The sequence below is a fragment of the Stenotrophomonas sp. Sm10 genome, assembly GCF_030985515.1.
GTDB lineage: Bacteria > Pseudomonadota > Gammaproteobacteria > Xanthomonadales > Xanthomonadaceae > Stenotrophomonas > Stenotrophomonas hibiscicola.
This window is the reverse complement of record NZ_JAPTFO010000014.1, coordinates 1-57,671: the sequence shown is the minus strand read 5'-3', so window position 1 is coordinate 57,671 and position 57,671 is coordinate 1. Positions and strand designations below refer to the sequence as shown.

At 64.9% G+C, this 57,671-nt stretch carries 43 protein-coding genes and 3 pseudogenes (1 of these 46 running past the window's edge); 19 read left to right on the top strand and 27 right to left on the bottom strand.

The annotated features are described in order from the left end of the window. Both O0J15_RS06375 and O0J15_RS06370 read left to right on the top strand, forming a co-directional pair. A protein-coding gene (locus tag O0J15_RS06375; RefSeq protein ID WP_155028735.1) for a carboxylesterase/lipase family protein crosses the window boundary here: on the top strand, positions 1 to 1,082 show its 3' portion. The gene continues 541 nt to the left of window position 1, outside the view; only the last 1,082 of its 1,623 coding nucleotides appear in the window; its start codon lies off the left edge, out of view; its stop codon occupies positions 1,080 to 1,082. Between the two features lie 51 nt (positions 1,083 to 1,133). After that, positions 1,134 to 1,721: a cysteine dioxygenase family protein gene (locus tag O0J15_RS06370; protein WP_019658826.1), complete on the top strand. Its 588-nt coding sequence runs from the start codon at positions 1,134 to 1,136 to the stop codon at positions 1,719 to 1,721. 34 nt (positions 1,722 to 1,755) lie between these two features. Here O0J15_RS06370 and O0J15_RS06365 read toward each other — a convergent pair whose 3' ends face one another. Both O0J15_RS06365 and O0J15_RS06360 read right to left on the bottom strand, forming a co-directional pair. Beyond that, positions 1,756 to 5,559: a LamG-like jellyroll fold domain-containing protein gene (locus O0J15_RS06365; protein WP_308305325.1), complete on the bottom strand. Its 3,804-nt coding sequence runs from the start codon at positions 5,557 to 5,559 to the stop codon at positions 1,756 to 1,758. Between the two features lie 138 nt (positions 5,560 to 5,697). Further along, entirely contained in the window at positions 5,698 to 8,448 is a 2,751-nt protein-coding gene (locus O0J15_RS06360; RefSeq protein WP_029550752.1) for a TonB-dependent receptor, read from the bottom strand. Between the two features lie 285 nt (positions 8,449 to 8,733). On the opposite strand from O0J15_RS06360, the gene O0J15_RS06355 reads away from it, so the two are divergent. The 4 genes from O0J15_RS06355 to O0J15_RS06340 all read left to right on the top strand — a co-directional run bounded on the left by O0J15_RS06355 (position 8,734) and on the right by O0J15_RS06340 (position 11,999). Next, complete coding sequence (locus O0J15_RS06355; protein ID WP_308305324.1) at positions 8,734 to 9,753, top strand: sugar kinase; 1,020 nt, start codon at positions 8,734 to 8,736, stop codon at positions 9,751 to 9,753. After that, positions 9,740 to 10,378: a bifunctional 4-hydroxy-2-oxoglutarate aldolase/2-dehydro-3-deoxy-phosphogluconate aldolase gene (gene eda, locus O0J15_RS06350; protein ID WP_308305323.1), complete on the top strand. Its 639-nt coding sequence runs from the start codon at positions 9,740 to 9,742 to the stop codon at positions 10,376 to 10,378. Before O0J15_RS06355 ends, eda begins: the two co-directional genes overlap by 14 nt. Before the next feature lie 96 nt (positions 10,379 to 10,474). Further along, positions 10,475 to 11,503, top strand: a complete 1,029-nt coding sequence (adhP, locus tag O0J15_RS06345) for an alcohol dehydrogenase AdhP (RefSeq protein ID WP_308305322.1) — start codon at positions 10,475 to 10,477, stop codon at positions 11,501 to 11,503. 103 nt (positions 11,504 to 11,606) lie between these two features. After that, positions 11,607 to 11,999, top strand: coding sequence for a hypothetical protein (locus tag O0J15_RS06340; RefSeq protein ID WP_180877408.1), 393 nt, complete (start codon positions 11,607 to 11,609; stop codon positions 11,997 to 11,999). Between the two features lie 75 nt (positions 12,000 to 12,074). Here O0J15_RS06340 and ligD read toward each other — a convergent pair. The 3 genes and pseudogenes from ligD to O0J15_RS06325 all read right to left on the bottom strand — a co-directional run. Further along, positions 12,075 to 13,022 (bottom strand): annotated as a pseudogene (gene ligD / locus O0J15_RS06335) (non-homologous end-joining DNA ligase); the annotation flags it as partial. A 109-nt stretch (positions 13,023 to 13,131) separates the two neighbouring features. After that, complete coding sequence (locus O0J15_RS06330) at positions 13,132 to 14,052, bottom strand: Ku protein (RefSeq protein WP_021204616.1); 921 nt, start codon at positions 14,050 to 14,052, stop codon at positions 13,132 to 13,134. Between the two features lie 139 nt (positions 14,053 to 14,191). Beyond that, the gene (locus tag O0J15_RS06325; protein ID WP_021204615.1) at positions 14,192 to 14,590 is read right to left on the bottom strand and encodes a hypothetical protein; all 399 of its coding nucleotides are present in this window, start codon (positions 14,588 to 14,590) and stop codon (positions 14,192 to 14,194) included. Between the two features lie 147 nt (positions 14,591 to 14,737). Between O0J15_RS06325 and O0J15_RS06320 the strand changes: the two genes are divergently transcribed. After that, a complete protein-coding gene (locus O0J15_RS06320) occupies positions 14,738 to 15,076 on the top strand; it encodes a hypothetical protein (RefSeq protein WP_005411772.1) in 339 nt (112 codons plus the stop codon). Between the two features lie 80 nt (positions 15,077 to 15,156). Here O0J15_RS06320 and O0J15_RS06315 read toward each other — a convergent pair whose 3' ends face one another. Further along, complete coding sequence (locus O0J15_RS06315; RefSeq protein WP_308305321.1) at positions 15,157 to 17,247, bottom strand: TonB-dependent receptor; 2,091 nt, start codon at positions 17,245 to 17,247, stop codon at positions 15,157 to 15,159. A 172-nt stretch (positions 17,248 to 17,419) separates the two neighbouring features. Here O0J15_RS06315 and O0J15_RS06310 point away from each other — a divergent pair, with 172 nt between their 5' ends. The 3 genes from O0J15_RS06310 (at position 17,420) to O0J15_RS06300 (ending at position 20,798) form a co-directional block, all read left to right on the top strand. Further along, entirely contained in the window at positions 17,420 to 18,622 is a 1,203-nt protein-coding gene (locus tag O0J15_RS06310; protein ID WP_099588736.1) for an amino acid aminotransferase, read from the top strand. Between the two features lie 340 nt (positions 18,623 to 18,962). Further along, entirely contained in the window at positions 18,963 to 19,979 is a 1,017-nt protein-coding gene (locus tag O0J15_RS06305) for a class 1 fructose-bisphosphatase (protein ID WP_021204612.1), read from the top strand. A gap of 108 nt (positions 19,980 to 20,087) precedes the next feature. Continuing rightward, positions 20,088 to 20,798, top strand: a complete 711-nt coding sequence (locus tag O0J15_RS06300; protein WP_014035427.1) for a 2OG-Fe(II) oxygenase — start codon at positions 20,088 to 20,090, stop codon at positions 20,796 to 20,798. A 62-nt stretch (positions 20,799 to 20,860) separates the two neighbouring features. Here the strand turns inward: O0J15_RS06300 and O0J15_RS06295 are convergent, their stop codons facing one another. Both O0J15_RS06295 and O0J15_RS06290 read right to left on the bottom strand, forming a co-directional pair. Then, complete coding sequence (locus tag O0J15_RS06295; protein ID WP_229301581.1) at positions 20,861 to 21,331, bottom strand: hypothetical protein; 471 nt, start codon at positions 21,329 to 21,331, stop codon at positions 20,861 to 20,863. Continuing rightward, positions 21,328 to 21,618: a hypothetical protein gene (locus tag O0J15_RS06290; RefSeq protein ID WP_134732008.1), complete on the bottom strand. Its 291-nt coding sequence runs from the start codon at positions 21,616 to 21,618 to the stop codon at positions 21,328 to 21,330. Before O0J15_RS06290 ends, O0J15_RS06295 begins: the two co-directional genes overlap by 4 nt. Before the next feature lie 78 nt (positions 21,619 to 21,696). On the opposite strand from O0J15_RS06290, the pseudogene O0J15_RS06285 reads away from it, so the two are divergent. Next, a pseudogene (locus tag O0J15_RS06285) lies at positions 21,697 to 21,912 on the top strand (2OG-Fe(II) oxygenase); the annotation flags it as partial. A 515-nt stretch (positions 21,913 to 22,427) separates the two neighbouring features. Here O0J15_RS06285 and O0J15_RS06280 read toward each other — a convergent pair. The 17 genes from O0J15_RS06280 to dnaA form a co-directional block, all read right to left on the bottom strand. After that, the gene (locus O0J15_RS06280; protein WP_308305320.1) at positions 22,428 to 24,647 is read right to left on the bottom strand and encodes an RHS repeat-associated core domain-containing protein; all 2,220 of its coding nucleotides are present in this window, start codon (positions 24,645 to 24,647) and stop codon (positions 22,428 to 22,430) included. A gap of 16 nt (positions 24,648 to 24,663) precedes the next feature. Then, the gene (locus O0J15_RS06275) at positions 24,664 to 27,879 is read right to left on the bottom strand and encodes a DUF6531 domain-containing protein (protein WP_308305319.1); all 3,216 of its coding nucleotides are present in this window, start codon (positions 27,877 to 27,879) and stop codon (positions 24,664 to 24,666) included. A gap of 192 nt (positions 27,880 to 28,071) precedes the next feature. Beyond that, on the bottom strand, positions 28,072 to 29,163 hold the full coding sequence (locus O0J15_RS06270; RefSeq protein ID WP_308305318.1) for a PA0069 family radical SAM protein: 1,092 nt from the start codon (positions 29,161 to 29,163) through the stop codon (positions 28,072 to 28,074). Between the two features lie 144 nt (positions 29,164 to 29,307). Beyond that, complete coding sequence (locus O0J15_RS06265; RefSeq protein ID WP_111099271.1) at positions 29,308 to 30,051, bottom strand: pyridoxine 5'-phosphate synthase; 744 nt, start codon at positions 30,049 to 30,051, stop codon at positions 29,308 to 29,310. A gap of 9 nt (positions 30,052 to 30,060) precedes the next feature. Continuing rightward, positions 30,061 to 30,330 (bottom strand): hypothetical protein, encoded by a 270-nt coding sequence (locus O0J15_RS06260; protein WP_005411742.1) that lies wholly within the window; start codon positions 30,328 to 30,330, stop codon positions 30,061 to 30,063. A 40-nt stretch (positions 30,331 to 30,370) separates the two neighbouring features. Beyond that, positions 30,371 to 31,831 carry a cardiolipin synthase gene (cls, locus tag O0J15_RS06255; RefSeq protein WP_308305317.1) on the bottom strand — a complete coding sequence of 487 codons (1,461 nt, stop codon included), beginning with the start codon at positions 31,829 to 31,831 and terminating at the stop codon, positions 30,371 to 30,373. A gap of 102 nt (positions 31,832 to 31,933) precedes the next feature. Next, complete coding sequence (locus O0J15_RS06250; RefSeq protein ID WP_005411740.1) at positions 31,934 to 32,347, bottom strand: biopolymer transporter ExbD; 414 nt, start codon at positions 32,345 to 32,347, stop codon at positions 31,934 to 31,936. 3 nt (positions 32,348 to 32,350) lie between these two features. Next, on the bottom strand, positions 32,351 to 32,776 hold the full coding sequence (locus O0J15_RS06245) for a biopolymer transporter ExbD (protein WP_005411739.1): 426 nt from the start codon (positions 32,774 to 32,776) through the stop codon (positions 32,351 to 32,353). Between the two features lie 62 nt (positions 32,777 to 32,838). Further along, positions 32,839 to 33,600, bottom strand: a complete 762-nt coding sequence (exbB, locus tag O0J15_RS06240) for a TonB-system energizer ExbB (protein WP_004132614.1) — start codon at positions 33,598 to 33,600, stop codon at positions 32,839 to 32,841. Positions 33,601 to 33,693: 93 nt separating this feature from the next. After that, positions 33,694 to 34,251 (bottom strand): energy transducer TonB, encoded by a 558-nt coding sequence (locus O0J15_RS06235; protein ID WP_026346893.1) that lies wholly within the window; start codon positions 34,249 to 34,251, stop codon positions 33,694 to 33,696. Between the two features lie 254 nt (positions 34,252 to 34,505). Next, positions 34,506 to 35,693, bottom strand: coding sequence for a lipopolysaccharide assembly protein LapB (locus tag O0J15_RS06230; RefSeq protein WP_021204595.1), 1,188 nt, complete (start codon positions 35,691 to 35,693; stop codon positions 34,506 to 34,508). Between the two features lie 132 nt (positions 35,694 to 35,825). Continuing rightward, the gene (locus O0J15_RS06225; RefSeq protein ID WP_019658801.1) at positions 35,826 to 36,632 is read right to left on the bottom strand and encodes a M48 family metallopeptidase; all 807 of its coding nucleotides are present in this window, start codon (positions 36,630 to 36,632) and stop codon (positions 35,826 to 35,828) included. A gap of 71 nt (positions 36,633 to 36,703) precedes the next feature. Further along, positions 36,704 to 37,549, bottom strand: a complete 846-nt coding sequence (locus O0J15_RS06220) for a CPBP family intramembrane glutamic endopeptidase (protein ID WP_155028722.1) — start codon at positions 37,547 to 37,549, stop codon at positions 36,704 to 36,706. A gap of 67 nt (positions 37,550 to 37,616) precedes the next feature. Then, the gene (gene gyrB / locus O0J15_RS06215; protein ID WP_155028721.1) at positions 37,617 to 40,076 is read right to left on the bottom strand and encodes a DNA topoisomerase (ATP-hydrolyzing) subunit B; all 2,460 of its coding nucleotides are present in this window, start codon (positions 40,074 to 40,076) and stop codon (positions 37,617 to 37,619) included. A gap of 112 nt (positions 40,077 to 40,188) precedes the next feature. Further along, positions 40,189 to 41,283 carry a DNA replication/repair protein RecF gene (gene recF, locus O0J15_RS06210; protein WP_134732187.1) on the bottom strand — a complete coding sequence of 365 codons (1,095 nt, stop codon included), beginning with the start codon at positions 41,281 to 41,283 and terminating at the stop codon, positions 40,189 to 40,191. A 979-nt stretch (positions 41,284 to 42,262) separates the two neighbouring features. Next, complete coding sequence (dnaN, locus tag O0J15_RS06205) at positions 42,263 to 43,363, bottom strand: DNA polymerase III subunit beta (protein WP_005411731.1); 1,101 nt, start codon at positions 43,361 to 43,363, stop codon at positions 42,263 to 42,265. A gap of 275 nt (positions 43,364 to 43,638) precedes the next feature. Beyond that, complete coding sequence (gene dnaA / locus O0J15_RS06200; RefSeq protein ID WP_019658797.1) at positions 43,639 to 44,970, bottom strand: chromosomal replication initiator protein DnaA; 1,332 nt, start codon at positions 44,968 to 44,970, stop codon at positions 43,639 to 43,641. A gap of 255 nt (positions 44,971 to 45,225) precedes the next feature. Here dnaA and rpmH point away from each other — a divergent pair, with 255 nt between their 5' ends. From rpmH to O0J15_RS06170, 6 genes and pseudogenes are all read left to right on the top strand, one after another. Then, positions 45,226 to 45,366 (top strand): 50S ribosomal protein L34, encoded by a 141-nt coding sequence (rpmH, locus tag O0J15_RS06195; protein WP_005411729.1) that lies wholly within the window; start codon positions 45,226 to 45,228, stop codon positions 45,364 to 45,366. A gap of 5 nt (positions 45,367 to 45,371) precedes the next feature. Continuing rightward, on the top strand, positions 45,372 to 45,866 hold the full coding sequence (gene rnpA, locus O0J15_RS06190) for a ribonuclease P protein component (RefSeq protein WP_021203275.1): 495 nt from the start codon (positions 45,372 to 45,374) through the stop codon (positions 45,864 to 45,866). Then, the gene (yidC, locus tag O0J15_RS06185) at positions 45,866 to 47,581 is read left to right on the top strand and encodes a membrane protein insertase YidC (RefSeq protein WP_155030392.1); all 1,716 of its coding nucleotides are present in this window, start codon (positions 45,866 to 45,868) and stop codon (positions 47,579 to 47,581) included. Before rnpA ends, yidC begins: the two co-directional genes overlap by 1 nt. 114 nt (positions 47,582 to 47,695) lie before the next feature. Continuing rightward, complete coding sequence (locus tag O0J15_RS06180) at positions 47,696 to 50,368, top strand: polysaccharide deacetylase family protein (RefSeq protein WP_155030391.1); 2,673 nt, start codon at positions 47,696 to 47,698, stop codon at positions 50,366 to 50,368. A gap of 3 nt (positions 50,369 to 50,371) precedes the next feature. Continuing rightward, positions 50,372 to 51,721 carry a tRNA uridine-5-carboxymethylaminomethyl(34) synthesis GTPase MnmE gene (gene mnmE / locus O0J15_RS06175; protein WP_155030390.1) on the top strand — a complete coding sequence of 450 codons (1,350 nt, stop codon included), beginning with the start codon at positions 50,372 to 50,374 and terminating at the stop codon, positions 51,719 to 51,721. Between the two features lie 137 nt (positions 51,722 to 51,858). Then, positions 51,859 to 52,956: pseudogene (locus tag O0J15_RS06170) on the top strand (glycerophosphodiester phosphodiesterase); the annotation flags it as partial. Positions 52,957 to 52,966: 10 nt separating this feature from the next. Here the strand turns inward: O0J15_RS06170 and O0J15_RS06165 are convergent. Beyond that, positions 52,967 to 53,737, bottom strand: a complete 771-nt coding sequence (locus O0J15_RS06165) for a rhomboid family intramembrane serine protease (RefSeq protein WP_021203280.1) — start codon at positions 53,735 to 53,737, stop codon at positions 52,967 to 52,969. Between the two features lie 93 nt (positions 53,738 to 53,830). Then, positions 53,831 to 54,793 carry a TerC family protein gene (locus O0J15_RS06160; RefSeq protein ID WP_019658790.1) on the bottom strand — a complete coding sequence of 321 codons (963 nt, stop codon included), beginning with the start codon at positions 54,791 to 54,793 and terminating at the stop codon, positions 53,831 to 53,833. Between the two features lie 293 nt (positions 54,794 to 55,086). Here O0J15_RS06160 and O0J15_RS06155 point away from each other — a divergent pair, with 293 nt between their 5' ends. Both O0J15_RS06155 and O0J15_RS06150 read left to right on the top strand, forming a co-directional pair. Beyond that, on the top strand, positions 55,087 to 56,256 hold the full coding sequence (locus O0J15_RS06155) for a class I SAM-dependent rRNA methyltransferase (protein WP_155030388.1): 1,170 nt from the start codon (positions 55,087 to 55,089) through the stop codon (positions 56,254 to 56,256). Positions 56,257 to 56,394: 138 nt separating this feature from the next. After that, a complete protein-coding gene (locus tag O0J15_RS06150; RefSeq protein WP_019658788.1) occupies positions 56,395 to 57,636 on the top strand; it encodes a dipeptidase in 1,242 nt (413 codons plus the stop codon). Positions 57,637 to 57,671: the final 35 nt, after the last annotated feature.

Here is a 57,671-nt window from a genome sequence, read left to right as displayed (position 1 = left end):
TTGGCGACGCACGCTACGCCGCGTCGGGGAATGTCGGCCAGCTCGACCTGGTACAGGCGCTGCAGTGGGTGCGCGAGCACGCGGCGATCTTCGGCGGTGACGCTGGAAACATCACCGTGTTCGGCCAGTCCGGGGGCGGCGCCAAGATCGCCACGCTGATGGCGATGCCGGCGGCACGCGGCCTGTTCCAGCGCGCGTGGACGATGAGCGGGCAGCAGGTCACCGCGGCCGGCCCGCGTGCCGCCGCGCAGCGCGCTGCCATCGCAATGGAGGCAGTGGGTGCAAAGGACCTGTCTGCCCTGCTGCGGCTCCCGGCCACGGATCTGCTTGCAGCCACCCGTGCCCGCGATCCATCGCGGGTGGAAAGCACGTCGCTGTACTTCGGGCCGGTACTGGACGAAGTCTCCCTTCCGGTGCATCCGTTCTGGCCGCAGGCGCCGCGGCAGTCGGCCAGCATTCCGATGGTCATCGGCAATACGCGCGACGAGACCCGTGCCTTCCTCGGCAACGATCCGGCCAACTTCACCTTGACCTGGGAGACGCTGCCGGCACAGCTGCAACGCCAGCAGTTCGTGGATCTGCTGCCGCAGACGGTGATCGCCGAGTACCGCCGCCTGTACCCGCATTACACGCCTTCGGAGGTGTTCTTCGCGGCCACTACCGCAGGACGTTCCTGGCGCGGCGCAGTGGAGGAGCTGGAAGCGCGTGCGCGCCAGCCCAGCGGGGCCGCGCCCACCTGGGCCTACCAGCTGGACTGGGGCTCACCGGTGGAGCAAGGCCGGCTGCGCGCCTTCCACACGCTGGACATCCCGCTGGTGTTCGACAACGCCGGCCTGCCCGGCGCACGCACCGGTGGCGGCGCGGACGCGCACACGCTGGCGGCGACAATGAGCGACGCACTGATCGCCTTCGCGCGCAACGGCGACCCCAATCATCGCGGAATGCCGCAATGGCCCGCCTACGCGCTGCCCCGGCGGCAGACCATGCTGTTCGATCGCCAGAGCGGCGTGGTGGACGATCCTCGTGCCGGCGAACGTGCGCTGTATGCAAAAGTACCGTTCGTGCAGCGCGGCACGCAGTGATGACACCGCGGTGCAAACATTCTGTTAACCCCTCTCGGCTAGAGTCGGGGCATGGGAACGATGTCCTTGCCACCGTCATTCACCGGCCGGGAGCGGCTGTTCGCTGCGATCGATGCCGCGGTGATGCTGGGCACGCCGGAGGCCATCACCGGTGCGCTGCAGCAGGTGCTGCGCGAGGCCATCGTCGATCCGTCCATCCAGCTGCCCCCCTGCGTGCGGCGCCCGGTCGAAGGGCATTACGCACGCCGTGAACTGCACCGCAGCCCGACCCTGGGCTACAGCGTCATCGCCATGTGCTGGGGCCCGGGCCAGGGCACGCCGCTGCACGACCACGATGCGATGTGGTGCGTGGAAGGCGTCTGGCAGGGCGAACTGATCGTCACTCCCTATGCGCTGATTGAACAGGATGGCGAACGTCATCGCTTTGCCGCCCAGCCCACGCTGTACGGCCACCGCGGTAGTGCCGGCAGCCTGATTCCGCCGCACGAGTACCACACGCTGTGCAACGCCAGCGACGCGGACGTGGCCGTGTCGCTGCATGTCTACGAGGGCGTGATGGAACGCAGCGCGGTGTTCGAGCCGTTGGATGATGGCTGGTACCAGCGCCGGATGAAACGGCTGGAGACCGAGGCGTCCTGACCCACGCCGGATCACGCCCGGCGTAATGCAGGCATCATCGCGGCACGCCGACCACGTTGTTGAGCCGGGTCACTTCCTCGCCACCGTCGGCCAGCGCCACGCGCACGCGCAGGCCGCTGCGGTCACCGGCCGGCAACGGCAGCCAGACCTGCACGGTCTTCGGCTGCAGGTCACTGGGTGCCCCCAGCGCCGGCACGTCCGTGCGGGCGATCTCGCGACCGCGCGCGTCTTCCAGCATTGCTACGGCCACGCCGGTGCCGACATGGCCCAGGCTGTGCACGGTCACCTGCAGCTGGCTGCCGTCGATGCGTACGTCGCCGCGACCCACGCCCAGGTCCGGCCGTGTTTCCACCGGTGTTCCCTCGGACACGCGTTCGAACTCGAACACCTCGGTACGCCCGGGACGGAACTGCAGCGCCACCGAAGCGCTGGTTTCCAGCTGTACGCGGCGTTCGGCGGGCGTGCCGTCGATGTGGCCATCGCCATCGGCATCCACGCCGCTGCGTATCCGCCAGGTCCCGCTGGCCACGTTCCAGCCGGTCATGTCGGCGCCGATGGTGCGCGTGCCCAGGTTGTAGCTGGTAACGGTGAAACGTTCACGCGACGGCGCATGCACCAGCAGGGCGACCTGTTCGGCCGCTCCATCGCGGTCGAAGCGCCAGCTGACGGTGTGGCCGGGCCAACTCTGGTTGCGCTTCAGCGCGATCCCACCCAGGCGTGCGCGCTGGAGGAATTCACTGGGCGCTTCCACGCGGTCGGACCACCAGTGGCCCTCGGTGTTCATGTACGCGCGCTGCACTTTCGCCTGCAGGCCGTCGGCATGCAGGGCGGCGATGTATGACCTGTCGCCGCTGGCCTGCCAGGCCATCAGGCTGGCGAAGCCGGTTTTTCCCGCGTCGGCCTCGGCGCGCAGCAGCGGATACCAGTCCTGTTGCCGGCCCAGTACGTCCACGACGTTCTCGCCCAGGTTGGCCAGTGCGCCCGGGCCGCCACGGGCCACGCGGTAGTCCAGTGCCTGCAGGTACTTCGCATCGCCGCTCCAGCGCCACGCCGCCCAGAAGGTGTGCATCGTGTCGCCACTGCCGGAGCCGTTGTTCAACTCGCCGCCGCGGGTGGCACCGCTGGCCCAGTTGATCTCGTTGGGCAGGGTGAAGCGTCCCTTGTCGTCCTTGCCTGCGTGGGCCAGATAGCCATCGGCCAGGCCGATCACCAGCCCGCGGCCGGTGGGATCGGCGTTGTACTGGCCCAGCAGGAACGCCGGGTGCAGCACCGGGAACGAATACGGCTTCTGCCACTGCCAGTTCGGTTCGCGGTAGACCTTGTTGCCACCGAACCAGTTGCTGGAGAACAGCAGGTGGCCCTGCGGGTTGCGCAGGATGATGCGCTCGTCGAAGGCCTTCACCGTTTCCATCAGGCGTTCCAGCGTCAGCGGATCGCCCCAGTTGAGGTAGAGCATGGCGCTGTTGGTGTTGATGCCTTCCTCATAGGAATGCAGCTCGTCGGTCTCGATGGTACTCAAGCCGTTGCTGAACATGCCGTTGCGGTACACCGCGTCGGACAGCGCGGTCAGCGAGGCGTTCAATCGATCCGGCTGCACGCCCATCAGGGCCAGCCCCGGCCACTGCTGGGTCAGGTCGGAATCGTCCGAAATGCCACCACCGAAGTCACCGTAGGCCACCTGCCGTTCGTCGATCCACCAGTCGACGAACTGCCGCACCTGCGCCAGGTCCTGCACCTGGTTGAATGCCCACGCCGGCACGCCCCTGGGCACGGCAGGCGCCGTGTAGGGCGGGCGGCCCTGGCTGTTGTAGCTGATGTAGTTCCAGTACAGGCGGCCGAGTTCATGGTCCGGATCCACCCGCAGCAGGTCGCTCAGGTCCGCGTACACGCGCGCGTACAGGCGCTGGCGCTTGGACGTGGTGTGCTCTTCCACCAGGAAGCCCCAGTTGTCGCGGACCTGGTTGAAGCGGTCGGCCACGTGCTCCTTCAGCGCGTCGGCACGCGGCTTGAACACCAGCCGGACCTGCGCACCGTCGAGGGCATCGGCATCGAAGCCTGGTGCGGCCGAGGCGATGCTCAGCCAAAGGCTGTCCGGGGTGAGGATGCGATCGCGCAGGTCCAGCCACAGCGTGCGCGCCTGCCGTGGCGGCACCGACACCGATACATCGATCATGTCGCGCGCCGGCCAGATCGGATCCTTGATGCGGAGGTTCAGCGGGATCAGTCCATCGTGGGTGGGCGGCAGGTCCAGCGCGGGAAGGTCGATGGCCACGCCGTCCAGGCCGTCGTGCATGTTCTCCCAGCTGTAGGCCCAGCTGCGGGTCAGCGGCTGGTTGGCCGGTGCATCGCCGACGCCCGAGGGGATCAGCACGTGCACGATCGGCCGCGGCTGCGCCGGCAGGCTGTCGGCACCCCGGCGGCGTGAGCCTGCGCCCTTGGGCAGGGCCATCACCGTGCTGCGTTCGGCGGCCGGGAAGCGGCCATCGATGTAGTGCCGCAGTGCATCGAGGTTGGTGTAGTCGGGCAGGGCCTGGCTGTCGATCACGTAGGTCTGCTTGACCGTGCCTTCCGGCTCGGCGCCCTCGCTCACGTTGTAGGCCCATACTTCCTGGATCGGGGTTTCCTGTTCGACGTTGCTGAAACGGAGCACGCCGCCCTGCTGCGCGGGAATGTCCTGCACGCTGCGCACCACGCCGCGCGGGCGCGTGGCCAGCACCTCGGTGGCATGTTCGGCGTCGGGTCCATGGGCCAGGCTGCCGAACGCCGCACCGCGGATCTCCATCCGGTTCACCGTCTCGCCGGCCGGCAGGGTCAGGTCCAGGTGCTGGCCGCTTTCCACGTAGGTGTTCCAGTCCGGCAGCTGGAAATAGTCGTTGCGGCCGGGCAGGCGCGAGCGGTTGTAGACGCCCGGCCAGGTGGTTTCCGCGATGCCGTCGGTGGCCTTCCACATCCACGCCTTGTGGTCGCGCGTATCGGCGAATTCGATCTTGCGGATGCGGGTGCCGCCGGCCGCCAACGCTGGGGGTGCAGCCCCTTCCCAGCCGAAGCGGTGGCGCCAGGCGCGCGTGCCATCGCCGATCGCCACGGCGCTGGCTGGCTCGCGGCCGCGCGCCAGCGTTGCCACCGCCGGCGCATCCAGCATGCGGTCGTAGACCCGGATGTGCTGGAAGTCGCTGCCACGCAGGAAGTTGTAGCGGCTCTGCACCTGGTACGGTGCCATTACCCGCCCGGCAAGGCCGAGCTGGTCCAGCGCGGCATCGTAATTGCCGGTGGCCTGCGCGCGCGCCACTTCGCGGCCATCGATGAACAGGCGCACGCCGTGGTCCTCATCCCAGGCGAAGGCCAGGTGCAACCACTGGTCGGGACGCGGCAGTGCATCCATGCGGAACGACACGCGTGTGCGTGCCAGGTTGGCATCGGTGACGAAGGCATCGAAGCCGTGCCCGTTCCAGTCGATGCGCAGCCAGGCCATGTCCCAGCTGCTGTGGTCGGCGTAGCCGACGCGGAAGATCACGAACGGCGCTTCACCCACCGCGTAGCGTGAACGCCAGTCGAAGGCCAGCGTGCCGCGCTGGGCCAGGATGTTGCCCGGCGCGTCCCAGGCAAGCACGCCGTCGTCTTCCCATTGGATGGCCTTGCCATGCTCGCCGTCGTCGACCACCGCGACCTTGTCGCGAAAGTTCGCTACGGCCTCACCGTGAGCGGTCACGGCCTGCAGGCCGTGATTGGCATCCACATGGAAGAGCAGGGTGGGGACATCGGCGGCGGCCGTCGCGGGGCCTGCAGCCAGGGCCACTGCGAGCAGCAGGCAGCGGGACACGGTCGTGCGGTGCGGCATGGAGACATTTCCTTTCAACGGGCGACGGCCGGCGGCGGGCCGCCGGACCGTAGCAAGGCCACGCCGCAGCGGCACCTTGCGGCGCAGCAGCGGTCATGGCGAACCGCGGCGCGTATCGGTACGCGCCGCCGGCGTTGCTCAGAACTTGTAGCGCACGCCCAGCAGGAACTGGCGGCCGGTTTCGGTGTACTGGAGTGGCAGGCGGCCGGTGGCGGGCGAGTACACCCATTCATCCGAGGCTTCGTTGGTCAGGTTGATGCCTTCCAGGCTCAGTTCCAGCTGGTCGCTGATCTTGTAGCGGATGGACGCATCAATGACCGTGGTGCCGGTCATGCCGTGGTAGCCGTCCAGGTTGAAGCCGGTTTCCTGACCGGGCACCTGGGTGAGGTAGTCATCGCGGTTGGTGGCGGAGACGCGGCCAGCGAAGGTCTCGCCTTCGTAGAACAGCGTTGCGTTCCATGACGATTTGGACAGGCCCAGCAGATCGTTCTTCATCACCGGCTGGCCAGCCGAGTTGATGTACTGGATCTTCGATTCGACCCAGGTGTAGTTCAGCTGCACGCCCAGGTTCGACCACTTGCCCGGCAGGAAAGTGAAGGGCTGGGTGTAGTTCGCCTCGGCGCCGTACAGCTCACCGCCGGGGGTATTGACTGGCCGGGTGAAGGTGAAGTCGTCGGTGGGCGAGGCGCCGGTACCGGTCAGCAGTTCGGCAGGCAGGCCGCTGTCGGTGTACGGGCGGTTCTCGCGCAGGGTCTGCACCGAGGTCTCGATGTCCTTGTAGAACAGGCCCAGGCCCGCCATCGCGCCTTCGGCGAAGTACCACTCGAAGCCCAGGTCGACATTGGTGGCGCGCGTCGGGTCCAGGTTGGGATTGCCGCTGGAGATGGTGCGCGCACCACCGGCCACGGCCACGGTTGCACCTGGCGTCAGGCTGCCCAGGCCCGGGCGGGTCATGACCTTGGCCGCACCCAGGCGGATCAGGAAATCGGGCGTGACCTCGGCCACCAGGTTGAACGAGGGCAGGGTGTCATCGTAGGTGCGGGTGGCGGTGGTGGAGGTGGTACCACTGGCCAGCGTCGACAGCCCGGTGGAGGTCTGCCTGGTGCGCACGTAGCGCACGCCGAAGTTGCCCGACAGCGGTAGCGAGCCGATTTCGGTGCTGAACTCGCCCATCAGGTAGGCACCACGGTCCTTCTCTTCCACGCTGCGCACGTTGTTGGCGCGCGGCGCGACGGCATAGATGCCGCTGTTGCTGTAGATGTCGAACTGGTCGGCGATTGCATCCAGGTTCGGCACCACCCAGTTGGACGGATTGCCATTGATGCCCTTCAGGCCGGCCTGGTTGATCATGTCCACGGGCACGATCCTGCTGCCGCTGGCGAAGGTCGGCACGGCCAGTTCGCTGGCACGGCGCAGTTCGGTGGTCTTGAACGTGTAGTCCTTGGCAAGCACGCCGCCCTTCAGGCGGAAGCCGGGGCTGATGTTCCAGTTGAAGTCGATCTGGCCGGTATCGAAGTCGTTGTCCACGTACTGCGGGCGCAGGCGGATTTCCGCCAGTTCCCAACCGTTGGGGTCGGTCGGGTCGATGCCGTAGTTGAGGATCGGGAAGCGGCTGTTGCCACGGTAGTCGTAGCTGTAGCCCTTGACGTCGTACTTGTCCATGATGACGGTGGTCTGCACTGGATTCTCGTGCCTGGAGCGCGAGATGCCCAGCTTGCCGGACACGGTGAAGTCGTCGCCGAAACGGTGCTGGCCGTTCAGGCTGATCTGCTTGAACTCGGTGCTCCACTCGTCGTGGCGGTTCTCGGTACGGATGTCGACGTTGTCGAATTCACCGTACAGCAGCGCGCCGTTGCGGATCTCGCCGTTCCTGACGATGGTGCTCGGCTTGCCGACCAGGCGCGGGGTGCTGCTGCTGCCACGGCTGAAGGAAATCGCTTCGATGTACTGCTCGTCGCGGGTGGCATCGATCTTCGAGTACAGCATGTCCAGCGATACTTCACTGGCATCGCTGGGCTTCCACTGCAGCGAGCCGGTCACGCCCAGGCGCTTCTGCTCGTGTTCCATCTGCACGTAGCGCGGGAAGCGCGGGTGGAATACATCAGCGGCGCGTGCGGCGGCGAACGGCGATGACGCAGCGAAGTTGCCATTGCTCGGGCCGTTGGCCCAGCGGCCGGTGTTGGAGCCTTCCTCCAGTGCCTGGCGCTCGGAGTAGGCCACCGACAGGAGGGCGCCGAAGGTACCATCGGCGAAGGTGTTGGAGACCAGCGCGGCCAGCCGCGGGTCGGCCTTTTCGGCCATCTGGTTGTAGCCGGCCTGGCCGCTTGCGGCGAAGGTGAAGCCGTCGTAGTCGAACGGGCGCGCGGTGCGCAGGTCGACAGTGGCACCCAGCGAGCCTTCCTCGACGTCGGCCGAGGCGGTCTTGCGCACCACCAGCTGCGAGAACAGGTCCGAGGCAAACACGTTGAAGTCGAAACCGCGGCCGCGGTTGGTACCACCGCTCTGGTCACCGGCGCCGACGGTGGTCAGCGCTTCCATCCCATTGATGCGCACGCGGGTGAAATCCGGGCCCAGGCCGCGCACCGAGATGTTGCGGCCTTCGCCGGCTTCGCGTGTGATCACCACGCCCGGAATGCGCTGCAGCGATTCAGCCAGATTGAGGTCGGGAAACTTGCCGATGTCTTCGGCGACGATGGCATCGACCACGCCGGCCTCGCCGCGCTTGATGTCCAGCGCCTTTTCGACACTGGCGCGATAGCCTGTGACGTTCACCGTGTCCAGGTCGGTAGCGGTCTGCTGCTGGGCGGCCGCGCTGGTGGACAGGGCGAGTCCCACCCCCAGGGCCAGCAAGGTAACCGGTGTCTTTTTTCCATGGATCCGAGATTGCATGCCTTTCCCCTCTCCCAAAGGTCTGGTATCGCAGCTGCGCGGCGAAATGACACCGCTAGTCAAAACCGACGTTAGCAGCACCACCGGGATCGGGCATCTTGCACCGCAACAGATTTGCAATGTCTCCAAGACGCTTGCAGGACAAAGGTTTCGACATATCGCCCAAGCGCTCTCAAGGCGTCTTCGGTCTAGAATGACACCGCTAGCCAATCGCCACGCCCCTCGCGTGGTCCACTTACACGCCATGCAGTGTCCCATGCTGGTGGCACGCGTGAAGGAGCTGAGATGGGTCGTATCGTGTGTTTTGGAGAGTTGTTGCTGCGCCTGGGTGCCCCCGGCAACGAACTGCTGCTGCAGTCGCCGCAACTCCAGGTCCATGTGGGAGGGGCCGAAGCCAACGTGGGTGTCTCGCTGTCCCGGCTTGGACATCAGGTGGCCATGGTCAGCACCGTGGCCGGCAATGCGCTGGGGGCGCATGTACTGGGTGAACTGCGGCGGCACGGCGTGGATACGCGCGGTGTGCGCGAGGACGCCGAGGGCCGCATGGGCCTGTACTTCCTCACCACCGGCGCGGTACAGCGCGCGAGCGAAGTGGTCTACGACCGCGCGGATTCGGCGTTCGCGCGCAGCACTGCAGCCGACTACGACTGGCCAGCGCTGCTGCAGGACGCGCAGTGGCTGCACGTCTCCGGGGTCAGCCCGGCGTTGGGCCCGCACGTGGCGGCGGCCACGCTGGCGGCGGCGCGCGCGGCAAGACAGGCCGGTGTCCGCGTCTCCTTCGACGGCAATTTCCGGCCCCGCCTCTGGCAGCGCTGGGGAGGCGATGCGCAGGCGGTATTGCGCGAACTGTTCGCGCAGGCCGACATCGTGTTCGCCGACTACCGCGACATGGAGGTCGTACTGGGCACCCGCTTCACCCAGCCGGACCTGATGGAGCGGATCGACGCGGCCGCTGCCGCCGCGTTCGGTGCCTTTCCGCAACTGCAGTGGATGGCCTGCACGCAGCGGCAGGTGCTGAGCGTGGACCACCATGTGCTGGGCGCTGTGCTGCTGGGTTGCGACGGAACCCGCGCACAGGCCCCACTGCGTCAACTGCAGGGCATCGTCGACCGCATCGGTGGCGGTGATGCCTTCGCGGCCGGCATCCTGCATGGCATCCTGTCCGGCCTTGATGCCGACGCCACCGTGCGGTTCGGCCTGGCCGCCGGGGCGCTGAAGCACTCCATCCCCGGCGATTTCAATCCTGTCAGCGAAGCTGACGTGCTGGCCCTGATGGGCGAGGAGCGATTCGATGTCCGCCGCTGATCCGCGCGTACGCGCGGTCCTGAAACTGGCACCGGTGATTCCGGTGTACACGCCCGAAAACGTGAATGACGCGGTCGAAGTGGCCCAGGCCCTGTTCCGCGGCGGCCTGCCGGTGATCGAAGTGACCCTGCGCACACCGCAGGCGCTGGACGCGATCACGGCCATGGTCGAGGCCGTACCGGACGCGGTGATCGGTGCCGGCACCGTGCTTACCCCGGCGCAGATGCAGGCGGCGAAGCAGGCCGGAGCGCGTTTCGCGGTGTCCCCCGGCGCCACGCCGGCACTGTACGCGGCCGCGCACGATGCCGACATGCCGTACCTGCCCGGTGCGGCCACGGCCTCGGACCTGATCCTGGGCCTGGAGCACGGCCAAGACACGTTCAAGTTCTTTCCCGCCGTGCAGGCCGGCGGTGCCGCGCTGCTGGCGGCCTGGCACGGTCCATTCGCCGACGTGCGCTTCTGCCCGACCGGTGGCATCAGCGCGCAGACCGCGCCGCAGTTCCTGCACCTGCCCAACGTGCTGTGCGTGGGTGGCTCGTGGTTGACCACGCCGGCACTGCTGCAGACCCGCGACTGGGAGGCCATCGAGCGCCTCGCCCGCGAGGCCTCGGTGCTGGCCAGCTGAACCCGGCGCACGGATCTTCAAAGGTTTGATCGTGATCAAAGCGCCGGCCTCGTGCCGGCGTCATTCTGTGGGCAAGCGCACTACGGAGATCCGAACATGAATTCCACCATGAAGGCCGCTGTCGTGCGTGAGTTCGGCAAGCCACTGGTCATCGAGGAAGTCTCGGTACCACGCCCGGGGGCGGGCGAGGTACTGGTCAGGATCGAGGCCTGTGGTGTCTGCCACACCGACCTGCACGCCGCCGAGGGCGACTGGCCGGTCAAACCGAACCCGCCGTTCATCCCCGGTCACGAGGGCGTGGGGCACGTCGTGGCCGTGGGTGGCGGGGTCGGGCACGTCAGGGAAGGCGACAGGGTCGGCATCCCCTGGTTGTACTCGGCGTGTGGCCATTGCGAACACTGCCTGGGGGGCTGGGAAACGCTGTGCGAAACGCAGCGCAACACCGGTTACTCGGTCAACGGCGGCTTCGCCGAGTACGCACTGGCCGATGCCAACTATGTCGGCCTGCTTCCAAAGGACGTGGGCTTCGTGGAGATCGCGCCGGTGCTGTGCGCCGGCGTGACCGTCTACAAGGGCCTGAAGGTCACCGACACCAGGCCCGGTGACTGGGTGGCGATCTCCGGCATCGGTGGCCTGGGCCACATGGCCGTGCAGTACGCCCGCGCAATGGGCCTGAACGTGGCGGCGGTGGACGTGGATGACAACAAGCTGGCGCTGGCGCGGCAGCTCGGCGCGCAGGTCACCGTCAACGCGAGTACCACCGACCCGGCCGCCTTCCTGAAGAGGGAGATCGGTGGCGCACACGGTGCACTGGTCACCGCGGTGTCGCCGAAGGCGTTCGAGCAGGCACTGGGCATGGTCCGCCGCGGCGGCACTGTCTCGCTCAATGGCCTGCCGCCCGGCAACTTCCCGCTGGATATCTTCGGCATGGTGCTCAACGGCATCACCGTGCGCGGCTCGATCGTCGGCACCCGCCTGGACCTGCAGGAATCGCTGCAGTTCGCTGCCGAGGGCAAGGTCGCCGCCACCGTCAGCACCGATCGCCTGGAAAACATCAACGACGTGTTCGCACGCATGCACGCGGGCACCATCGAAGGCCGCGTCGTACTGGACTTCGCCGCCTGACCCTCCGTGCATGGCCGCCGCCGCTCCGTCCCCCTCTCCCACGGACGCGGCGGCCATGCCGATTCATCGCCAGCGGGCACTCGCGCGGCCGTACAATGCGTGCATGCCCGGCGTGCTCAAGATCCTGTTCCTGTCCATCGTTGCCCTGCTCGGCGGTGTACTTTCACTTGCGCTGGTGAGCAGCGTCGCCAGCTGGCTGCCGCCGCTGCTGGGCATGCCGCCGGACAACAACAGCGCGCAGCTGGGCTGGGACCTGGCCTTCAGCGTGCTCGGTGGCATCGCGGGTATCGCCTTTGCCACCTACTACGCGCCCTGCTGGCCGCGTTCGCACGGCTTCTCGATCTGGTCGCTGGTCGCGCTGGGCTGTGGCTACGCCATGTGGACGGCGGGTGCGGATTTCCCGCTCTGGTTCGTCATTTCGCTGCTGGCGTCGCTGCCGCTGCAATTGCTGGCCGGCTGGTGGTTTGGCCGTCGTCCCTCGCGCGATGCAAGGTGATGCCGCCCCTGTAGAGCCGAGCCTGTGCTCGGCTTTCATGCACATTTACACAGGCAGCCGAGCATAGGCTCGGCTCTACAGGTCCATCCGCGGCAGCGTCTGCTTCAACGCATCGATGCCCTGCCACGGATCCGCTTTCAGCCGCTTCGCGCGCGCCAGCGCCTTGGCCATCGAAAACGCATCCGCCGCACCGACGCGTGCCAGTTCCTCCCAGCGCAGCGGTACCGCCACACCGGCACTTTCACGCGCACGCAGCGACCACGAGCACACGCTGGTGGCGCCCCGCGTATTGCGCAGCCAGTCGATGAAGATGACGCCGCCACGCTTGGCCTTGCTCATGGTCGCCACGTAGTGGTCCGGCGCGCGCTCCGCCATCGCCCGGGCAAATGCCTCGCAGAACACCCTGGCCTGTTCCCAGTCGGCCCTGGGCTTCAGCGGCACCACAACGTGCACCCCCTTGCCACCGGACAACCGCACGAAGCTCTTCAGGCCGGCCTCCTGCAGGCGGTCACGGACGTCACGCGCAGCGGCCTTCACCTGTGCCCAGCTGACGCCTTCTCCAGGGTCAAGATCGAACACCAGCCGATCCGGATGCTCGGGGTCGGCGACGGTTGCACCCCAGGGATGCAACTCCAGGGTGTTCATCTGCACCAGCTGCAGCAGGCCCCGTGCGTCGTCGATGTAAACGTAATCCTCGCGCCCGCTCTTCTGCTGCAGCGGCACCGCATGTACAGCATCGCCCAGGCCGGCACCATGGTGCTTCTGGAAGAAGCAGGCCTTGCCGACGCCGTCCGGGCAGCGCAGTAGTGACAGCGGACGCGCGCTGATTTCCGGCAGGATCCAGCGCGCCATGCGCTGGTAGTAGTCGGCCACGGCGCCCTTGGTCAGCTTCTGCTTTGGAAAAACCACCCGCTCCGGATGAGTAATCTGGACCTCGCCTCCAGCTTCGGCATCTGCGATGTTCATTCCAAGGTCCTCCTTCGGCGTGTCGCTGCGCAGCCGCTTGAAACCAGCCTGGCGCAGGTAGGCCGCCGCGTCGGATCACCCTGCGCGGGCGTGTCGTCAGGCGCCGGCGTCTGCCCTGCGCCGCCGCCAGGTCGGCGCTCTCGCCGGTACTGCTCCAACGACATGCTCAACCTGCCTTGCGGCGTGCAGCGGTCTTCTTTGCAGCTTTCTTCGCAGCCTTCTTGGCTGCCTTCTTTACCGTGGATTTGGTGGCTGCTTTCCGCGTTGCCGTCTTTTTCGCTGGCGTGCGCTTGTTGGCATCCAGGCTCTTCTGCAGCAGCGCCATGAAATCGACCACATTGGTGCTGGCGTCCTCGCGCGGTGCAGGCTCATCGTCGACCCGCGTGGTACCCCCCTTGGACTTGATGCGCTTGTTCAACACCTGCTGCAGGCGCTCGCGGAATTCATCGTGATACTGCGACGGATCCCAGTCGCCGGCCATCGACTCGATCAGCTGTTCGGCCATCGCCGTTTCCTTGCTGGTGATGCGGTAGTCGGACAGCTTGCCGGTGGGCAGCTTGTACTCCTCCGGATCCACCAGTTCCTGTGGATAGCGCAGGATCATCAGCACCAGTGCGTCCTCATGCGGCATCACCGCGCACAGGTACTCGCGTGTGCGCACGACCACCCGCGCGATACCGACCTTGCCGGTGCTGCGCAGGGTCTCGCGCAGCAGCACATAGCCTTTCTCGGCCTTCTTGCCGGGCACCAGCAGATACGGTTTCTCGTAGTAGCGCGGATCGATCTGCGATGCATCCACGAACGATTCCACTTCTACGGCCTCGTGGCTTTCTGGTGCCGCCGAACGGATATCGCCTTCCTCCAGCACGACATAGCTGCCCTTGTCGTACTCGTAGGCCTTGACGATGTCCTTCCAGGGAACTTCCTCGCCCGTATCGGCGTTGACCCGCTCAAAGCGGATCGGCTTGCGATCGCGGGAGTCGAGCATGCGGAACTGCAGATCGACCTTGCGCTCTCCGGACATCAGTGACACCGGCACATTGAGCAGGCCGAACGAGAGCGTGCCAGTCCAGATCGGGCGGGCCATGGGCGTACCTTTGGCGGGGCAGGGTGCCCAGCGTGGGCCGGAGGGCGTAAACCAACCGTGTCCGTGCCGTGCACGTCAGGTGGCGCGACCACTTGGCTGTAGAGCCGAGCCCGCGCTCGGCTGCTTCAAGTGCCCGCCACTACTGCAGCAACGGCCTCACCGCCGCTGCCGGAATATGGTCCAGCGCGCGCCAGGCGTCCTCCACGACCGGGCGTGCCTGCGACCAGCCCAGCCGCGACTGCCCGCGCATCTGTTCCCAATGCTCGGCCAGTTCCTCGCAGGTATCGGCAGCATCACCGCGTGGCCAATCCGCGGCATGGGTCGTCAGCGCGAAGGCATATACCGGGCACAGATCGCGCCAGTTGCGGTGGCTTTGGCCACGCCTCTCCTCGTAGTCGCTGATCATGTACTGCAGGTAGTCCTGCGCCACCGCCTGCGGATCTTCCTGGCGGCGCGTGCGGCGCTGGGCAGTGCGCTGGCCGAGTGGATCGAGCAGGGCGTTGAACACGGACGGTGCGGGTCGTTCAAGACGGGGCATGGCCGGCTCCTGCAGCGGGGGCGGGTGGGCAGGAATACGCGCGGTGCCGTTACCGGGGGGTGAGCGAGATGTTCATGACGCCAGGTTCGCAACGGCTTTACCTGCGGGGCGGTGTAGTGGAATCCCCCCAAGGGCAGGTACCAGACCATGAGCCGAGAGACCTCGCGAGACCCGCTGCGGGAGAACCACCCGCCCATTCCCGGCGAGCAGCGCGGCAAGCGCGATGCCGACAACGCCGACTACCGCGGCACCGGCGCGCCGTTCTTCGATGCCGAGCACGACCACCTGCCGGTGAAGCACGAGGCTGAACAGGCGGCCCAGGACCGCAAGGATGGCGGTGACCGTCACCGTGGTGGCCAGGAGAGCCCGCTCAAGCGCCGCGAGCGCAAGCAGCGCGCCAGCGACAACCAGGACGAGGCGCTGGAGGAGACGTTCCCGGCCAGCGACCCGACCTCGCCGTTCGTGCCGGCCAAGGCCCCCGACTGACCGGTAGTGCCGGCCGCTGGCCGGCAACGTCTCGGCTGCCCTACACAAAGCGATGCCGGCCAGCGGCCGGCACTACCAACTCAGCGCCACGACCACTGCAGGCCGACGTTGGCTCGCCGTCCCGGTCCCGGCTCATAGAAGCGCCCGTTGCCGTCATTGACGATCACCGAGCCGATGTAGGCTTGGTCCAGCACGTTCTCCAGCCGGGCGAAGGCGCGCAGCTCACCGCCCGGCAGCGTCCATCGACGGCCGGCTTCCAGGTGCAGCAGGGCGTAGCCCGGCGCGCGCTCGGTGGCCACGTCATTTACCACGGTATCGCTGCTGGCCGAGGCCTCCAGCGCCCACTGCCACTCAGCCGGGCTCCACTGCAGGCGTGCGAAGGCCTGTTGGCGGGGCACGCCGGGCAGGCGGCTGCCTGCGGCGACCAAGGTGTTCGAGGTCAGGTAGGGCGAGCGCACCTGAGCCTGCAGCCAGGTCCATGCCAGCTGCAGTTCCAGCTGTTCGCCCAGCGGCTGCTGGTACTGCAGTTCCATGCCCTGGCGGCGGGTGCGGCCGATGTTGCGATAGGTGCTGCGCCCGCCGATATTGCTGGCAACTGCCAGCTCATCGTTGGTATCTGCGCGGAATACGCTGACATCGAGCTGGGCTCCGCCTTGCGCGTGCCACTTGCTTCCAATCTCCAGATTGCGGCTGCGGGCGGCCGCCAGATCCAGCGCCAATCCCGCCTGGCCGTCGGCGCGATAGCCCAGTTCGTTGAAGGTAGGCGTTTCGAAGCCACGTCCCACCGCCGCGTGCAGCCGCCACTGCGGGCTCGCTTCGAAGCTGATCCCGGCCGCCGGCGTGGTCGCCTGGTAGCGCCGGTGACCACTGTCATCCGGGTTGCGGGCGGTGATGTAGCGATCGTCCGAGTTGAAACGCACGGTGCTGTGGCGCAGGCCGGCCAGCAACGACCAGCGCGGGCTCCATTGCCACCAGGCCTGGGCGAACTGGTCCACGTTCTGCACGACGTCGATCTGGTCACGACGCAGCCGTCCACGCACGCCCAGGGCGCTGCCGAGGAAGTTCTCATGGCCGGTGCGATGCTGGCGCTGGCGGTCGGCGCTGAGCCCGGCCACCAGGTCCAGCGGCCGGCCGGCAAGGTCACCCTGCCAGCCCCAGCGCGCGTCCAACCCGCCGTAGCCGCCCTCCAGATCGATCACCCCACCGGCATGCAGGGGGTTGGCCTGGGCGGTCGGTGGGATCGGCAGGTATTGGCGTACCGCGCGCTGGCCGGCATAGCCCATCAGCTGCCAGCGCTGCGGCCCGGTTTCACGTGTCCAGCGCAGGCCGGCCTGCTGCTGGCGCACCGATTTGCGGGTGTTGTACTGGTGCGCGACTGCCGTGGCCTGGCGCGGGTCAGCCGCCACCTGGGCACGGGTCAGGCCCAGCGGGTCCTGCGCATCCGGTGCATCAAGCGCATTGAGCAACAGCTCCAGCCGCCCGCCGCCCAGCTCGCCCCCGATGCGCGCGTTGAGCGATTCACGGCGTGCCTGGCTGTGATCGCGCCAGCCATCGGTGCGGAAGTGATTGGCGGCGATGTTGTAGTCCAGTACTTGGCCGGCCCCCTTCAGCTGTGCACCGACGCTCAGCGTGTTGTCGGCACCGGCGCTGAGCCGCAACCGCCACGGGTCGCCGGCCTGGCCCTGTTCGCTCCAGACCTGCAGCACGCCACCGGAGGAATTGCCGTAGAGCGCGGAAAACGGCCCACGCAGCACCTCGATGCGTTCGGCACCAAGCAGGCTGGCATGTGACAGCTGGCCTTGGCCATCGGGCATGGTTGCAGGGACCCCGTCGATCAACACCCGTACCCCGCGCACCCCGAAGGTCGAACGCGCGCCGAAGCCACGGATCGACAGCTGGGTGTCCTGGGCGAAGTTCTGCCGGTCGCGCGCCAGCAGACCGGGTACCCCAGCCAGCGCTTCGGACAGCTGCGCGCCGGTGCCAGCGCGGCTGGCATCGATCCAGACCGTGTCCTGGCTGGCCGGCAGCGCGAACGGGTCGATGCCCGGCACCCGTGCAGCCTGTACCTGCACCGCCGGCAGGGCGGTGGGCGCAGGCGCGGCCATCACCACCCAGGGCGACAGCAGCAGGGCGGAAAGCGGCAGGCTACGGCGGCGTGCGGCAGTTTTCATGATTCAGGTTGATGGGTCGGGCGGCAACGCACGCCATGGTACGGGGCCGTGGATGACGATGGCGGCGGCCAGCCCCCGGCAGGCTTTGTTACGATGGGCTGTTTCCGGCCGAAACGCCGCAGACCGCGTAGCGCACTTCCTCCCCCTTTCCGTCTACCGAACGAGTACCGCCGTGTCCTTCTTTGCAAACGTGGAACTGGTCCCAGGCGACCCGATCCTGGGCCTGACCGAGGCGTACAACGCCGACAGCCGCCCGACCAAGGTCAACCTGGGTGTGGGCATCTACTACGACGAGAGCGGCCGCATTCCGCTGCTGCGCGCCGTCAAGCAGATCGAGCAGCAGCTCGCCGCTGAAGCCAAACCGCGCGGCTACCTGCCGATCGATGGCCTGCCGGCGTACACGCAGGCCACGCGTGAGCTGGTGTTCGGCAAGGACTCGCCGCTGCTGGCCGCCGGCCGCGTCACCACCGCACAGACCGTTGGTGGCAGCGGTGCGCTGCGCGTCGGCGCCGACGTGCTGAAGAAGCTGCTGCCGCACGCCACCGTTGCGCTGAGCAACCCGAGCTGGGAGAACCACCGCGCCGTGTTCAGCGCGGCCGGCTTCGAGGTGCTGGATTACACCTACTTCGATCCGACCACCCACGGCGTCAACTTCGACGGCCTGCTGGCGGACCTGGGCAAGCTGGAAGCCGGCACCGTGGTGCTGCTGCACGCCTGCTGCCACAACCCCACCGGTGCCGACCTCACGGTCACCCAGTGGAAGCAGGTCGCACAGCTGCTGAAGGACAAGCAGCTGTTCCCCTTCATTGACATGGCCTACCAGGGCTTCGACAAGGGCATCGAGCAGGACGGCGCAGCAGTGCGCATCATCGCCGAAGCCGGCATCGACAGCTTCATCGTCGCCAACTCGTACTCCAAGTCGTTCTCGCTGTATGGCGAGCGCGTGGGTGCGCTGTCGATGGTGGCGCCGACCGCCGCTGACGCCAAGGCCGTGCAGTCGCAGGTCAAGCGCGTGATCCGCACCATCTACTCCAGCCCATCCACCCACGGTGCTGCGCTGGTGGCCGGCGTGCTGACGAACCCGGAACTGCGCGCGATGTGGGAGCAGGAGCTGACCGAGATGCGCGAGCGCATCCATGCCCTGCGCCAGGGCCTGGTCGAGAAGCTGGCCGCTGCAGGTGCCCCGCAGTTCGGCTTCATCAACGAGCAGGCCGGCATGTTCTCCTACTCCGGCTTGAGCCGTGAGCAGGTCGAGCGCCTGCGCGACGAGTTCGGCATCTACGCCGTCGGCACCGGTCGCATCTGCGTGGCCGCGCTGAACCAGAACAACCTGGAATACGTCGCCAAGGCCGTGGCCACCGTCGCCAAGGGCTGAAGCAACGCTCCAGTGGCTTGAGGACAAAGGCGCCGAAAGGCGCCTTTGTTTTTTGCTCCTGCTCTTGCCTTTGCCATCCCCACCGCGCTCGCGGGGAACCCTGACGCTCGCGGGAGGGGGAGGCGATGCAGGACCGTTGGCGCCATGGATGGCGCCATCGAGCTTACAGGGACGTACTTGCAGCGTGTCCTGCATCGCCTTCCCCTCCCGCGAGCCTCGACAAAAGGAAGGCGCCACGAGCGCAACGCATCTGGAAACGATTACGCCTTCCCGCGCTCACGCACGCCCCCGCCATACGGGCGACAATAGGCGTTTTCCCGCTGCCGAGACCTGCCCGCCCATGTCCCGTACTTCGTTGACCCGCTTCCTGATCCAGGAACAGCACGCCGGCCGCATCAATGCCGACCTGCGCCAGCTGATCGCCGTGGTGGCCCGCGCCTGCACCAGCATCTCCATCGCCGTCAGCAAGGGCGCCCTCGGTGGCGTGCTCGGCGATGCCGGTACCGGCAACGTGCAGGGTGAAGCGCAGAAGAAGCTGGACGTCATCAGCAACGAGATCCTGCTTGAAGCCAACGCCTGGGGTGGCCACCTCGCCGCCTGCGCCTCGGAGGAAATGGACCACAGCCAGCCGGTGCCGGACATCTATCCGCGCGGTGATTTCCTGCTGCTGTTCGACCCCCTCGATGGCAGCTCCAACATCGACGTCAACGTCTCCGTCGGCACCATCTTCTCGGTGCTGCGTTGCCCGACCAATGTCGAACTGCCGGGCGATGACGCCTTCCTGCAGCCGGGCAGCAAGCAGATCGCCGCTGGCTACTGCATCTACGGGCCCAGCACCCAGCTGGTGCTGACCGTCGGCCATGGCACCCACGCCTTCACTCTGGACCGCGAGAAGGGCGAGTTCGTGCTGACCACCGAGAACATGCAGATTCCGGCGGCCACCCAGGAATTCGCCATCAACATGTCCAACCAGCGTCACTGGGAAGCGCCGATGCAGGCCTACGTCAGCGACCTGCTGGCGGGCAAGGAAGGCGCGCGCGGCAAGAACTTCAACATGCGCTGGATCGCCAGCATGGTGGCCGACGTGCATCGCATCCTGACCCGCGGGGGCATCTTCATCTACCCGTGGGACAAGAAGGATCCGTCCAAGGCCGGCAAGCTGCGCCTGATGTACGAGGCCAACCCGATGGGCCTGCTGGTCGAACAGGCCGGCGGTGCCGCCTCGACGGGCCGTGAGCGCATCCTCGACATCCAGCCCGACCACCTGCACCAGCGCGTGCCGGTGTTCCTGGGTTCGCGCGAGGAAGTGGCCGAAGCCGTGCGCTACCACCACGCGCACGACGACGCACAGGGCTGATCGGCGGTTGCCTGACGGCTTTCATGGCAGATCGATGACATGACCGTGGGGTGACACCAAGGGCGGCAAACGGCACCATCAAGCCGTTGCCGCCTAAGGAATGCACGCATGCACGAGCAGGGCCCGGTCGATTTCATCGAAGTCATCCACAACGCCGTCCCCAGCGAGGTCTGCGCGGCCATCGTTGAACGCCTGCGCGCCACGCGTGGCCTGCAGCCCGGTGCCGTGGGCAGTGGCGTGTTCCCGGAACTCAAGCACAGCAAGGATCTGCGTATCAGTGGCCTGGACGGCTGGCAGGATGTCGACCAGCAGCTGCAGATCGCGGTGTTCAATGGCCTGCTGACTTATCTACGCCGTTATCCACAGGCATTGATCGCCCCGCTGATGTTGCAGATCCAGGACAGCAACGGCCAACCGCGACGCCTGTCTGCCGAGGACTTCCCCGACATGCCGCCGCAGCAGCTGGCCGATCTGGCCCGCACCTGCCTGCGCCCGGGTGCGATCAACCTGCAGTGGTATGCGGCGGGCGAGGGCGGTTACCCGTACTGGCACTGCGAACTGTACCCGAAGGATGCGCAGGCCGAGACTCTGCACCGGCACGTGCTGTGGACGCTGTACCTCAACGACGACTTTGACGAAGGCGAGACCGAGTTCCTGTTCCAGGGGCGGAAGATCGCACCACGCACCGGCAGCCTGCTGATTGCGCCGACGGCGTTCACTCATACCCATCGTGGCAATCGCCCGCAGGGCGGGGACAAGTTCATCGCGACGAGTTGGATCCTGTTCCAGAGTGCGCAGAAGTTGTTTGGGGGAGGGTGAGGTCATCGTACTTCTCCCGATTGGAGCCGATATCCAGGCAAGTTCGTTATGCCGTCGGTGGTTTACCGGGCCTCAGGAGAGCAGTAGTAGTCGCCGCCCCTGTCCGAGTCCCAGTAGGTTCCTCCATAGAGCTTCACCGTACTGCCTCTTGTCGTCAGCTCTACCGAGCGCGCCAGGCGATCCTCGCAGAAGACCATCAATCGGTAATGGCGCTGCCGTTTGTCTTTCTGCAGTCGCCACCGCTTCTCTGCGGCTTGTTTGATGAAGAAAGCGGCGATCTGCTCTGGATCAGATTCGAGTTCAGCGTCGAAGACGGCCCCCAGGAACGTGACCTTCGGTAAGAACGTAACGTTCGTGGGATGGACCCCTGAAGGGAGTTCAAAGGTATCGGTGGCAGCGCGCAGTTCTGCTTCTGTAGGCTTTCCGGTCCAATCGCCACGTCCGATGGATCCAAACATTGAAAGATAAGTACCGCTTGTCAGGGCCGCAATGACAGTGCACAGGAGCAGATGGCGCAACGGTACCTTTTTCAAGGCCCATTCCCCGACTGTCGTTGTTCGTCGCAACTTGAATCCCGCAAGGCTTCAGTCGTCTTTGCCCCGTGCACCGGATCATGGATGCTCGACGGAGCGAGGGGCTTGCGAGGACGACGGCGATACAGGATCCCTCCCGCTGCCCCACCAAATACGGCCATGCCGAGGCCGACCAGCTCTTCGCTGCCTAGCGGATCCGCTGACAGCAATTTGGCCGCTGTCAGTAGAAGAAAGTTCAATGGGAGCATCCACAGGAACGCGATGCCCAGCCAGTAGATGATCTTCATTTCATGCGCTCATGGATCCGGAAGCATCGACTTGAACCAGTAGGCGGATATGGTTCGCATCCATGATGCTGAACGCTCCTCTTGTGGACGCTGTACCTCAACGACGACATTGACGAAGGCGAGACCGAGTTCCTGTTCCAGGGGCGGAAGATCGTACTTCGCATCGGCAGTTTGTTGATCGCCCCGATCGCGTTCACCCACGCCCATCGTGGCAACCGGCCGCAGGGCGACGACAAGTTCATCGCCACCAGCTGGATCCTGTTCCAGAGTGCGCAGAAGTTGTCTGGGGGATAGGGGGGGCTAACCCAAGTATTTCGTGGGTCCAAAGAACAGTCAGAAATCGTCGTTGCTATGTTGCCAGGCACTGACCTTCTCGACGCAGATTTCGAGTTGAAAGTTGAACTGAAGATAGAAGAGTGGCCTTCAGTCCGATCAAGATAGCCATGGCAAGGTACAGAGACAATTGACCAGTGATCTCTTGTTTACGATGCGCGCTATCGGTCGCCTTTCGTCCGTTGCGCTGAACGGTAGCCCAGCGCAACGGGCTGCGCGAAAGGTCCATCCGGCGACTGGGTGACTCACGATCTCCAGCTCAATACTAGGACTTCGGCTTCCTCCATGGTCTGATCAAGGTCTTGTACATAACCCAGGCGATCCAACCACAGATCAATCCGATCCCAGCAACTATGATCTCCTCCTCCTCGAAGGGGGATCCATTTATCCCTTGGTACACGACGAAAGCTACTGCTCTCAATGACAGCAAAGAAAATATAACTACAGGTGCCCAAAGTAGAATCTTCATCATTCTCTCACTTGCAATCGCACGGATCGGTGCCGGACGACTGGCTATCTACCATCTCTTTCCCGGCTTTTGCGGCGTCATAGGCTCCTTGCAGAGTCGCTTTACCTCGCATGACGCTCCTCAGACCTTTGAATCCACCGCGAATGGTCGTCCAGTCAGAGATGATTCTCCCCGCCTTAGCTCCGTGGTATCCCAGAAGAGCTCCACCAACCTCTTGTAACGCAGGGTCACGCTTCTTTCCGTCAAAGGCACCCCAGACACCAGCTGCGCCATCATACATGGTTGCCCACCCAAGACCTCCGGCCAACGCGCCTGCAGCCATTGCTTCTTCTGACCCAAATCCGGCACCTATGATTGCAGTGGCGGCACCACCGGCGAGTTCAACTCTTCCGATATGGAAGTCAGCAATTCCAATAGCAAGGTCAAGGTAGTTGATTCCACAGAGTCCATAAGGATCCGTGAAGGAAATGGGGTTTCCGCCTACATATGCATAGGTATTGGTTCCCCCTGCCAATCCAATCGGATCACTCTGCACATACCGGCCAATGCTCGCGTCATAGTCGCGGAAGCCGTTGTACCAGAGGCCGCTTTCCACATCGTAGTACTGGCCCGGGAAGCCAATGTTCAACCCGCCAATCTCATCCTTCTGGACACTGCGCCCATAGGCGTAGTTGTACGCCTTCCAGACGGTCTGCTGGCTCGGGCTGGTGACGAACTCCGGGCGTCCAAGATGATCGGTATGCACATAATTGTGCTGCCCGCTGCGAGCCAAACCCACCAGTTCACCTTCGAACCAGAAATAGTTGGTCCACACGCCATTGTTCAGCTCGGTCATAAGCTGGTTTTGGCCAACGTAGAAGTAGCGACTGTTGGTGTTCTGGTTGATCTTTGCAACGCGCTGCCCCTGCGCATTGAGCACGTAATCAGTCGCAGTGCCACCGATGTTGCTGCGGCTCATGCGATTGAATGCATTGTACTCATAGGTGCTGATCCGGCTGCCTGCGGTCTCGCTGATACGATTTCCCAATGCGTCGTACTGGTACTGACGGCTGCCGTCCTGGTTGGTGTAGTTCAGCACCCGGTTGCTCCCCGGGTCGATGCTGTACTGGGTCAGCTGATTTCCTGCCTGATAGCGGTCGTGATTGCCGCCGGCATCGTAGGAAAGATTGTTGATGACACCGAAGCGGGTCAGCTTGGTCATACGACTCAACGCGTCGTAGCCGATCAACTGGGTCATGTTCGGGTCGACAGCGTCGACAATGGCGGTGATTTCGCCATCGCCGCTGTACTGATAGTCCCAATAGCTGACCTTGCTGCCATTGGGTCCCCAGACCGACATTGCGGTGAGCCGCCCCTCCTGATCGTGGTTGTAGCCCCGGGCAAGCCCGTTGCCGTAGGCCAGCCACTCATGCGCTCCCGTGACCTTCCAGTTGGCCTGGGAGATGATTGAGCGTTGAGTCCCGTCGACCGTCGCCATCAACGCACTTGGTTTTCCTTGGGAGCCATATGTGTAGGTCGCCTTGTCACCGTTGGGATAGGTGATCTGGCTCAGGCGATTGATGCCGTCGTATCCATAGGTGGTGCTGTAGTCCGTCTTCTGACCAGACAGATCGGTGAAGTCGCGCCGTATCTGCAGCTGTCCGTTCGGTGTATACGCAAAATGGGTGGCGGTTCCGGGCCCTGAAGTGCCGCACAGCTGACCTTTACCGTTGCCGCACCAATCGTAGCTATAACCCATCGTTCGGCCTTCTGCGCTCGCAGAAGTCATTCGTCCCAGACCGTCGTAGCCGAAGGAGACGACGCTGCCATCGGCCCGCGCCGTCGATGTCCGCAGACCTGCAGCATCGTACTGGTGCTGTGTCGTTCCCGTATCCGGACTCACCTGTTTCCACATCTGGCCGAAACCATCGAATTCGTAGGTGGTAACGAGATTGCGGGGATCGCTCACACGGATCGGGCGATCTGCCAGGTCGTAGGCAATCTGGGTCGTGCCCCCGGCGGCGTCGATTGATTTGATCAGGCGTCCACGCGGATCGTAACTCATACGGGTGACGCGATTCTGCGAATCGGTCACTTGGGTGACGCGTCCCTCCGCGTCGTAGACGTACCTTATGCTTCTTCCCTGCTCAGTGCTCTCGGATGTCACACGCCCCAACTCGTCGTACTGATAGTTCACGGAAGAGACGATGGTATTTAGCCCCATCATGGCCAAGGCAATTGCGGACATGTCTTTTGGGCCTTCCTTAGCGTGGCTCTTCGCAGAACTTCGGGTTGCAGCTACCCTTGTCGTTTTCCGCCCTTACCGTCACCTGTGCCTGCGGCCCCCAAGCGGTGGGCCCAGATGCCAACTGGCCCATATACCCGAATTGCGCAACCCCACTGCCGGTGTTCACGGGCGAGACGATCACGGTGAATGTGGCTACAGCGCTTGGTGCGACCGGAGACGAAAGCCCGATGGCCTCGGTGGTCCGCAACGTCCTCAGGACCATATAGGTATCGCTTGGATTCCAGATGACGTTGCCAGTGTTCCGGAACTGGAATGTCACGCTGGATGACTGGCCATTGAAGATATGAGGCGCCGAGGTTGAAGCGGAAACCAGCTCGGCGCTACGCACCACAGCAGGTACGGTGAAAGCACCTGAGCGATTGATGGTCAGGTTCGGACCGCCAACAGGCGAGATACCGTGCACGTATAGTGCTTTGCCCCCGTGATTCGATCTTACGTTGCCGTCAAGAGGGATCTTGAACCAATAGGCACTTCCGCGTGCCTGGCACGCGTTGGCAACGTTTCCGTCGGTCGCCAGGTTGGCGCGGCCCGAAGCGACGAATGTGCCGCCGCCAGCTGCCCCGCCGGCATAGACGTGTACGTCGATCGAGGCATCCACGCCAACTGAGCAGGCCCAGCCTTCAATGAAGAAGTTCCAGTTGCCGTCCTGGGTCACGCCGCCGATGTCACCAACGATGTTTGCCGTTGGAATCGCAAACACGCCTGAGTTCGCGAGCGGTCGGTCTTGGCCGCGGCCCTGCGGAGATTGGCCGTAGACGGAGAACTTGCGGCCGCCGAACTGCTGCCTCTGGGCTAGCGATATCGGCAACTGATACCTATAGGCACTCCCTGATGCTTGGCAAGCCGCTGCAACTCCTGGCTCGCTGGCAAGGTTTGCTTGTGTGCTACCCAGGTAGACGTTGCCGTCGGCGTAACCGTCCACCTGGATTGACCCAGCCGAGCCAGTGGAACAGGCCCAGCCACGCACGAACCAGTTCCACTGCGCATCATGAGTGATTTCGTCAATCACGCCGCTCACCATCGAATCCATCGGATAGTCGGTTTGTGAAACCTCAGTGCGCGTGCGATTGGAAGCGTTGTTGTAGCTATGACGGGTCCACGCCCACTTGCCGTCCCCCATTGAACGGACTTCCTGCGTCAGGCGGCGCCCTGCATCGTAGCCGTAGCGGACTGTCACGCCATCAGGCTGGGTAAGCGAGGCGATGTCACCTGCAGCGGTGTAGCCAATGGCGGTCGTCGCCCAGCCAGTTCCCGAACTGGTTCTGTCGGACACAACGCGGCCACGGCCGTCATACGTCAACTCTCGCACACCACCGTTCGCGTTGACGATGCGCCCCGGCAGCCCCAGTCCGTTGTAGTTGGAATAGCTGATCGTATGACCAAGCGCGTTGGTGACACTGGTCAGATCGCCCTGACTATTAAAGACGGAGGTGACGTCATCCTGCGCAAGAGGGCCGTCGACCTTGACCGAGGCCTTCAGACCATTGGCATGATAGGTATAGGTTGTGCGGGTGACCCGCGTCTGGCTTAGCACCCCACGTGCCGTCAGATTGCGCTCGGTTACGCTGGCCACGTTTCCGCGATCGTCATAGGTGTAGGCGACTTCGAGATCCCCCACCACTGTCGTCTTGAGCAGTCGGTTACGCGCGGTATCCCACTCCTGCAACGTCGTACGTTCGGCCGAGCTGCCGACCGCTTCCACCCGCTTCAGCAAGTAGCCCTGTGCGCTGTAGTCCAAGTTGGTCAGATTGTCCTGGAAATCATGGACCAGATCAGGGTACCCATTGGCGTCGTAGCTCTGCTCCTTGTAGCTGGCAGGGCAGTTCGGCGACGGATCACCCTTGGTCGACACCATCTTTCCGTCCTTGAACGTGTAGGTGGTGCTGCGGCCAAGAGGGTTGATCACGGTGACATCGATATCGACGGGCCGCGTAAGGCTCGGCGCAGCGGCGGCGGTCATACCGAGTGCGCTCTCCATCGGCAGCGAGCCAACAGGCAGTGAGCGCGGCTGATAGCAGATGCGTGTGCCTCCGGTGCGCTGTTCGCACCATCCACGCTCCTCATCGGCGCGGAGACCCCCGGGTCGAGTCGGAGCGGGGGGCGGCAGCACCGGTTCGGTGCTGCGTACGGCGTAACTGAAGCGGAACCGTTCAATGCCACCATTGTGCTCTGTGCTGATGGCGCGGCGCTCCGCGTCGTACGCAAACGTGGAATAGCGCACGCCATTAAAAGACTTGCCAGTCAGGGCACCCGGGAAGCGGGCATCTTCGTAGTGGTAACTGATCGTCGTTGCAGGTGTGCCAGGCAGCGTCGTGCTGGCGAGCCGCCCACGTCCGTTCCCGAACACATTGGGGGTATAGGTGTAGCGATAGATGTTGCCGGCCGGATCGGTCACCTGGCTGACCTGTCCGTTGGCCCAGCCAAAGCTGACGCTGCGTCCCGAGGAGTGCGTCACCTTCTGCAAGTAACGGTCAGCATAGGAGAACGTCCAGCTCACGTCCTGCTCATTGCTGAGTCGGGTGATATAGCCCTCGGCGTTGTAGGTCTCCGTACCGTTGTTTTCGTTTCGAAGCGTAAACGTGCCATTGCCGTTCGCGGACAGGTACGCGATGGGCTGGGCCTTGTCCTCATACCAGCGACCGCTGGCCGGATCCTTGAGGTACTTGATGCGACGACCGTCGGGCCGTTGCACCCACGCCAGCTGATTTGCATCGGTGAATGCGAGCGAATAGTCGAAGTTGCTCAGCCAGTGATTGCCGAACAGCCCGGTCGCGCTCCAGTAGTGATTGTAGTTGCGCTGCAGGAACAGGCCCATTTCGCCCTGGCTGGCGAAATCAAGTTCTGGTTCGACCTTGTTGCCGCTGTAGAGAACGACAGGATTACCCTTGCGGCCGTTGCAATCCTTCTCTTTGTCATCGGTCGGCTGCTCCTTCGCGGTTTCGGTCGGAATTGCACCGCCGCCGCCATTGTCCATTTGAGACTCGGACAGGTGGACACCACTGCCGCCGCCAAATCCAAAACCACCTACACCGCTACCTCCAGCAGGGCGTTTGGCGGTGACCTGAACGGTTTCGAGAGTGTTTGCCGCGGTTGCCAATGCCATCGGCAGGCAAAGCAGCGGCAGAAGAAGAAGACGGGACTGCAGGGTGTTCCGCGTTGCAACGTGCGTCATGCGCTTGCCTAGCTCCTCATCCGAGACCGACTCATTCAGTCATCGGGAATTCATGTTTGTAACGAGTCTATGACAGCACGCTGTAACGGTGCAATGGAGGCACCTAATGCTTTTCGTGCATTGCCCATCAATGAGCTGGGTACAGCACAGCGCGACGAATCGCTGATGCATTCGCCAGCAGACGTACACGCCTCAGAAGAGCGAACCCTGCGGCGAATCCTTCTTCGGCGGCAACGGCTTCACGAACCGGCTGCAATCCAGCTTCGGCCAATGGCTGTTCTGCGCATTGAGACCCAGACGCTTGCGCGCCAGCTTGAAGCGGTTGCTCAATAGCTCCGCATACACGCCCTGGCCGCGCATGCGTGTGCCGAACTGGCTGTCGTAGTCCTTGCCGCCGCGCAGCTGCTGGATGGTGCTCATCACATGCGCGGCGCGATCGGGATGGTGCGTATCGAGCCAGTCCCGGAACAGCGGCGCCACTTCCAGCGGCAGGCGCAGCAGCACGTAGCCGGCAGTGCTCGCACCTGCATCGTGTGCGGCCTCCAGCACGGCTTCCAGCTCGCTGTCGTTGATCCACGGAATTACCGGCGCCACCATCACCCCGACCGGAATGCCCGCTTCATGCAGGCGCTTCATCGCGCGCAGTCGTGCATGCGGTGCGGATGCGCGCGGTTCCAGCTTTGCGGAAAGATGCGGGTCCAGCGAAGTCACCGAGAAATGCACGCTGACCAGGTTCTCCGCGGCCAACGGTGCAAGCAGATCGATATCGCGCTCGACCAGCGCGTTCTTGGTGATCAGCGAGAACGGATGCTTGGTTTCCAGCATCACCTCGATCAGCTGGCGGGTGAGTTTGAACTTGCGTTCGATCGGCTGGTACGCGTCGGTGTTGATGCCCAGGGCGATCGGCTGCGGCACGTAGCCCGGTTTCGACAGTTCCTTGCGCAGCAACTGCGGCGCATTGGTCTTGGCGAACAGCTTGGTTTCGAAGTCCAGGCCCGGCGACAGGTTCAGATAGGCGTGCGAGGGGCGCGCGAAGCAGTAGGAACATCCATGCTCGCAACCGCGATACGGATTCACCGACTGGCTGAATCCCACGTCCGGTGAATTGTTGCGGGTGATGATGGTGCGCGCGGTTTCGGCGCGTACTTCGGTGCGCAGGCGCGGGGCGAGGAATTCTTCGCTCTCGTCGGCCGCCCAGCCGTCGTCCACCGCCTCGCTGACGGTGCTTTCAAAGCGCCCGGCAAGGTGGGACGTGGAACCTCGGCCCTTGATCGCGATACCCATTGCGGCAGATTACGCCGCAGCCGTCTCAATGGCTGCGACGGCTGCCTGAAGGGTTCAGGGCAAGTCTGAGCCGAGCGTGGGCTCGGCTCTACAGTGGATACGGATACCTTTTGTAGAGCCGAGCCTACGCTCGACTGCAATACATCAAAGCAGCGCCAAGTACCCGCGCACGGTTGCATCCAGCCCGTCATACAGCGCCTCGCCGATCAGCGCATGGCCGATCGACACCTCCAGCACGTCCGGCACGTGGGCCAGGAAATCGCGCAGGTTGTCCTGCGACAGGTCGTGGCCGGCGTTGACGCCCAAGCCCACCGCCTGCGCCCGCCGCGCCGCAGTGGCGAACAGTTCCAGCATCGCCGCAGCGTCGCCAGCCGCGTGCGCTTCGGCGTAGGGGCCGGTATACAGCTCGACACGATCTGCACCGACTTCGGCCGCCTGCTCCAGCAGTGGGTTGCCAGCATCGACGAACAGGCTGACCCGGCAGCCCATCGCCTTCAGTTCGGCCACCAGTGGTCGCAGCCGCTCGGCATCCCGCTCGAAGTCGAAGCCATGGTCGGAGGTGATCTGTCCATCGCCATCCGGCACCAGCGTCGCCTGCGCCGGGCAGGTCTGCGCGCACAGCGGCAGCAGGCCTGGGTAGCCCTCGCGCGGCGGCGCGAATGGATTGCCTTCGATGTTGAATTCCACGCCACGCGCACGGGTCAACGTGGACAGCGCCAACACGTCCTCGGCGGTGATGTGGCGGCGGTCCGGCCGCGGGTGCACGGTGATGCCATGTGCACCGGCATCCAGGCAGGCCTGGGCGGCACGCACCACGTCCGGTTCGGCGCCGCCGCGCGAATTGCGCAGGACGGCGATCTTGTTGACGTTGACGCTGAGCTGGGTCATGGAACGGAACTACTTGGAAAGTGGGGACGGATCGTGGTCGTTGGCGTCGACATTGCGGCGGGCCTGGGCCTGCTCGCGCAGGCGGCGCAGCTCCTCGGCATCGACAAGGGTGGCAGGGTCCCGCTGAAGGTCGCCGAAGCGGGCCACATAGCGTCCGCGTACCCAGGCCAGCAGGAAGGCGAGGGCGGCCAGCAGGCACAGGGTCATCAATGCGGCGCTGGGGGTCTTCAGGGCGAAGGCGAAACAGCCCAGCGCCAGCAGCAGGTACAACCAGTACATAGTCGGGCTCCCCGGATGATCGCCGCAGTGTAGCGCTGCGTCAGAGCAGCGGCGAGGCCAGCCGGGCGAAGGCCTCGGGCAGGCGGTGCAGCCACAGCGAACGGCCGGCCTGGTCGTGCACGCGGGTGGCGCGGTCGAACTCCCCCTGCAGCAGCCCGGCCAGAGCGGCGACGCGGTCACGGTCGCTGATCATCATCGACAGCTCGAAGTTCAGGCGGAAGCTGCGGTGGTCGAAGTTGGCGCTGCCAACGATGCAGACATCGTCGTCGGCGATGAAAGCCTTGGTATGCAGCATGCGCGGGCCGTACTCGTAGATCTTCACCCCTGCGTGCAACAGTTCATCGAAGTAGGAGCGGGCGGCCTGGGTCACGAACCAGGAATCGCTCATCTTCGGTACCAGCAAGCGCACATCCAGGCCGCCGAGTGCAGCCGAGGTCAGCGCCATCCGCGCCGCTTCACCCGGCACGAAATACGGTGTGACCAGCCACACGCGCTCGTGCGCTTCCTGGATCGCCGCCACATGCAGGCGATGGATCGTTTCCCAGCCCGAGTCCGGGCCGGAGACCAGCACCTGGGCGTTGATCGCACCGTCACCGCGCAGCGGCATGTCGGCTGGCCACAGGCGGGCGATGTCCATGCGCGAGTGATCCTGCCCGCTGGCGTAGAGCCAGTCCTCGGCAAATACCAGCTGCAGGCTGCGCACCACGTGGCCGCGGATGCGCATGTGCAGGTCGCGGTAGGCATCCGCCCTGCGGCTTTCATCCTCGTCGTCGGTGATGTTGATGCCACCGGTGAACGCCAGCCGGCCGTCGACGATCACCAGCTTGCGATGGGTACGCAGGTTCAACCAAGGGCGCTTGAACGGCTTCAGCAGCTGTCGTGGGTGGAACCAGATCGCTTCGCCACCGGCGTCGAGCAGCGGCTGCAGGAAGCGGCGGGGCAGGGCGGAAGAGCCCACGGCGTCGAGCAGCAGGCGAACCTGCACGCCGGCCTGTGCGCGTTCCACCAGCGCGTCACGCAGGGCGGTGCCGGCATGGTCCGGGTTGAAGATGTAGTACTCCAGATGCACGTGGTCGCGTGCCTGTGCGACGGCCTCAAGCAGCGCCGCGTAGGTCGCCGCGCCGTCCACCAGCCATGTCACTTCGGTGGCGCTGCTCGGCGCAAGCCCGGTCGTGGCCTGGGCGATCTTGGCCAGCTCGGTGCAGTCGGCGTCGGGTGGGCAGACGTCGCTGTAGTGCTCCATGCCCGACCGCGCGCGGCCACGGCGCAGACGCTGCCGCTTCACCTTCTGCGGGCCCAGCAGGTAGTAGATGAACAAGCCGAGGTAGGGCAGCAGCGCCAACGACAGGATCCAGCTCAGCGTGGCGACCGGCTCACGCTTCTGCAGCATGATCCAGCCGGTCAGCGCGAGCAGGTACAGCAGGTAGGCCACCGCCAGGATCGAGCCAAGGTGGGCGATGCCGTCGAGCCAATGACGCAGGGAGTCGAAGAGGGCGAGCATCCGCCGATCATAGCGGTCCAGGCCGGCAGGCATAAAAAAAAACGCCCCTGTCTCCAGGGGCGTCTGCAGTCGCGTCATGACTGTTGTGTTGCGGTGTAGCGATTACTGCTGCACAAAACCGATCTTCTTCATCTGAGCGTTCTTCGCAGCGGCCAGAACCTTGGCCATCACGTCGTACTCGGAATCCGGGCTGGCGTCGATGCGCAGTTCCGGCTGGTTGGTCGGGTCACGCTGGACCTCCTGCTCCATCCGCTGCTGCAGCTCACTGGTATTGATCGGGCTGTTGTTCCACGAGACCTGGTTGCTGGCGTCGATCTTCAGTTCGATCGGCGGCGGCGGTTCGACCAGCTGCGGCGGTGGGTTGAGCACGCGCTGCGGCAGGTCCACGGCGATCGGGTACGTCATGATCGGCGCGGTCACGATGAAGATGATCAGCAGAACCAGCATCACGTCCACGAGGGGCGTGACGTTGATGTCTGCCATGGGGCCCTTGCCACCACCACTACTGAATGCCATGGCTTATTGCCCCTTTTCTTTGGTCGCGACGAAGCCGACGTCAAGCATGCCCTGCTCCTGCGCGACCTTGGTCAGGTCGTTGATGACACGCATCTTGGTGGTGCGGTCACCACGCAGGTTCAGCGGCGGCTGCGGGGTCTGCTGGGCGGCGGTGGCCAAGCGCGACTCGAGAGTCTGCTTGTTGATTTCTTCGTCGTTCCAGTAGATCGAGCCGTCTTCCTTGACTGCCAGGGTGATCGGTCCGGAACGCTTTTCAGCGTCTTCCGGCTTCTGGATCAGGTTGGCTTCCGGCAGATCCACCTTGACCTTGTGGGACATCAGGGGCGCCGTGATGATGAAGATGATCAGCAGCACCAGCATCACGTCCACGAGGGGCGTAACGTTGATGTCGGCCATGGGGCCGCCGCTGTTACCACTACTGAAAGCCATAACGGGCTCCGTCTAGATCTTGGTGACTACTTACGTTCGTCGCTGGGTGACGCGCGCCGCAATCAGCGGACGCGCGAGCCGGTGGCGAAGAAGTCGTGCAGGTCGTGCGCGAAGGTATCGAACTTGCTGATGGTCGCGCTGTTGATCTTGCTGAAGAAGTTGAAGGCGAACACGGCCGGGATCGCGACGAACAGACCGATCGCGGTCATGATCAGCGCTTCACCCACCGGGCCGGCAACGGCGTCGATCGAAGCGGAGCCGGTGGCACCGATCTTGATCAGCGCGCCGTAGATGCCCCACACGGTACCCAGCAGACCGACGAACGGAGCGGTTGCACCGACGGTGGCCAGCAGGGTCATGCCCGACTGCAGCTTGTTGCTTTCGCGGGTCACGGCCTGACGCAGGGCGCGGTCGACGAACTCCGAACGGCTCAGGTTCTCACCCACGCCGCCGGTGGCGCCGCCTTCAGCGCGCTGGTGGTGGGCAGCCGCCTGGGCAGCGTCCAGGGCGATCTTCGAGAACGGCTCGGAAGCCGGCTGTTCTTCCATCGCACGGATGGCGTCCTGCGCGTTCGGGGTGTCCCAGAACAGGCTGACGACGCGATCGGCGGCGCTCTTCAGGCGGGTAGCACGGAAGATGTTGATGACGGTCCAGTACCAGGACATGGCCGACATGACGACCAGGGTCAGCAGCACGACCCAGGAAACCGCGAAATCACCCGGCTTGGTGGTCATTTCGTGGATCAGGTGCTCGAAGCCCATCTGCGACAGGGCGTTGGACGGATTGCCCCCGGCAGCAGCGGCGATGAAAATTTCCTGCAGCATGACGCTTACCTTTGTTGTGTGTGGTGATAAAGGGTGTAGCTAAGCTAAACAATCGAACCGGGAGCGGGGGTGGCCGGCGGCCACCCGGGCGCATCAGTTCAGCGCAAAGTTGACCGGAACGCGAACGCGACCTGCCGTCTTCTTACCGCCTGCTTCAGCGGCGTTGAAGCGCCACTTGCGAGCCGCTTCCATCGCAGCACGGTCCAGGTCGCGGTTACGGCTGGACTTTTCCACCGTGACATTGGTGACGTTGCCGCTGGCATCGACATCAATGATCAGGATCACTTCGCCCTGGATACCCGCGCGGAAGGCTGCCGGCGGGTAGCGCGGCGGATTCATGGCCTTCGACGAGATGTCCACGCTGGCCTCGATCGAGGTCGGCGGTGCCGGCGGTGCCGGCGGCGACGGCGGGGTGACGATGTCGTTCGGGCGCGGCTCCGGCACGTCCACGACCGGCGCCTGCGGCGGCGGCGGGACCGGCGACGGCTTCGGCGGCGACAGATTCTTCACCGGCGGCGGTGGAGTATCCGTCGGCGGCGGCGGCGGCGGCGGCGGGGGCGGCGGCGGCGGTGCGTCGACGATGGTCACCATGACGTTGCGCTCCTTCTCCGCAACGGCCTTGGGAGCCACGGCGGGAATGAGGAGCATCATGAAGGCGGCCAGATGCAGGGCAATTACAAACGCGATGCCGACGATGCGAGGCCAGCTCAGCCCCTTGTCATCGGGTTGTTCGTACCGGTGAACGACTAGTTGTTCCGTCATGCGCCAAGAGCTCAATAGTGGGGCCGGGATGCCGGGGGCGGAATCCCTGATCAGCGGTGCATGACACCGCAGGAACCTCCAAGCTTATACCAATCCTGAGCGCCTGCGCATCAACTGTGCAGGCATTCAGGCGTTATTCCTACTTACTTCAGGTTGATGATTTTCTTGGCATCAGCCTGGTTCTTCACACCCTTCGCCAGCGCCTGCTGGGCGGCCTGCTTGGCCTCCGGGATACGACCTTCGGCATGCAGGACGCGTGCCAGGTTCAGGTAGGTCTCACCGTCCTTGGACAGCGGGGCAGCCTTCTGCCACGCATCGATCGCCTGCGGCACCTGGTCGGAGTAGTAGTAGGACTGGGCCAGCGCCAGGTAGACCTGGTAATCCGGCTTCAGGATGCCCTTCTGCAACCCTTCGTTGATGACCGCGATGACGTCCTTTTCCTTGTGTTCGGTGTTGGCATAGATCGAGTACAGCTGCTTGTACTCGCGCTCTTCGGTGAGCTGGCCGCTGCTGCGCAGCTTGTCCATCACCGCGGCGGCCTTTTCCATCTGGTCGGCCTGCATGTACATGCTGGCCAGATTCAGCTGGGCCTTCTTGTCGTTCGGGTTCTTGGCGGCCAGAGCCTCGGCTTCCTTCACCGCTTCGCCGGACTGGCCGGCTTCGGCGAGGGCCGCCATCAGCAGCTGGTTCCAGTTGTCCTTCGGTTCGGTGGCACCGGCGATGGCCTGCTTCAGCACCGGGATCGCTTCCTGGTAGCGCTCCAGCTGGTACAGCGCCTGGCCCTTGGCGATCAGCTCTTCCGGCTTGGTCGACTTGCTCTCGGCGAAGTACTTGTCCAGGGTCGCCAGGCCTTCGGCGGTCTGGTCTTCCTGCAGCTGCAACTGGCCCAGCATCAGCATGGACTGGAAGTGGCCGTTGTTGTCCAGGCCGTTGAACTGCAGGACCTGCTTCAGGTAGGCAATGGCAGCCGGGGTATCGTCGGTCTGGTAGGCAGCCTGCGACGCCAGCTGCGCGGCCAGCGACTTGTCATACTCGTTCGCGGCGCTGTCAGCCAGGATCGCGTCGGCCTGCGTGCGCGTCTCCGGGAACTTTTCCTTGTTGTAGCTGTCAATCATTTTCTGAAGCTTGCTGCCCAGCTTGGCCGATGCCTTGACGGTCGGCTCCTGGCGGGTCGCGTTGGGGTACAGCGCTTCGGCCTTGGCCTGCTTGCCGCCGCGGTTGCCACGCTCGGAGGAACGCGAGGATTGCGCGAAGGCATCAGTGACCACGGCGCCGGTCAGGGCGGTCGCGACGAGGACGGAAAGCACAGCTTTGTGGTTACGGAAAATCATCGTTCACCTCGATCGAACCGCCGGATAGCGGCAAAGTCGGACTGTCAGAAAAATCTGAGCCGCCAAACGTATCAGAAACAGATGGCGTGAGAAATCGTTTTATGTGCTGCAATACAGCATAGAACTGCGCACTCATCCGCACTTTGGCCGCAGCCCGGCGGCCTGCGCCTGCTGGTAGACCGGCGTCAGCCCCGGCGCATCGCGCCGCAGTTCCTGGATGCGGTTGGCCGGATCAGGGTGGGTGGACAGCCACTGCGGGCTGCGGCCACCACTGGCAGCCATCATGTTCTGCCACAAATCGACCGCCTGCGCCGGGTTGAAGCCGGCCTGGGCCATCAGTCGCTGGCCGATTACGTCGGCCTCACTCTCCTGGGTGCGCGAGCCGGGCAGCAGGAAGGCCGCCTGCGCGCCCATTCCGCCAAGCTGGTTGACCGTGCTGGCGGCACCTTCACCGTACGCCGCACCGGCCAACGCACCGAGCACGGCCAGTCCGGTCTGTGCGCCCATCTGGCGGGTGATGCGCTCTTCGTGGTGACGGGCAATGACATGCCCGATTTCATGGCCGATTACGGCAGCCAGCTGATCCTGGTTCTTGGCGACGGTGAAGATGCCGGTGTTCACGCCAACCTTGCCACCGGGCAGGGCAAAGGCGTTGGGCTCCTTGTCGACGAACACGGCCGTCTCCCACCGTACGCCACGGTATTGAGGCGGCAGCTGCGCGACCAGAGCGTTGACCACGCACTGCACATAACCGTTCTGGCGGCCGTCGGTGCTGATCTTTTCCTTCTGCTTGGTTTCGGCGAACGCCTGTGCGCCGAGCTGGTCCAGCTGTGCCTGCGACACACCGCCCACCATCTGCCGGCGGCCGGTAGGGGAGGTCGTGGTCGCGCAGGCGCTGACCAGGGTGGTGATGACAAGGGCCAGCAGCAGTTGTTTCATGGGTCCACCCCCGTGTTCATATGCGCAGTGTGTAGCGTAGCGGCTTAATCTTTCGTCAAGCGGACACGGCGTTACGTTGCCCCGAAAAACACAAGCGCGGCAAGCGCCACGCCGTTGTTCAGGGCGTGCGCGGTGATCGCGGCCCAGAGCGTGCCGGTGCGCTGGTACAACCAGCAGAACGCGGCGCCCATGCCGCCATAGACCAGCCACAGCTGTGCGATTTCGGCCGGGCCGTTTGCACTGGTGCCAGGGATTTCATGGATCAGGGCGAAAGCAAGGCTGCTCAGTACAATACCCAGCCACGGGCGCCCCGCCTTCCACAGGCGTCCAAACAGCACGCGGCGGAACAGCAGTTCCTCGTAGGCCGGTGCCAGTACCACCGCGAACAGCATCAGGAACAACGGGAAGCGCGCGATCGCGCTCTGCATCAGTGCCAGGTTGGTGGGGACCGGTTCGATGCCGAACTGCTTGGCCAGGAAGGCGATACCGTTGCTGCCCAGCACGATCAGGGTCGCCACCAGCAGGGTCCAGCCCCAGGTGGAGGGGCGGCGCAGTGCCTGACGCGACGCATGACGTTCGGCGGCGTTGGCCGGCCGTCGCCAGAAGTACAGCAGCAGCGCGGCGCCGCCGGTGGCAAACAGCGCCATGAGAATCTGCGCAAGTGCGCCGGGCTGGCCCAATGACGCCGCCACCGAACTGGCGTCGGGTGCGCCAGCGCCGGCCTGCGCGGTCGCGTAACCGACCACCACGCCACGGTACAGGCCCCACAGCACGCCGCTGATCAGGCTCAGGCCGAACAACGTGACAGCGGCGATGCCCAGGTCGATGAAGAACCCCGCCAACGGCGAAACCGCACGCGGCGCGACAGAAGACGGCGGAACCGGGGGCGGAGCGGAAACCGGGGCGGATGCGGACATCAGGTACCTGCGTTCAAGAGTCGAAAGCCGGCGCGCCTCCCCGCGCGCCGGCCGTGTCCGGATTGTGTCAGATATCCAGGTTTGCGACCTTCAGCGCATTGTCTTCGATGAAGTCGCGACGCGGTTCGACGACATCGCCCATCAGCGTGCTGAAGATCTGGTCGGCAGCGACAGCGTCTTCGATGCGCACCTGCAGCAGTCGGCGGGTCTCCGGATTCACCGTGGTGTCCCACAGCTGCTCCGGATTCATTTCACCCAGGCCCTTGAATCGCTGGATCTGGCGGCCGCGCTTGGCCTCCTCGAGCAGCCAGTTCTGTGCCTTGGCAAAGCTGTCCACTTCGATCGACTTGGCGCCGCGGGAAATGGTGGCGCCTTCGCGGATCAGGCCGTGCAGCAGCTTCGAGGCCTGATGGATCGCGCGCAGTTCGCCGCTTTCAAACGCCGACATCGGCAGCACCTGGACGTGCTGTTCGCCCATGTGGCGACGGGTCACCAGCACAGCGGCCGGGCGCTCGTCGTTGGCTTCCTGCAGTTCCAGCGTAAAACGCGGGCTGCCCAGGCTGCCCTGGTTGAGCCGCTTGGCAAGTGCATCCAGCCCTTCGCCTTCACCCGCACTGCGCAGGCTCTCCGGGTCCATCGGCACGAAATCGACCAGCGCTTCAAGCAGGTTGCGGTCGTAACGATGTGCGTTGCGCTCGATCGAATCCAGCGCGGCCGCGTAGGCCAGAAGCAGCTTCTCCAGCGCAAGGCCTTCGATGCCCGGTTCGCCGGTGGCCGGCACCAGCGTGGCGTTTTCCACCGCGCTGCTGGCCAGGTAGCTGTCCAGCGCCGGGTCGTCCTTCAGGTACAGCTCCTGCTTGCCCTGCTTGATCTTGTACAGCGGCGGCAGGCCGATGTAGACGTAACCGCGCTCGATCAGTTCCGGCATCTGACGGTAGAAGAACGTCAGCAGCAGGGTGCGGATGTGAGCGCCGTCGACGTCGGCGTCGGTCATGATGATGATCTTGTGGTAACGCAGCTTGTCCGGGTTGTACTCGTCGCGGCCGATGCCGGTGCCCAGCGCGGTGATCAGCGTACCGACCTGGTCGGAGGACAGCATGCGGTCGAAACGCGCGCGTTCCACGTTGAGGATCTTGCCGCGCAGCGGCAGCACTGCCTGGTTCTTGCGGTTGCGGCCCTGCTTGGCCGAACCACCTGCCGAGTCACCCTCGACGATGAACAGTTCGGACAGCGCCGGATCCTTTTCCTGGCAGTCGGCCAGCTTGCCCGGCAGGCCGGCGATATCCAGCGCGCCCTTGCGGCGGGTCAGGTCGCGGGCCTTGCGCGCGGCTTCACGCGCGCGCGCGGCGTCGACGATCTTGCCGGCGATCGCCTTGGCTTCGTTGGGGTTTTCCTGCAGGAACTCTTCCAGGCGCGCACCAAAGGCGTTTTCCACCGCCGGACGCACATCGGAACTGACCAGTTTTTCCTTGGTCTGGCTGGAGAAGCTCGGGTCCGGCACCTTCACCGACAGCACCGCGATCATGCCTTCGCGCATGTCGTCGCCGGTCAGGTTGATCTTGGCCTGCTTGGCGATGCCGTTCTGCTCGATGTAGTTGTTGAGCACGCGGGTCAACGCACCGCGGAAACCGGCCAGGTGGGTACCGCCGTCCTTCTGCGGAATGTTGTTGGTGAAGCAGTACATCGTCTCCTGGTAGGAGTCGGTCCACTGCAGCGCCACCTCCACGACGATGCCGTTGTGCTCGCCAGTGACCGAGATGACGTTCGGATGCAGCGGGGTCTTCAGCTGGGCCAGATGCTCCACGAAGCTGCGGATGCCGCCTTCGTAGTGGAAATCATCGCGACGGCCATCACCACGCTCGTCGGCAAGGACGATCTTGACGCCGGAGTTCAGGAACGACAGCTCGCGCAGGCGACGGGCCAGGATGTCGTAGTGGAATTCCACGTTGTCGTGGAAAGCGACGGTCGACGGCCAGAAGCGCACCGTGGTGCCGCGCTTGGTGGTGGTTTCCAGCTTGGCCAGCGCGGTCACGGCGGCGCCGTTGCTGAACTCCTGCTGGTAGTGGAACCCGTTCTGGAACACATCCACCACCAGCTTCTGCGACAGCGCGTTGACCACGCTGACGCCGACGCCGTGCAGGCCGCCGGAAACCTTGTAGCTGTTGTCGTCGAACTTGCCGCCTGCGTGCAGGACCGTCATCACCACTTCGGCAGCGGACACTTCGCGACCAAGCTTGGCGCTCATCTGCTCGTGCTTGCCGGTCGGAATGCCGCGGCCGTTGTCGGACACGGAGACCGAGCCATCGGCGTGGATGGTCACTGCAACGTGGTCGGCGTGGCCGGCCAGCGCCTCGTCGATCGAGTTGTCGACCACCTCGAACACCATGTGGTGCAGACCGGTACCGTCATGCACGTCACCGATGTACATGCCGGGACGCTTGCGGACAGCCTCCAGGCCTTCCAGGGCCGTAATGCTGTTGGCGTCGTAGTTGCCGTTGTTTGCCGGGGTGTTCTGTTCGTCGCTCATTGCGCTTGCCGTAGGCTCCGCAGGTCGGCCACCGCGTGGAGCGGTGTGCCGAGAATGAAAGGATTCCAACCCGAATTATACCAGCCGGGGTCGAGCGGCCCTGGTGTGCCCACTATGGCACAGCCACGATCTGTGCATGTTCCACGTGGAACCGGGCAATATGGGTCAGCTCCTGCAGCGCTGCCGGGGTTTCGGTGGCAGTGACAAAGATCTGTGCCGGTCCGCTGAGCAGGCGCTCCAGTACCCGCGCCTGGTGGGTCCGATCCAGCTCCGAAGCCAGATCGTCGAGGGCAATCACCGGCCACTCGCCGCGCTGCTCTGCGTAGTCCTCGGCCTGTGCCAGCAGGCACGCCAATGCCGTCAGCTTGGCCTGGCCGCGAGAGAGCGCGTCACGACCGGGAATGCTGTGGAAATCCACACTCCAATCGGCCCGGTGCGGCCCGACCGAGGTGTAACCGGCCTGGCGGTCACGTTCCCGTGCCAGAAGCAGGGCATCGGCCAGAGGAAGCTCATGCCGACGCCACCCCGCACTGAGTTCCAGGCCCTGGATGCCGAGCTGCGGCGCCAGGCTGGCAGCCAGCGCCACGGTGCGCTGCTGCAAGCGCTCCAGGTAGTGCTGGCGACGACTGGTCAGAGGCTCTCCGGCCTCCGCGAGCTCATGATCCCAGGTATCGAGCATCCGTGGCGGCCCGCCTTGCTTGAGCAGGGCGTTGCGCTGCTTCAGCGCACGCGAATAGCGGCGCCACAGGGACAGGAAATCAGGTTCCACGTGGAACAAGCCCCAATCGAGGAAACGGCGACGGGGTTCACCGCCTCCACTGACCAGCGCGTGGCTGCCGGGCTCGAACGTCACGACGGCCAGCGCTGCGCATAGATTGCCCAACTGGGCCACGTCCTCACCGTCCAATCGTCCCTTCCAGTCCTGGCCACTGTGGCGCAGGCCGGCCTTCCGGCGGTGCGGCGGGTGGTTCGCGCGTTGTTCGTCCCATTCGACGAAGATTTCCAGGGCTTCCTGGCCCTGGCGCACCAGACCATCGCGTACCCGGCCTCGGAAGCTCCGCCCATACGCCATCAGATGCAGGGCTTCGAGCACGCTGGTCTTGCCGGCACCGTTGTCACCGGTCAGCAGGTTCAATCCCGGCTGGGGCGACAGGTCCACCGCACTGAAGCGACGCAGTTGATGCAAGGCGAGGCGGCGGATCTGCATGGGGCGCGAAAGACCATCCGCACGAGGCGGTAGAGGGGCAGGGAATCCATCAGCTTACTGCATCGGTCAAGCCGGGCGCGGTGGCAGGCCGGTCGAGCCGAAGGTGCAGCTTCTGCACCCATCGATGGACGCGTTCCACGTGGAATGCGGATGACGCGCTCGCACGTTCCGGGCTGCAAAGGCCCGAAATTTCTTCAAATCTGCGCGAGGTTCCAGCGTGCAGGCCCTCGGATTTCGCCGATTTCGCGAGCACTGCAGGGCTACCCGCTGGACACCTCGCGGGTGGCTCCGACGGATGACCCCGCCGATTCCTTCAAATCTGCGATCCGATGCCTTGGAGGGTTCCACAGATTTCAAGAAATTCAGGACGCTCGTTCCACGCTGTCCACAGCAGGGATGTATGACTTATACACAAGGTATGGGCAATCTGTGGATAAAAAAGCCCTTTTGTTAAGCGCTCAAAACTATCCACAGGTTCCCCCCCAGCCCGAGGACCCTCTATACAAGGGGTTTCAGACTCATAAATCCCTTTAAAAACAAATAGATAATACATTTTTCCACGAAATCTGGCTCTACCATCACCACCACGCTTTAGATTTATACCCAGATTTAGAAGCTAGGATTTCCCCAAATTGCCCCCGAGCCGGTCTGTGGACAGTGCAGTTTGCAGAAGCGGAGGACCTCCTCCAGGAAGAGGATCTGCTGCTTCCAGCAGTGAAGATCAGGACAGCGAAGTGGGATATGCGAAGAACTCGCTGCCAGAACCCCAAAAACATGGAGCCCGACGAGCACTGCAAGGCGCCCCCCCGGGGTCCTGGATCCTGAGTTGCTTCGAGCAAGCGAGATCGAGTTGGTCTGGAGCCAAGCAGGGCGCGTCCGGACTTTCTCCGATCTGTTTCGACAATGCTCCACGTGGAACATAAAAAAACGCCCGGGAGGTGCCGGGCGCTTCTGGGTTCCACGTGAAACAGCGTTTCCGTCAGAGACGCAGCGGCATCACCACGTGGCGCGACTTCTCGCTGCTGGACTCACGCACCAGCGCCGAGGAGTTGGAGTCGCGCAGCTGGATGATCACTTCCTCGTCGCGCAGGGCGGAGAGGGCATCCAACAGGTAGTTCACGTTGAAGCCGATGGCCAGATCGCTGACCGTGGTGTCGGCCTCGATCTCTTCCTGGGCTTCTTCCTGTTCCGGATTGTGCGCGCTGATCTTCAGGTTGCCCGGCGAGACTTCCACGCGAATGCCGCGGTACTTCTCGTTGGACAGGATCGCAGCGCGCTGCAGCGAGGCACGCAGTGCTTCACGATCAACCTTCACTTCGCGGTCGGCGCCGATCGGGATCACCGCTTCGTAGTCCGGGAAACGGCCATCGATCAGCTTCGAAGTGAAGGTGACATCGTCGCGCTTGACGCGGACGTGGCTACGGCCAACTTCCAGCTCGATCTCGCGATCGCCGCTTTCCAGCAGGCGCTGCAGCTCGGTCACGCCCTTGCGCGGCACGATGATCTGGCGCTTGGAACCGCTGGGCTTGGCCAGGTCGGTTTCGCAAAGGGCCAGGCGATGACCGTCGGTGGCGACGGTGCGCAGCGCATCGCCGCGTAGGTCGAACAGCAGGCCGTTGAGGTAGTAGCGCACGTCCTGCTGGGCCATCGCGAACGCGGTGCGCTCGATCAGCTCCTTCAGGGTTGCTTCGCCGATGGCCACGCGCTCGGTGGCTTCCACCTCGTCCACCGACGGGAAGTCATTGGACGGCAGGGTGGCCAGGGTGAAGCGGCTGCGACCGGCCTGCACGGTGATCTTGTCACCGGTCTGCGAGACGGTGATCCGGCTGCCGTCGGGCAGGGCGCGGATGATCTCGAACAGTTTGCGGGCGGGAATGGTGGTTTCGCCGTCCTGGGCATCTTCAACCGCGATCCGCGACACCATCTCCACTTCCAGGTCGGTACCGGTCAGCGACAGCTGGCCGTTCTGCACCTGGACCAGGAAATTGGCCAGAACCGGAAGGGTCTGGCGGCGTTCGACCACGTTGACGACCTGTGCCAACGGCTTGAGAAAGGCTTCGCGCTGCAGTGTGAAACGCATGTGGTTCCGTGCCCCTATGCTTTAAAAAATGTGGAATAAATCAAAAGCTTGGTGGTGCTGGTAGAGACAGAATCGCTTGAAAACAACGCTAAGTCTTTGTAAATAAAAGAGTTTCTGGCCTCGAAACCCTCTGTATTACCGACCCCCAGAGGGTGGGGAAAGCTGTGGATAACTCCAGCGCGATTTCAAACGCCATTTTTATCCACAACGTGTCCCGCGCTTGCTACCGGATTCTGCACCGTTTTGTGCGATGACGCCTCATCGGCATCCGTGCATCATTCGCTCAGCTTCCGGATCAGCTTGTCCCAGTCCTCGCGGAGCTTGCCGTCGGTTTCCATCAGGGTCCGGATCTGGCGGCAGGCATGCAGCACCGTGGTGTGATCGCGACCGGCAAAGGCGTCGCCGATCTCGGGCAGGCTGTGCTCGGTCAGTTCCTTGGTCAGGGCCATGGCGACCTGGCGCGGGCGGGCCAGCGAGCGGGTTCGACGCTTCGACAGCAGATCCTTGATCTGCAGGCCGTAGTAGTCGGCAACGGTTTTCTGGATGTTGGGAATGCTGATCGCCTGCTGCTGGGCGCGCAGCAGGTCGCGCAGGGTTTCCTGGGCGAATTCGGTGGTGATCGCGCGGCCGGTGAAGTTGGCGCGGGCGGTCAGGGTATTGAGCGCACCTTCGAGGTCGCGCACGTTGGAGCGCATCTTCTTGGCGATCAGGAACGCAACATCATCGGGAATCTCGGCGCCACGTTCGCGCGCCTTGGCCAGCACGATCGCGGCGCGGGTCTCGAAGTCCGGCGGTTCGATCGCGACCGACAGGCCCCAGGCAAGCCGCGACTTCAGGCGCGCTTCCAGGCCTTCGACCTCGCGCGGATAGCGGTCGCAGGTCAGGATGATCTGCTGCTTGCCATCGAACAACGCGTTGAAGGTGTGGAAGAACTCTTCCTGGGTGCGGTCCTTGCCGGCGAAGAACTGGATGTCATCGATCAGCAGCGCGTCGACCTGCTGGAACTGGCGCTTGAACTGATCCATGGTCTTTTCCTGCAGGGCCCGGATCATCGCGCTGAAGAACTGTTCCGAACGCAGGTACAGCACCTTCGCGCCCGGATTGGCCTGGCGCATGGCGTTGCCGGCGGCGAACATCAGGTGGGTCTTGCCCAGGCCGGTGCCTCCGTACAGCAGCAGCGGGTTGTGCGCGCGGTCGCCCGGCTTCTGCGCTGCCTGGAAGGCGGCGGCCAGGCCCAGCTGGTTGCTGCGGCCTTCGACGAAGTTGGCGAAGGTGTAGTGATTGTCCAGATTGCCGGCAAACGGCACCTGCGGTTCGCTGGACACAGGCGCCGACGACGTGGAAACCGGCGCGTTCTGCGTCTCCACAGGGCGCGGGCGCGAGCCGATTTCAAGAAAAACGTCGCTGAAACCGGCGAAGTGAGCCAGCAGTTCGCGGATCCGGGCCAGGTACAGCTCGCGGACCTGGTCGACGATGAAGGCATTTGGTGCATACAGCACCAGGCTGTCCACGCGCAGATCGGCCTGCAGCGGCTTCAACCAGGTATGAACGTCTTCCGGCGGGAACTCCGCTTCGAGGCGCTCGAGACTACGGGACCAGGCATCCATCAGCAATAATCGTCCGGTGGCCGGTGCATGGACGCGACAAGGCGCCCAGACACAGGCCGGAAAGGGGGGAAATGGATGGCTCAGACTACCACCGAGCGCCCGCCTTCGGAATGCTTGTCCCCTACTTATTCACAAAAACATCCACAGCTATTGCACAGCCCGGTGAATTCGCGTAGTCCCCAGGGGTTGACGTGAGGGGGGAGACCTCTCTAGAATTTCCGGTTCTTTCCGTCCCATTCATACGAGAGGCCCCCAATGGCCACGAAGCGCACCTACCAGCCCAGCAACCTCAAGCGTAAGCGCGACCACGGCTTCCGTGCCCGTATGAAGACCGCTGACGGCCGCAAGATCCTGTCGCGTCGCCGCGCCAAGGGCCGCAAAGTCCTGAGCGCCTGATTGCCATGCCGCACATCGCGGCAGACGCAATCCCTTCGACAGTGAATACTGCAGACCCGCGCAAGCGATTCCCTCGCTCTGCGCGGGTTCGCACGCGTGCCGAATACTCAACGGTCTTCAACGGCGCCCGCCGTGTGTCCGATCCGCTGATGACCCTGCACTGGCTGCCGGCTGACCGGCCGGCCAGGCTGGGTCTGGCGGTTTCCCGCAAGGTCGATCCGAACGCCGTCGGGCGTAACCGGATCAAGCGCGTCCTGCGCGACATCCTGCGTCAGACACGTACCGACATCCAGCCAGGCGACTTTGTCGTCGTGGCTCGTAGTGCTGCGCGTTCCGCCAGCAACGACGAGATCCGCCAGGCCTTCCTGCGCCTGCTGCGTCGCCTGCGTGCATTGCCCACGCCGGGCGTGGACGGCACAATGCCGCCGCCTGATGGCATCGCAACTCCTTCTTTGACCGAGCCGGCATCGCGTCCCGGCCCCGCCGAGCCTGTCCGCTGATGAACCAGACCCGCGTATTCCTCATTTTTGCCTGGCTGATGGTGGCCGTGCTGCTGTGGATGGAGTGGAGCCGTGAAAAGGCTGCTCCGACCCCGGCACCAACCACCTCATCGGCCCCGGCCGCCGCACAGAGTGTTCCGGGCGCGAACCCCGGCGCCATCCCCAGCGCCCAGGTGCCGGGCGCCCCCGGCCAGGCCGCCGCACAGGCCCAGGCCAGCGCTACCCCGGCCAGCCAGCGCGTGACGGTCACCACCGACGTGCTGCGCCTGGTGCTCGACGGCGGCCGCGTGCTCGACGCCGAGCTGCTGCAGTTCCCGCAGACCAAGGACGAAGGCAGTCCGCCGGTCCGCCTGCTGACCGAAGACCCCGCCCACCCCTACAGCGCGATCAGTGGCTGGGCCAGCGAAGACAAGAACACCCCGGTTCCCGGCGCCGACGGCTTCAAGCTGGTGGGTGACACCACCGACTTCGTGCTGGCCAAAGGCCAGAACGAACTGCAGATCCCGTTCGTGTGGACCGCCGACAACGGCGTGACCATCAAGCGCACCCTGACCGTCTCGCGCAACGAGTACGCCGTGCGCTTCAAGGACGAAGTCAGCAACGCCGGCACCGCGCCGTGGAACGGCTACGTCTACCGCACCCTGGACCGCACCCCGACCATCCTGTCGCGGAGCATGACCAACCCGGATTCCTTCAGCTTCAACGGTGCCACCTGGTACGACAATGACAAGAAGTACCAGCGTCGTGCGTTCAAGGACTACCTGGAAGACGGCACGCTGAACCAGAACATCACCGGCGGCTGGCTGGCGATGCTGCAGCACCACTTCTTCACCGCCTGGATCCCGCAGAAGGACCAGACCGCACACTACGTGCTCTCGCAGGTGGCCGGTCGTGACCTGATCGAAGCGCGTGGCCCGGCCTTCACCGTGGCGCCGGGCCAGTCGACCAGCACCGAAGCCCGCCTGTGGGTCGGCCCGAAGCTGGTCAACCTGATCGCCAAGGAAGATGTGCCGGGCCTGGACCGCGTGGTCGACTACAGCCGCTTCTCGATGATGGCGGTGATCGGCCAGGGCCTGTTCTGGGTGCTCAACCAGGTGCACAAGCTGGTCGGGAACTGGGGCTGGGCGATCGTCGGGCTGGTGGTGCTGCTGAAGCTGGTGCTGTACCCGCTGTCGGCAACCCAGTACAAGAGCGGCGCCAAGATGCGTCGTTTCCAGCCGCGCATCGCGCAGCTGAAGGAACGCTATGGCGATGACCGCCAGAAGTTCCAGACCGCGATGATGGAGCTGTACAAGAAGGAAAAGATCAATCCGATGGGCGGCTGCCTGCCGATCCTCATCCAGATGCCGATCTTCTTCGCCCTGTACTGGGTGCTGGTGGAATCGGTCGAACTGCGCCAGGCGCCCTGGTTCGGCTGGATCCAGGACCTGACCGCACGCGACCCGTACTTCATCCTGCCGGTCATCAACGTGGCAGTGATGTGGTTCACCCAGAAGCTGACCCCGGCACCGGGCATGGACCCGATGCAGCAGAAGATGATGCAGTTCATGCCGCTGGTGTTCGGCGTCATGATGGCCTTCATGCCGTCCGGCCTGGTCCTGTACTGGGTGGTCAACGGCGGCCTGGGCCTGCTGCAGCAGTGGTGGATGACCAAGCGCCATGGCGGCGAGCCGGTCCCGGCCACCACCGCTCCGGCCCCGGTCAAGAAGAAGTAATCGGTAGAGCCGGCCGCTGGCCGGCTGACCCAGCAAAAGCCCGCCGCAAGGCGGGCTTTTCGCATGCGGCGGTAGAATCGCCGGCACATCGTCCCTCCCGCCCTCGAGTCCGCCATGTCGCGTGCGTCGTCGTTCCGCCTGTTCCTGCCCTCGCTGTTGTTGACCCTGGTCGTTGCCGGTTGTGGCGACAAGGATGCGAAGGCGCCGGCGACCACCGTCACCCAGGCGAGCGCGCAGGCCGCGGCCGCCGCCGATCCCGCGGCCGCACCGATGCTGGTGGCCCTGCAGAAACAGCTCGACGGTTACCGCCGGATCATCGTGCTGCTGGCAGACGAGGAACAGCAGTCGGCCGCCGACCGCGGCACCTCCACGCGTGTGGGCCAGCAGCTGTTCCACGATGGCCTGGAACAGCGCACGGCGATCGCCGCGCAGTTCGACACCCTGCTGCGCGGCTCCAGCCCGCAGCGCTTCGCCACCCTCGGCACCGTGCTGGACTACATCGAGTCGGCGCCGGAACTGTTCGACGCCGACCGCCTGGCCTTTCGCGAAGTACTGCGTGATCTGCATGAGCGGGTCAGCACCGATTCCTCGCTGCCGGCGGTGAAGCTGCACCAGCGCATCGGCGAGGACCTGGAGGCGCTCGATGAGATCGAGCGCAACTACAACCAGGAACTGACCCGCATCTTCAGCCGCTTCGAGCGCACCCGCGCCATCGCGCTGAAGCGCGAGAAGTGGGAGGACTACATCGCCCACCTGCACAAGGACTACAGCCGCGAAGCGATCCTGCGCGACTACGGCGTGATCGAGCCGTACCCGATGTCGATGAAGGACAGCGACCGCGAGATCTTCGGCCGCGACCTGCCGGCCAAGACCGTGGTGCTGACTTTCGACGACGGTCCGCACAAGGCCTATACCGATGAAGTGGTGGCCATCCTCAAGCGCTATGACGTGCCGGGTGTCTTCTTCGAAGTGGGCCGCAACCTGGGCAAGGTCGAGGCCGACGGCAAGGTCAGCCTCGGCCCGATGGCGAAGATCAGCCGCAACCTGATGGAAGAAGGCTATGCGGTCGGCAACCACAGCCTGACCCACGCCCAACTGTCGCGCACCACCGGTGACGCGCTGCGCCAGCAGGTGCTCGACACCGACACGCTGCTGAAGGATGTCGACAGCAAGCGCGCGCCGCTGTTCCGCTTCCCCTATGGCGCGCGCAACGCCGAAGGCCTGCAGCTGCTCAACGAGGCCGGACTGAAGTCGATCATGTGGAACATCGATTCGATGGACTGGGCCGACCCGGTGCCGGAATCGATCGTGCAGCGCGTGCTGGACCAGGTGAACAAGGAACAGCGCGGCATCATCCTGTTCCACGACATCCACGATCGTGCGGTAAAGGCACTGCCGCAGATCCTCGACCGGCTGATCGCCGATGGCTACCAGTTCGCCGGCTGGAACGGCCGCGACTTCACCGTCGCCCGTGCGCGCAAGGGCGATACCGGTGCCGCGACCGTCACCACCGGCTACGAGAAGTCGTGGGCGATCGTGGTCGGCATCGACAACTACGCCAAGTGGCCGAAGCTGGAATACGCCAGCCACGACGCGCAGGCGGTGGCCGATACCCTGACCGGGCAGTTCGGCTTCCCGTCCTCGCAGGTGATCGTGCTGAAGAACGAGCAGGCCACCCGAAACAACATCCTGGCCGCCTTCCACGACCGCCTGGCCGATGACCGCACTGGCAGGAACGACCGCGTGTTCGTGTTCTTCGCCGGCCACGGCGCGACCCGCCAGCTCGCCTCAGGGCGCGACCTCGGCTACATCATCCCGGTTGATTCGGACCCGAAGGAATTCGCTACCGATGCCATCGCGATGACCGATATCCAGAACATCGCCGAGAGCATGCAGGCCAAGCACGTGATGTTCGTGATGGATGCCTGCTACAGCGGCCTGGGCCTGACCCGTGGCGGCCCGTCGTCGTCGTCGTTCCTGCGCGAGAACGCGCGTCGCAGCGCGCGGCAGATGCTGACCGCCGGTGGCGCCGACCAGCAGGTGGCCGATGCCGGCCCCAACGGCCACTCGGTGTTCACCTGGGTGCTGCTGCAGGCGCTGGCCGGCAAGGGTGACCTCAACGGCGACGGCCTGATCACCGGTACCGAGCTGGCCGCCTACGTGGCGCCGGCCGTATCGGCGGTCTCGCACCAGACCCCGGCCTTCGGCAGCCTGCCCGGTTCGCAGGGCGGCGAGTTCGTGTTCCAGGTGCCGGACAGCCAGGAATTCCTCAATGCCGATACGCGCCAGCTGACCGCCGATGCAATCGCACTGAACAACAAGGTGGATGCCGCCAGCGAGGCCAAGGGCAGCCAGGCGCCGGTGACGGTGGCTGACCTGCAGGGCGGCAAGGCCAAGCTGGTAGTGCCCTCCGCCGGCCCGGCGTCCGACCGCCAGCGCGCGCAGCAGGCCAACGACCGTGGCCTTCAGCTGTACCGCGAGAAGCAGTACGACGAGGCAGTCGCGCAGTTCACCGAAGCACTGAAGCTGCGTCCGGACTTTGCCCAGGCCGCCAACAACCTCGGTTTCGTCTACTACCGCCAGCAGCGCTATGCCGAAGCGGCGCGCTGGCTGGAGAACACGCTGAAGATCGACCCATCGCGCGCCGTGGCCTATCTCAACCTGGGTGATGCCTACTTCAACGCCGGCGACAAGGCCAAGGCGAAGCAGGCCTACACCACCTACCTGGCGCTGCAGCCGCAGGGCAGCGGTGCCGCGCAGGCACGCACGCAGCTGGAGAAGCTCTGAGCCATGAACGACGCGATCCGCACCGACACCATTGTGGCCATCGCCAGTGCCCCCGGCGCGGGTGGTGTCGGCCTGTTGCGCCTGTCCGGTCCGCGCGCTGCGGCGATTGCCAATGCGCTGGGGGCGCCCGCGCTGCGGCCGCGCCACGCGCACTACGCGCGCCTGCGTGATGCCGACGGCGAGGTCATCGACGATGGCATCGTGCTGTGGTTCCCGGCACCGAACAGCTTCACCGGCGAAGAGGTGGTGGAACTGCAGGGCCACGGCAGTCCGGTGCTGCTGCAGCAACTGGTCGCGCGCTGCATCGCGCTCGGCGCGCGCCAGGCGCGGCCTGGCGAGTTCAGCGAACGCGCGTTCCTCAACGGCAAGCTCGACCTGGCCCAGGCTGAGGCCATCGCTGACCTGATCGCCGCCGGCGACAACCGTGCCGCACGCGCTGCACGACGCTCGCTGGATGGCGTGTTCTCGCGCCGCATCGAGGCCGTGGTCGATCAGCTGGTGCTGCTGCGCATCCACGTGGAAGCGGCCATCGACTTTGCCGACGAACCGCTGGATACGCTTGGTGGCGCACAGGTGCGGCGCGGGCTGGAACAGGCGCGCAGCGACTTGGCCCTGCTGCGCCGCGATGCCGAACGCGGTCGCCGCCTGCGCGATGGCCTGCATGCGGTGCTGGTCGGTCCGCCCAATGCCGGAAAGAGCTCATTGCTCAATGCGCTGGCCGGCAGTGAACGCGCCATCGTCACCGACATCGCCGGCACCACCCGCGACACGCTTCGCGAGACGATCCGCCTGGACGGGCTGGAACTGACCCTGGTCGATACCGCTGGCCTGCGCGACGGCGGCGACGCCATCGAACGCGAAGGCATGCGCCGCGCCCATGTGGAAATCGAGCGCACCGACCTGGCGCTGATCGTGCTGGATGCGCGCGATCCGGCGACCGGCGAAGCGGCGCTGGGCGAGGCCGTGGCAGCGGTGCCGCACAAGGTCTACATCCACAACAAGTCGGACCTGCTGGATGCGCTGCCGATGCTGGACGACCCGGACCGTGTGTTCGTCTCGGCTGCGACCGGTGCCGGCCTGGAGGATCTGCACGCGCGCCTGCGTTTGATCGCTTCGGCCGGGGCAGGGGAGCAGGCGGATGGCGAGTTCTCCGCGCGCACGCGGCATGTGGATGCAATCGAGCGTGCGCAGGAGCACGCGCAGCGCGCCGACGGCGAGCTGGCGCACGAGCACCTGGAGCTGGCCGCCGAGGAACTGCGGCTGGCGCATGACGCGCTGGGCGAGATCACCGGGCAGATGAGTGCGGATGATCTGCTGGGAAGGATCTTCTCCAGTTTCTGCATCGGCAAGTAACTGTAGAGCCGAGCCCATGCTCGGCTGCTCTACCCGTCAGCCGAGCATGGGCTCGGCTCTACAGGTGCGGGCTTCCCCCACCTGTCACATTGCCGCCGCATACTGACGGCCATCACATACCGCTTGGGGAAGTCGCAGTGAAGTCGTGGGGTTGTGCGTTGCTGTTGTCGCTGGCCGTGGCACCATCGGTGGCCATGAGTGCTGAATCCTCCACCTCGGCCGCGCACAAGGTGTCGGTCTATGGCCATCGCGGGGCGAGCGCGTTGCTACCCGAGCACACCCTGGCCGCCTATGCGCAGGCGATCGCCGATGGCGCCGACTACATCGAGCCGGACCTGGTGATGACCAGGGACGGAATGATGGTGGCCCGCCACGAGAACGAGATCAGCGGCACCACTGATGTGGCCTCGCATCCGGAGTTCGCCAGCCGCCGCACCAGCAAGGTCATCGACGGGCAGAAGGTCGACGGCTGGTTCACCGAAGACTTCACCCTGGCCGAGCTGAAGACCCTGTACGCGCGCGAGCGCCTGCCGGAACTGCGCAGCACCGCCTATGACGGCCAGTTCCGCATCGCCAGCCTGGACGAGATCCTGGCCTTCCTGGTGCAGCAGGCCGGGCGTGCCAACCGTGGCATCGGCCTGGTGCCGGAGATCAAGCACCCGACCTACTTCCAGTCGATCGGCCTGCCGATGGAAGACAAGCTGCTGGCCGCGCTGCGCGGCAACGCCTATACCAACGTCGGCCCGGTCACCATCCAGTCGTTCGAGACCGCCAACCTGCGCTACCTGCGCGGCAAGATCCCGCGCGGCAGCAACATCCGCCTGCTGCAACTGCTGTGGAAGGGCGGCACCCAGCCGGCCGACATCGCCAAGGCCGGTGGCACGCTGACCTACGCGCAGATGATGACCCCGGCCGGACTGAAGGACATCGCCAGCTACGCCGACGGCATCGGCCCGGAACTGCGCTCGATCATTCCGCTGGATGCCAAGGGCGCGCTGAGCACTCCGACCACGCTGGTACAGGACGCACATGCAGTGGGGCTGATGGTGATTCCGTACACCTTCCGTCCGGAGAACCACTTCCAGGCCAGCAACCTGCGCAAGGGCGCCGACACCGCGCGCAATCCCGAAGGTTCGATTGCCGAGATGCACGCCTATCTGGCGACCGGCATCGATGCGTTCTTCACCGATGATCCGGCGCTGGGCCGGCAGGCGGTGGATGGCATGGGCGCGGCGGCCCCTCGCTTCAACCGCGCGGTTCGTCCGGCCGGCGGAACGGAATCACCACGTAGTCCTGGCCCTCGCGCGGCTGCCACAGCACCGGCACGCGCTGTGGCGACGGCGGCTCCAGCTCGTCGTCGGCCAGCGGTTCTGCCTCGTCTTCTTCGTCTTCCCAGCTGTAGCGCGGGCGCGGCGGCAGCGGGTCGGCGTTGCGGAACAGCAGCGCGGCGATGATGCCGGCGAAGGCGCCGCCCATGTGCGACTGCCAGGACACGCCATCGGCGTGTGGCAGGATGGTCATCAGCATGCCGCCGTAGAACAGCATGCCGATCAGGCCGGTGGCGATGGCGGTGCGGTCGCGGCGCAGCAGGCCCAGGCTGGCCAGCAGGAACATCAGGCCGTGGGTCACGCCGCTGGCGCCCAGGTGCACGCTGCCCGGATTGCCCAGCATCCACGCGCCGATGCCCGAGCCCAGCCACAGCAGGGGCAGGGCGCGTACGGTTGCTTTCGGGTAGACACTTCCAGCCAGCGTGCCCAGGATCAGGATCGCGATGCTGTTGGCGGCGATATGCTCGACCGAGGCATGCAGCATCGGCCCACCGATCAGGCCAAGCAGGCCCTTGGCTTCCAGCGGTGCGACCGCCCACGGCCGCCAGTCGAAGGTGCCCTGCAGGGCGAACACGGCCACCAGCACCAGCACAGCGGCAAGGCTGAGATTGAACGCCCGCAGGATGCGCGAGCGGTCATCGCGAGGGGCCGGCACGTCGCCGGCGGGCAGGGGCGCGTTGTTGTCCATACCTCAGCAATGGCGGTGACTGGCGCGAAACCAAGGCCACCGCTGCGGGAGAGTGGGTGCGGCCGGCGGGACAATCCCGCCGGCCGGCCATGATCAGGCGTGGCCGGAGCCTTCCTTCGGCGGGTACTTCAGGCTCAGTACCACGGTGGCGGCGATGATGACCGCGACCACGCCCAGCGACACCGGGGTCGGGATCTTGAACAGGTCGATGATCATCATCTTGATGCCGATGAAGCCCAGCACCAGCGCCAGGCCATACGGCAGCAGGTGGAAGCGGTCGGCCATGCCGGCCAGCAGGAAGAACATCGCGCGCAGGCCCAGCACCGCGAACACGTTGGAGGTGAGCACGATGAACGGGTCCGTGGTGATCGCGAAGATCGCCGGGATGCTGTCCACCGCGAAGATCACGTCGGTGACCGCGATCAGGATCAGCACCGCGAACAGCGGGGTGAACCAGCGCACGCCGTCGCGCTTCACGCTCAGCGCGTTGCCGGCGTAGTCCGGCAGCAGGCGCAGGTGCTTGCGCATCCAGCGCAGGGCCGGGTTGGTCTCCAGGTCCGGCTCCTGGCCGGCGGCAAACCACATTTTCCAACCGGTGAAGAGCAGGAAAGCACCGAATACGTAGAGCAGCCAATGGAACTGGCTGATCAGCACGCTGCCGGCGAAGATCATGATCGTACGCAGCACGATCGCACCCAGAATGCCGATGATCAGCACCTTCTGGCGCTGCTCATCCGGCACCGCGAAGTAGCTCATGATCATCAGGAACACGAAGATGTTGTCGACCGCCAGCGCCTTCTCGACCAGGTAGCCGGTCAGGAATTCGAGGCCGACCTTGTTCGCTACCACCTGGCCGGCGGTCTCATTCAGGTAGTACCAGAGGCCGGCATTGAACAGCAGGGCCAGCGCGACCCAGCCGATGGACCACCACAGGGCCTCCTTGAAGGTGACCTTGTGCGGTCCACCATGGCGCATCAACACGAGGTCGACCAGCAGGGCGATGACCACCACCGCTGCGAAGCCGCCCCACAACCACACGTTACCGATCGTCTGCATTGGGAATGTCCGTTGGAAAGATGAATGCCAGGCCGGACGGCGAGGATCTGCAACGGAGGATCGGGAGGGGGATCCAGGGACAGAGCTTCGCCAGTACGGCGAAGGTCTCGCTCGCAGTTCCAGTCGGCTGGAACTGCCGTTGCACCGGAGCCTGCGGGCTCGAAATGACGGCGACAACGTCTGGGAGCTACTCCCCTTCTGCTGCCGATTCTGCGGCCTGGCCGGGCCGCCGTCAAATGCCGCGCCGGGCCCTGGATTTCCGGCCCCCGGTGCCCCCCGGCTACAATGACCGGATGAATACCCCCCTTCCGATTGTCCGCCTCAAGAATGCGTGGCGTTCCAGCCACCCGTGGATCTTCCAGAAACTGGTCGAGAAGCCGACCGTCCGGCCCAAGCCCGGTTCCATCGTCGACGTGGTCGGCATCGATGGCGAGTTCATTGGCCGCGGGTTCTACAACGGGCACTCGCGCATTGCCGTGCGCATCCTTGAGACCGACCAGAACGTGCCGGTCGATGCCGGCTGGTTCTCGCGCAAGATCGCCCAGGCGGTGTCGCTGCGCCGTGAGGTGCTGAACCTCGACGCGGTCTCCGACGCCTGGCGCGTGGTGCACAGCGAAGGCGACGGCCTGTCCGGCCTGGTGGTGGATCGCTACGGCGACCTGGTGGTGGTCGAGTTCTTCGCCGCCGGCATGTTCCGCCACCGCGAATGGATCTACGACGCCCTGCGCGAGCAGTTCCCGGGCTGCCGTTTCCACAGCTTCGCCGACGAACACGTGCAGAAGCAGGAGAGCTTCGACTTCCACGGCAACACCACCACCGACGCGGCGGTGATCACCGAGTACGGCATCAAGTTCCGCGCCGACCCGGCCGGTGCACACAAGACCGGCTTCTTCGCCGACCAGCGCGAGAACCGCGAGTGGCTGAGCCAGCAGGTGGAAGGCAAGAGCGTTCTGGACCTGTGCTGCAACACCGGTGGCTTCGCCGTGTACGCAGCAGCGCGTGGTGCCTCGGAAGTGGTCGGCATCGACATTGATGAGGACGTCATCCAGATCGCCAAGGGCAATTCGCGCCTGAACAACGTGCGCCCGAAGTTCATCCAGTCCGATATCTTCCCGTGGCTGCGCGACGCCGCCAACCGCGGTGAGCAGTACGACGTGGTGATCCTGGACCCGGCGAAGATGACCCGCGACCGCGACCAGGTCATCACCGCACTGAAGAAGTACCTGGACATGAACAAGCTGGCGCTTGGCGTGGTGAAGCCGGGCGGCCTGTTCGCCACGTTTTCCTGCACCGGCCTGGTGGCCGAGGACCAGTTCCTCGACATGCTGCGCCGCGCGGCCTATTTCTCCGGCCGCACGATCCAGATCCTGAAGGTCGCCGGCGCCGGCCCGGACCATCCGTTCATGGCCCACGTGCAGGAATCGCGTTACCTGAAGGCCGTGTTCTGCCGCGTGGTGGATTGACCGCGTGACGCTGTAGAGCCGAGCCCATGCTCGGCTGATCTGCCTGACAGCCTCAAGATCCGCCGGGCGTGGCCCGGCGCTACCCAATGCGCGGCCGCAGCGCTATGGTCGGGCTCTTCCCAACACCGGTGAGAGCCCATGCCATCGTTGCGCCACCTGTCCTTCGTGCTTGCCGTGGCGCTGTGCGCGCCACTGTCCGCCCACGCCATCGAGTTCAGCACGCAGGAGCTGGCCCGCGCCAAGGCCCTGCAGCAGCGCCTGGTCACGCTCGACAGCCATCTGGATACGCCGGCCAATTTCGGCCGCACCGGCTTCGACATCGAACAGCGCCACGACCGCAACGCACTCTCGCAGGTGGACTACCCGCGCATGGTCGAAGGCGCGCTGGACGGCGGGTTCTGGGCGATCTACACCGACCAGGGCGACCGCAGCCCCGCCGCTCACCTGGCCGAACGTGACCACGGGTTGCAGCGGTTGCTGGAAATACGCGAGATGCTGGCCGCCAACCCCGAGCGGTTCGCGCTGGCACTGACCGCCGATGACGCGGCGCGGATCAAGGCGGCCGGCAAGCGTGTGGTCTACATCAGCATGGAAAACGCCAGCCCGCTGGTGGCCGATCCCAGCCTGCTCTCGTTCTACCACCGCGCCGGCCTGCGCCTGCTCAGCACCGTGCACTTTGCCAACAACGAGTTCGCCGATTCGGCCACCGATCCCAAGGGTGCGGAATGGAAAGGACTTAGCCCGGCCGGCAAGGAGCTGGTGCGGCAGGCGGTGAAGCTGGGCATCGTGATCGACCAGTCACATGCATCGGATGCGGTGTTCGACGATCTGCTGGCAATGATGCCGGTACCATTCGTGCTGTCGCACAGCTCGGCCAAGGCGGTCTACGACCACCCGCGCAATCTCGACGACGCGCGCCTGCGCAAGCTGGCCAAAGCCGGCGGCGTGATCCAGGTGAACGCCTATGGCGGCTACCTGATCGACACCGCGAAGACGCCCGAGCGCAAACAGGCCGAGGAAGCGCTGAGCAAGCAGCTGGGCGGCTGGGAAGGCATGGGCATCGAACAAGGCGTTGCCCTGCTGAAGGCCGAACAGGCACTGGACCACGAGCACCCGGTGCGGCACGCCAGCCTGGACGACTTCTTCGCCCACTTCGACCACATCCTCACGGTGGTCGGCCCTGAGCACGCGGGCATCGGCCTGGACTGGGATGGTGGTGGCGGACTGAGTGACCTGCCCGATGTCAGCCAGCTGCCGAAGATCACCGCGTGGCTGCTGCGCAAGGGCTATACCGAGAAGCAGATCGCCGGCATCTGGGGCGGCAACCTGCTGCGGGTGATGCGCCAGGCGCAGGACTACGCCGCAAAGCAGGGCGGTTGAAACGCCCTGCGGTGGTGCCGGCCAGCGGCCGGCAC

What these genes read in the sequence shown, in the direction of transcription:
- O0J15_RS06150 (WP_019658788.1), top strand. Translation starts at nt 56,395, where the DNA reads ATGCCATCGTTGCGCCACCTGTCCTTCGTGCTTGCCGTGGCGCTGTGC.
- O0J15_RS06270 (WP_308305318.1), bottom strand. Translation starts at nt 29,163, where the DNA reads ATGGGTATCGCGATCAAGGGCCGAGGTTCCACGTCCCACCTTGCCGGG.
- O0J15_RS06305 (WP_021204612.1), top strand. Translation starts at nt 18,963, where the DNA reads ATGTCCCGTACTTCGTTGACCCGCTTCCTGATCCAGGAACAGCACGCC.
- O0J15_RS06315 (WP_308305321.1), bottom strand. Translation starts at nt 17,247, where the DNA reads ATGAAAACTGCCGCACGCCGCCGTAGCCTGCCGCTTTCCGCCCTGCTG.
- adhP (WP_308305322.1), top strand. Translation starts at nt 10,475, where the DNA reads ATGAATTCCACCATGAAGGCCGCTGTCGTGCGTGAGTTCGGCAAGCCA.
- yidC (WP_155030392.1), top strand. Translation starts at nt 45,866, where the DNA reads ATGAACCAGACCCGCGTATTCCTCATTTTTGCCTGGCTGATGGTGGCC.
- O0J15_RS06320 (WP_005411772.1), top strand. Translation starts at nt 14,738, where the DNA reads ATGAGCCGAGAGACCTCGCGAGACCCGCTGCGGGAGAACCACCCGCCC.
- dnaN (WP_005411731.1), bottom strand. Translation starts at nt 43,363, where the DNA reads ATGCGTTTCACACTGCAGCGCGAAGCCTTTCTCAAGCCGTTGGCACAG.
- O0J15_RS06180 (WP_155030391.1), top strand. Translation starts at nt 47,696, where the DNA reads ATGTCGCGTGCGTCGTCGTTCCGCCTGTTCCTGCCCTCGCTGTTGTTG.
- O0J15_RS06360 (WP_029550752.1), bottom strand. Translation starts at nt 8,448, where the DNA reads ATGCAATCTCGGATCCATGGAAAAAAGACACCGGTTACCTTGCTGGCC.
- exbB (WP_004132614.1), bottom strand. Translation starts at nt 33,600, where the DNA reads ATGCTGCAGGAAATTTTCATCGCCGCTGCTGCCGGGGGCAATCCGTCC.
- O0J15_RS06300 (WP_014035427.1), top strand. Translation starts at nt 20,088, where the DNA reads ATGCACGAGCAGGGCCCGGTCGATTTCATCGAAGTCATCCACAACGCC.
- O0J15_RS06220 (WP_155028722.1), bottom strand. Translation starts at nt 37,549, where the DNA reads ATGTCCGCATCCGCCCCGGTTTCCGCTCCGCCCCCGGTTCCGCCGTCT.
- O0J15_RS06155 (WP_155030388.1), top strand. Translation starts at nt 55,087, where the DNA reads ATGAATACCCCCCTTCCGATTGTCCGCCTCAAGAATGCGTGGCGTTCC.
- recF (WP_134732187.1), bottom strand. Translation starts at nt 41,283, where the DNA reads ATGCAGATCCGCCGCCTCGCCTTGCATCAACTGCGTCGCTTCAGTGCG.
- O0J15_RS06275 (WP_308305319.1), bottom strand. Translation starts at nt 27,879, where the DNA reads ATGACGCACGTTGCAACGCGGAACACCCTGCAGTCCCGTCTTCTTCTT.
- O0J15_RS06260 (WP_005411742.1), bottom strand. Translation starts at nt 30,330, where the DNA reads ATGTACTGGTTGTACCTGCTGCTGGCGCTGGGCTGTTTCGCCTTCGCC.
- dnaA (WP_019658797.1), bottom strand. Translation starts at nt 44,970, where the DNA reads ATGGATGCCTGGTCCCGTAGTCTCGAGCGCCTCGAAGCGGAGTTCCCG.
- gyrB (WP_155028721.1), bottom strand. Translation starts at nt 40,076, where the DNA reads ATGAGCGACGAACAGAACACCCCGGCAAACAACGGCAACTACGACGCC.
- O0J15_RS06355 (WP_308305324.1), top strand. Translation starts at nt 8,734, where the DNA reads ATGGGTCGTATCGTGTGTTTTGGAGAGTTGTTGCTGCGCCTGGGTGCC.
- O0J15_RS06225 (WP_019658801.1), bottom strand. Translation starts at nt 36,632, where the DNA reads ATGAAACAACTGCTGCTGGCCCTTGTCATCACCACCCTGGTCAGCGCC.
- cls (WP_308305317.1), bottom strand. Translation starts at nt 31,831, where the DNA reads ATGCTCGCCCTCTTCGACTCCCTGCGTCATTGGCTCGACGGCATCGCC.
- O0J15_RS06245 (WP_005411739.1), bottom strand. Translation starts at nt 32,776, where the DNA reads ATGGCTTTCAGTAGTGGTAACAGCGGCGGCCCCATGGCCGACATCAAC.
- O0J15_RS06165 (WP_021203280.1), bottom strand. Translation starts at nt 53,737, where the DNA reads ATGGACAACAACGCGCCCCTGCCCGCCGGCGACGTGCCGGCCCCTCGC.
- rnpA (WP_021203275.1), top strand. Translation starts at nt 45,372, where the DNA reads ATGCCGCACATCGCGGCAGACGCAATCCCTTCGACAGTGAATACTGCA.
- O0J15_RS06250 (WP_005411740.1), bottom strand. Translation starts at nt 32,347, where the DNA reads ATGGCATTCAGTAGTGGTGGTGGCAAGGGCCCCATGGCAGACATCAAC.
- eda (WP_308305323.1), top strand. Translation starts at nt 9,740, where the DNA reads ATGTCCGCCGCTGATCCGCGCGTACGCGCGGTCCTGAAACTGGCACCG.
- O0J15_RS06280 (WP_308305320.1), bottom strand. Translation starts at nt 24,647, where the DNA reads ATGTCCGCAATTGCCTTGGCCATGATGGGGCTAAATACCATCGTCTCT.
- O0J15_RS06265 (WP_111099271.1), bottom strand. Translation starts at nt 30,051, where the DNA reads ATGACCCAGCTCAGCGTCAACGTCAACAAGATCGCCGTCCTGCGCAAT.
- O0J15_RS06230 (WP_021204595.1), bottom strand. Translation starts at nt 35,693, where the DNA reads ATGATTTTCCGTAACCACAAAGCTGTGCTTTCCGTCCTCGTCGCGACC.
- rpmH (WP_005411729.1), top strand. Translation starts at nt 45,226, where the DNA reads ATGGCCACGAAGCGCACCTACCAGCCCAGCAACCTCAAGCGTAAGCGC.
- O0J15_RS06235 (WP_026346893.1), bottom strand. Translation starts at nt 34,251, where the DNA reads ATGATGCTCCTCATTCCCGCCGTGGCTCCCAAGGCCGTTGCGGAGAAG.
- mnmE (WP_155030390.1), top strand. Translation starts at nt 50,372, where the DNA reads ATGAACGACGCGATCCGCACCGACACCATTGTGGCCATCGCCAGTGCC.
- O0J15_RS06325 (WP_021204615.1), bottom strand. Translation starts at nt 14,590, where the DNA reads ATGCCCCGTCTTGAACGACCCGCACCGTCCGTGTTCAACGCCCTGCTC.
- O0J15_RS06365 (WP_308305325.1), bottom strand. Translation starts at nt 5,559, where the DNA reads ATGCCGCACCGCACGACCGTGTCCCGCTGCCTGCTGCTCGCAGTGGCC.
- O0J15_RS06290 (WP_134732008.1), bottom strand. Translation starts at nt 21,618, where the DNA reads ATGAAGATCATCTACTGGCTGGGCATCGCGTTCCTGTGGATGCTCCCA.
- O0J15_RS06340 (WP_180877408.1), top strand. Translation starts at nt 11,607, where the DNA reads ATGCCCGGCGTGCTCAAGATCCTGTTCCTGTCCATCGTTGCCCTGCTC.
- O0J15_RS06330 (WP_021204616.1), bottom strand. Translation starts at nt 14,052, where the DNA reads ATGGCCCGCCCGATCTGGACTGGCACGCTCTCGTTCGGCCTGCTCAAT.
- O0J15_RS06160 (WP_019658790.1), bottom strand. Translation starts at nt 54,793, where the DNA reads ATGCAGACGATCGGTAACGTGTGGTTGTGGGGCGGCTTCGCAGCGGTG.
- O0J15_RS06370 (WP_019658826.1), top strand. Translation starts at nt 1,134, where the DNA reads ATGGGAACGATGTCCTTGCCACCGTCATTCACCGGCCGGGAGCGGCTG.